53 protein-coding genes and 1 pseudogene (2 of these 54 running past the window's edge) are annotated in these 57671 nt (G+C 44.5%); 16 read left to right on the top strand and 38 right to left on the bottom strand.

The genetic code is table 11. The annotated features are described in order from the left end of the window. Positions 1-888, top strand: partial view of an ABC transporter permease gene (locus HGH90_RS22760; RefSeq protein WP_168765929.1) — the 3' portion only. Its footprint begins 348 nt before the window's first position; only the last 888 of its 1236 coding nucleotides appear in the window; its start codon lies off the left edge, out of view; the stop codon is at positions 886-888. On the opposite strand, the gene HGH90_RS22755 is transcribed toward HGH90_RS22760, so the two are convergent. From HGH90_RS22755 to HGH90_RS31840, 3 genes are read right to left on the bottom strand one after another with little or no spacing between them, the layout of a single operon-like run. Continuing rightward, a complete protein-coding gene (locus HGH90_RS22755; protein WP_168765930.1) occupies positions 889-3213 on the bottom strand; it encodes a hypothetical protein in 2325 nt (774 codons plus the stop codon). After that, positions 3179-4210, bottom strand: coding sequence for a hypothetical protein (locus HGH90_RS22750; RefSeq protein ID WP_168765931.1), 1032 nt, complete (start codon positions 4208-4210; stop codon positions 3179-3181). Before HGH90_RS22750 ends, HGH90_RS22755 begins: the two co-directional genes overlap by 35 nt. Before the next feature lie 6 nt (positions 4211-4216). After that, complete coding sequence (locus HGH90_RS31840) at positions 4217-4957, bottom strand: TrmH family RNA methyltransferase (RefSeq protein WP_410493698.1); 741 nt, start codon at positions 4955-4957, stop codon at positions 4217-4219. A 102-nt stretch (positions 4958-5059) separates the two neighbouring features. Here HGH90_RS31840 and HGH90_RS22740 point away from each other — a divergent pair, with 102 nt between their 5' ends. Continuing rightward, positions 5060-7489, top strand: a complete 2430-nt coding sequence (locus HGH90_RS22740) for a BamA/TamA family outer membrane protein (RefSeq protein WP_248277053.1) — start codon at positions 5060-5062, stop codon at positions 7487-7489. Here HGH90_RS22740 and truB read toward each other — a convergent pair. After that, positions 7470-8165 (bottom strand): tRNA pseudouridine(55) synthase TruB, encoded by a 696-nt coding sequence (truB, locus tag HGH90_RS22735; RefSeq protein ID WP_169191927.1) that lies wholly within the window; start codon positions 8163-8165, stop codon positions 7470-7472. The two genes, HGH90_RS22740 and truB, sit on opposite strands and share 20 nt — an antisense overlap. Before the next feature lie 157 nt (positions 8166-8322). On the opposite strand from truB, the gene HGH90_RS22730 reads away from it, so the two are divergent. Then, positions 8323-9120 carry a class I SAM-dependent methyltransferase gene (locus HGH90_RS22730; RefSeq protein WP_168765935.1) on the top strand — a complete coding sequence of 266 codons (798 nt, stop codon included), beginning with the start codon at positions 8323-8325 and terminating at the stop codon, positions 9118-9120. Positions 9121-9233: 113 nt separating this feature from the next. Here the strand turns inward: HGH90_RS22730 and HGH90_RS22725 are convergent, their stop codons facing one another. The 3 genes from HGH90_RS22725 to HGH90_RS22715 all read right to left on the bottom strand — a co-directional run bounded on the left by HGH90_RS22725 (position 9234) and on the right by HGH90_RS22715 (position 12462). After that, on the bottom strand, positions 9234-9968 hold the full coding sequence (locus HGH90_RS22725) for a shikimate dehydrogenase family protein (RefSeq protein WP_168765936.1): 735 nt from the start codon (positions 9966-9968) through the stop codon (positions 9234-9236). A gap of 127 nt (positions 9969-10095) precedes the next feature. Further along, complete coding sequence (locus tag HGH90_RS22720) at positions 10096-10860, bottom strand: phosphosulfolactate synthase (RefSeq protein WP_145672534.1); 765 nt, start codon at positions 10858-10860, stop codon at positions 10096-10098. Between the two features lie 180 nt (positions 10861-11040). After that, positions 11041-12462: a tetratricopeptide repeat protein gene (locus HGH90_RS22715; RefSeq protein ID WP_168765937.1), complete on the bottom strand. Its 1422-nt coding sequence runs from the start codon at positions 12460-12462 to the stop codon at positions 11041-11043. A gap of 150 nt (positions 12463-12612) precedes the next feature. Between HGH90_RS22715 and HGH90_RS22710 the strand changes: the two genes are divergently transcribed. Continuing rightward, complete coding sequence (locus HGH90_RS22710; protein ID WP_168765938.1) at positions 12613-13032, top strand: hypothetical protein; 420 nt, start codon at positions 12613-12615, stop codon at positions 13030-13032. A gap of 73 nt (positions 13033-13105) precedes the next feature. Here HGH90_RS22710 and HGH90_RS22705 read toward each other — a convergent pair whose 3' ends face one another. The 3 genes from HGH90_RS22705 to pafA are packed head-to-tail and all read right to left on the bottom strand — an operon-like array spanning position 13106 to position 16300. Further along, on the bottom strand, positions 13106-13753 hold the full coding sequence (locus tag HGH90_RS22705; protein WP_168765939.1) for a hypothetical protein: 648 nt from the start codon (positions 13751-13753) through the stop codon (positions 13106-13108). A 49-nt stretch (positions 13754-13802) separates the two neighbouring features. Continuing rightward, positions 13803-14582, bottom strand: coding sequence for an enoyl-CoA hydratase/isomerase family protein (locus tag HGH90_RS22700; RefSeq protein ID WP_168765940.1), 780 nt, complete (start codon positions 14580-14582; stop codon positions 13803-13805). Between the two features lie 50 nt (positions 14583-14632). Further along, on the bottom strand, positions 14633-16300 hold the full coding sequence (gene pafA / locus HGH90_RS22695) for an alkaline phosphatase PafA (RefSeq protein ID WP_168765941.1): 1668 nt from the start codon (positions 16298-16300) through the stop codon (positions 14633-14635). A 162-nt stretch (positions 16301-16462) separates the two neighbouring features. On the opposite strand from pafA, the gene HGH90_RS22690 reads away from it, so the two are divergent. From HGH90_RS22690 to HGH90_RS22680, 3 genes are all read left to right on the top strand, one after another. Beyond that, positions 16463-17704, top strand: a complete 1242-nt coding sequence (locus HGH90_RS22690) for an aminotransferase class I/II-fold pyridoxal phosphate-dependent enzyme (protein ID WP_168765942.1) — start codon at positions 16463-16465, stop codon at positions 17702-17704. 632 nt (positions 17705-18336) lie between these two features. Next, entirely contained in the window at positions 18337-19401 is a 1065-nt protein-coding gene (locus HGH90_RS22685) for a PepSY-associated TM helix domain-containing protein (RefSeq protein ID WP_169191926.1), read from the top strand. A gap of 11 nt (positions 19402-19412) precedes the next feature. Next, positions 19413-21740, top strand: coding sequence for a TonB-dependent receptor (locus HGH90_RS22680; protein ID WP_169191925.1), 2328 nt, complete (start codon positions 19413-19415; stop codon positions 21738-21740). Positions 21741-21814: 74 nt separating this feature from the next. Here the strand turns inward: HGH90_RS22680 and purL are convergent, their stop codons facing one another. Further along, positions 21815-24043, bottom strand: coding sequence for a phosphoribosylformylglycinamidine synthase subunit PurL (purL, locus tag HGH90_RS22675; protein WP_168765945.1), 2229 nt, complete (start codon positions 24041-24043; stop codon positions 21815-21817). A 289-nt stretch (positions 24044-24332) separates the two neighbouring features. Between purL and HGH90_RS22670 the strand changes: the two genes are divergently transcribed. Both HGH90_RS22670 and HGH90_RS22665 read left to right on the top strand, forming a co-directional pair. Continuing rightward, positions 24333-26522: a glutamine synthetase III gene (locus HGH90_RS22670; protein WP_168765946.1), complete on the top strand. Its 2190-nt coding sequence runs from the start codon at positions 24333-24335 to the stop codon at positions 26520-26522. 164 nt (positions 26523-26686) lie between these two features. Next, positions 26687-27508 carry a hypothetical protein gene (locus tag HGH90_RS22665; RefSeq protein WP_168765947.1) on the top strand — a complete coding sequence of 274 codons (822 nt, stop codon included), beginning with the start codon at positions 26687-26689 and terminating at the stop codon, positions 27506-27508. A gap of 60 nt (positions 27509-27568) precedes the next feature. On the opposite strand, the gene accC is transcribed toward HGH90_RS22665, so the two are convergent. The 3 genes from accC to efp all read right to left on the bottom strand — a co-directional run bounded on the left by accC (position 27569) and on the right by efp (position 30202). Further along, positions 27569-28906: an acetyl-CoA carboxylase biotin carboxylase subunit gene (gene accC, locus HGH90_RS22660; protein WP_168765948.1), complete on the bottom strand. Its 1338-nt coding sequence runs from the start codon at positions 28904-28906 to the stop codon at positions 27569-27571. A gap of 107 nt (positions 28907-29013) precedes the next feature. Beyond that, the gene (gene accB, locus HGH90_RS22655; RefSeq protein WP_168765949.1) at positions 29014-29508 is read right to left on the bottom strand and encodes an acetyl-CoA carboxylase biotin carboxyl carrier protein; all 495 of its coding nucleotides are present in this window, start codon (positions 29506-29508) and stop codon (positions 29014-29016) included. Between the two features lie 127 nt (positions 29509-29635). Next, positions 29636-30202, bottom strand: coding sequence for an elongation factor P (gene efp, locus HGH90_RS22650; protein WP_145672563.1), 567 nt, complete (start codon positions 30200-30202; stop codon positions 29636-29638). Positions 30203-30438: 236 nt separating this feature from the next. On the opposite strand from efp, the gene HGH90_RS22645 reads away from it, so the two are divergent. The 3 genes from HGH90_RS22645 (at position 30439) to HGH90_RS22635 (ending at position 32629) form a co-directional block, all read left to right on the top strand. Then, positions 30439-30894, top strand: coding sequence for a peroxiredoxin family protein (locus HGH90_RS22645; RefSeq protein ID WP_168765950.1), 456 nt, complete (start codon positions 30439-30441; stop codon positions 30892-30894). Between the two features lie 98 nt (positions 30895-30992). Then, positions 30993-31934: a malate dehydrogenase gene (gene mdh / locus HGH90_RS22640; protein WP_168765951.1), complete on the top strand. Its 942-nt coding sequence runs from the start codon at positions 30993-30995 to the stop codon at positions 31932-31934. Between the two features lie 233 nt (positions 31935-32167). Further along, entirely contained in the window at positions 32168-32629 is a 462-nt protein-coding gene (locus HGH90_RS22635; protein WP_168765952.1) for a MarR family winged helix-turn-helix transcriptional regulator, read from the top strand. On the opposite strand, the gene HGH90_RS22630 is transcribed toward HGH90_RS22635, so the two are convergent. The 3 genes from HGH90_RS22630 to HGH90_RS22620 form a co-directional block, all read right to left on the bottom strand. Beyond that, positions 32626-33861, bottom strand: coding sequence for an MFS transporter (locus HGH90_RS22630; RefSeq protein ID WP_168765953.1), 1236 nt, complete (start codon positions 33859-33861; stop codon positions 32626-32628). The genes HGH90_RS22635 and HGH90_RS22630 overlap by 4 nt on opposite strands. Before the next feature lie 82 nt (positions 33862-33943). Next, positions 33944-34630: a DedA family protein gene (locus HGH90_RS22625; protein WP_168765954.1), complete on the bottom strand. Its 687-nt coding sequence runs from the start codon at positions 34628-34630 to the stop codon at positions 33944-33946. A gap of 66 nt (positions 34631-34696) precedes the next feature. Further along, on the bottom strand, positions 34697-35971 hold the full coding sequence (locus HGH90_RS22620; protein WP_168765955.1) for a dicarboxylate/amino acid:cation symporter: 1275 nt from the start codon (positions 35969-35971) through the stop codon (positions 34697-34699). Positions 35972-36171: 200 nt separating this feature from the next. Between HGH90_RS22620 and HGH90_RS22615 the strand changes: the two genes are divergently transcribed. Both HGH90_RS22615 and HGH90_RS22610 read left to right on the top strand, forming a co-directional pair. Further along, positions 36172-37674, top strand: coding sequence for an amino acid permease (locus HGH90_RS22615; protein ID WP_169191924.1), 1503 nt, complete (start codon positions 36172-36174; stop codon positions 37672-37674). Between the two features lie 164 nt (positions 37675-37838). Continuing rightward, on the top strand, positions 37839-38549 hold the full coding sequence (locus tag HGH90_RS22610; RefSeq protein ID WP_168765957.1) for a YebC/PmpR family DNA-binding transcriptional regulator: 711 nt from the start codon (positions 37839-37841) through the stop codon (positions 38547-38549). 84 nt (positions 38550-38633) lie between these two features. Here HGH90_RS22610 and HGH90_RS22605 read toward each other — a convergent pair whose 3' ends face one another. The 3 genes from HGH90_RS22605 to HGH90_RS22595 form a co-directional block, all read right to left on the bottom strand. Next, a complete protein-coding gene (locus tag HGH90_RS22605; protein WP_168765958.1) occupies positions 38634-39356 on the bottom strand; it encodes a response regulator transcription factor in 723 nt (240 codons plus the stop codon). Positions 39357-39596: 240 nt separating this feature from the next. Continuing rightward, the gene (locus tag HGH90_RS22600) at positions 39597-40553 is read right to left on the bottom strand and encodes a D-2-hydroxyacid dehydrogenase (protein ID WP_169191923.1); all 957 of its coding nucleotides are present in this window, start codon (positions 40551-40553) and stop codon (positions 39597-39599) included. Positions 40554-40951: 398 nt separating this feature from the next. Next, positions 40952-43330, bottom strand: a complete 2379-nt coding sequence (locus tag HGH90_RS22595) for a thiamine pyrophosphate-dependent enzyme (RefSeq protein WP_247679975.1) — start codon at positions 43328-43330, stop codon at positions 40952-40954. Between the two features lie 217 nt (positions 43331-43547). On the opposite strand from HGH90_RS22595, the gene HGH90_RS22590 reads away from it, so the two are divergent. Together HGH90_RS22590 and HGH90_RS22585 are read left to right on the top strand one after the other, a co-directional pair. Next, positions 43548-43958, top strand: a complete 411-nt coding sequence (locus HGH90_RS22590; RefSeq protein WP_248277047.1) for a DUF1573 domain-containing protein — start codon at positions 43548-43550, stop codon at positions 43956-43958. Positions 43959-44071: 113 nt separating this feature from the next. After that, positions 44072-45271 carry a pyridoxal phosphate-dependent aminotransferase gene (locus HGH90_RS22585; RefSeq protein WP_168765961.1) on the top strand — a complete coding sequence of 400 codons (1200 nt, stop codon included), beginning with the start codon at positions 44072-44074 and terminating at the stop codon, positions 45269-45271. A 743-nt stretch (positions 45272-46014) separates the two neighbouring features. On the opposite strand, the gene carA is transcribed toward HGH90_RS22585, so the two are convergent. The 18 genes and pseudogenes from carA to rpsN form a co-directional block, all read right to left on the bottom strand. After that, positions 46015-47127, bottom strand: a complete 1113-nt coding sequence (gene carA, locus HGH90_RS22580) for a glutamine-hydrolyzing carbamoyl-phosphate synthase small subunit (RefSeq protein ID WP_168765962.1) — start codon at positions 47125-47127, stop codon at positions 46015-46017. Positions 47128-47264: 137 nt separating this feature from the next. After that, the gene (locus HGH90_RS22575; RefSeq protein WP_169191922.1) at positions 47265-48089 is read right to left on the bottom strand and encodes a hypothetical protein; all 825 of its coding nucleotides are present in this window, start codon (positions 48087-48089) and stop codon (positions 47265-47267) included. A 250-nt stretch (positions 48090-48339) separates the two neighbouring features. Continuing rightward, positions 48340-48690, bottom strand: a pseudogene (rplQ, locus tag HGH90_RS22570) (50S ribosomal protein L17); the annotation flags it as partial. Positions 48691-48804: 114 nt separating this feature from the next. Further along, positions 48805-49800, bottom strand: a complete 996-nt coding sequence (locus HGH90_RS22565) for a DNA-directed RNA polymerase subunit alpha (protein WP_079470750.1) — start codon at positions 49798-49800, stop codon at positions 48805-48807. A 68-nt stretch (positions 49801-49868) separates the two neighbouring features. Continuing rightward, on the bottom strand, positions 49869-50474 hold the full coding sequence (gene rpsD / locus HGH90_RS22560) for a 30S ribosomal protein S4 (RefSeq protein WP_079470751.1): 606 nt from the start codon (positions 50472-50474) through the stop codon (positions 49869-49871). Positions 50475-50629: 155 nt separating this feature from the next. Then, positions 50630-51031: a 30S ribosomal protein S11 gene (gene rpsK / locus HGH90_RS22555; protein ID WP_079470752.1), complete on the bottom strand. Its 402-nt coding sequence runs from the start codon at positions 51029-51031 to the stop codon at positions 50630-50632. A gap of 108 nt (positions 51032-51139) precedes the next feature. Continuing rightward, a complete protein-coding gene (gene rpsM, locus HGH90_RS22550) occupies positions 51140-51520 on the bottom strand; it encodes a 30S ribosomal protein S13 (protein WP_079470753.1) in 381 nt (126 codons plus the stop codon). Positions 51521-51577: 57 nt separating this feature from the next. Then, entirely contained in the window at positions 51578-51694 is a 117-nt protein-coding gene (rpmJ, locus tag HGH90_RS22545) for a 50S ribosomal protein L36 (protein WP_073083232.1), read from the bottom strand. Between the two features lie 70 nt (positions 51695-51764). Further along, a complete protein-coding gene (gene infA, locus HGH90_RS22540; protein ID WP_012789309.1) occupies positions 51765-51983 on the bottom strand; it encodes a translation initiation factor IF-1 in 219 nt (72 codons plus the stop codon). A 147-nt stretch (positions 51984-52130) separates the two neighbouring features. Beyond that, positions 52131-52931, bottom strand: a complete 801-nt coding sequence (gene map, locus HGH90_RS22535) for a type I methionyl aminopeptidase (protein ID WP_169191921.1) — start codon at positions 52929-52931, stop codon at positions 52131-52133. A 139-nt stretch (positions 52932-53070) separates the two neighbouring features. Further along, positions 53071-54414, bottom strand: coding sequence for a preprotein translocase subunit SecY (gene secY, locus HGH90_RS22530; protein ID WP_145672620.1), 1344 nt, complete (start codon positions 54412-54414; stop codon positions 53071-53073). A 78-nt stretch (positions 54415-54492) separates the two neighbouring features. Next, positions 54493-54939 carry a 50S ribosomal protein L15 gene (gene rplO / locus HGH90_RS22525; RefSeq protein ID WP_168741535.1) on the bottom strand — a complete coding sequence of 149 codons (447 nt, stop codon included), beginning with the start codon at positions 54937-54939 and terminating at the stop codon, positions 54493-54495. Between the two features lie 122 nt (positions 54940-55061). Further along, on the bottom strand, positions 55062-55247 hold the full coding sequence (gene rpmD, locus HGH90_RS22520; protein WP_145672625.1) for a 50S ribosomal protein L30: 186 nt from the start codon (positions 55245-55247) through the stop codon (positions 55062-55064). Between the two features lie 99 nt (positions 55248-55346). After that, a complete protein-coding gene (gene rpsE / locus HGH90_RS22515; RefSeq protein WP_145672631.1) occupies positions 55347-55865 on the bottom strand; it encodes a 30S ribosomal protein S5 in 519 nt (172 codons plus the stop codon). A 51-nt stretch (positions 55866-55916) separates the two neighbouring features. Further along, positions 55917-56270: a 50S ribosomal protein L18 gene (gene rplR, locus HGH90_RS22510; RefSeq protein ID WP_168765966.1), complete on the bottom strand. Its 354-nt coding sequence runs from the start codon at positions 56268-56270 to the stop codon at positions 55917-55919. 89 nt (positions 56271-56359) lie between these two features. Then, entirely contained in the window at positions 56360-56914 is a 555-nt protein-coding gene (rplF, locus tag HGH90_RS22505) for a 50S ribosomal protein L6 (protein WP_168765967.1), read from the bottom strand. A 125-nt stretch (positions 56915-57039) separates the two neighbouring features. Beyond that, positions 57040-57438: a 30S ribosomal protein S8 gene (gene rpsH, locus HGH90_RS22500; protein ID WP_169191920.1), complete on the bottom strand. Its 399-nt coding sequence runs from the start codon at positions 57436-57438 to the stop codon at positions 57040-57042. Between the two features lie 118 nt (positions 57439-57556). Then, positions 57557-57671, bottom strand: the 3' portion of a protein-coding gene (gene rpsN / locus HGH90_RS22495) for a 30S ribosomal protein S14 (RefSeq protein ID WP_145672653.1). Its footprint extends 155 nt past the window's final position; the window shows 115 of its 270 coding nt (coding positions 156-270); its start codon lies off the right edge, out of view; the stop codon is at positions 57557-57559.

The following is a 57671-nucleotide window of genomic DNA, read 5'->3' as shown; positions in this document are numbered from 1 at the left end:
GATGGCATCATCTTCAAAGGCGTTGATAAAAGCTATAACTGGACACAGTTAAAACGCTTCCTTCAGACGGGTAACCTTCTGCAGTTCAACGACTCATCATACGCACCGGAAATAATGGTTTCAGAATATACCGCCAGAGAATTAAAACTGAAGGTCAACGATAAAGCAATTATATATTTCATACAAGGCGGCGGGCTACCGCCACGCGCCCGCAAACTAACGGTAACGGGCATATATAAAACAGGGATCGAAGAATACGACAAAACCTATGTCATCGGCGATCTCAACCTGGTACGCAAACTCAACGACTGGGCTCCAGATGCAGTAGGTGGTTATGAAATAATGCTTACCGGCTACCATAATATGGACTCTACCGCCCGGTATATCGACAATAACCTGCTGCCTGACCAGCTGTTTACCCGCACCATCCGGGATATTTACCCTAACATTTTCGACTGGTTACAACTACAGAACCAGAATGAACTCATCATCATCATCATTATGACCATTGTAGCCGTCATTAACATGATTACGGCCATCCTGATTCTTATATTGGAACGCACCAATATGATAGGCATTGCCAAAGCCTTGGGGATGCGTAACTGGAGCATTCAGAAAATATTTGTATACCAGGCCGCGTATATTATCCTGCTGGGAATATTCATCGGCGACGTATTCGGACTGGGCATCGCCTTCCTGCAGCAAAGCACCGGCATATTTAAACTGCCGGAAGAATCTTACTATATGTCGGTAGCAGCAGTAGATGTACGCTGGATAGATGTACTACTGATCAATGCCGGCACATTTTTCATTTGTACTATCATACTGCTGATACCTGCCAGGATTATCCGCCGGATAACCCCGGTAAAAGCTATTCAGTTTAAATAGCTATTTCTTCTTAGTCACTTTTACATAATCACGCAGGTAACTGCATTGCCCATATGCCTGCTGATAGAACTTTGTATCTGCAAAATTGTTAGCCAGCAAAGGGAAATAACGGTTACGTACTAACGCGGACAAGTACTTATCGCTGTCATTATTTTCCGCAGTATGTTTCTGCGAACAACGTGCTGCCATAAAAGCACACCTGGCCCTGAACTCCCGGTCCGTGCTCGCCTGAGCTGCTTTCAGGTAATAGCTTTCCGCTGCATAACAGCCAAAGTACTGTTTCGTGAACGGATCTTTATCATAGGCACTGGTATACCAGTCGGTGGATGGCCGGAAGTCTTTTACAAAAAACCAGGTCTTTCCATAATAAGAAATACTGAATAACGCCGACGCATAATCGTAGTATACCGTAGGCGAAACCGGTGTAGTTTTCATTTTTTCCTCTAACTGTACCATGCGCTCACAAAACTGCAACTGGCTGATCGGTTTGCTATAGGTGCGGGTGGCAGTATCTTCTCCAAAGTCCTGCAACTGCTCGCGGAATACCTGGAAAGAAGCTGTCATAGCAGATGCGGGTGTTTTCTTAAACCACTCGCGCGCATGATTGAAATCATGTACACGCATATAGCTGATGCCTATCCGTTCACTCATATTGATCTCCTTCGGGAAGAAACGTACCAGGTAGGTCTCATAAGGCGTTTTAACCGGTTGGCGCAGAAAATCATTCAACCGGATCAGTGCCGCCGTATTCATATCGTCTGTAATCTGGGCTACTGCCGTTTCCCCGGAAACGCCATAGCCATTATGCAGCGAATCGCAGCGTCCCCGGATCAGCGCTTCCTTTACCAGGTCACCCTGCTGATGGTAACGGGGCGCCAACACGGCAAACAACAGGTTGCGATATGTTTTCCTGAAGAAGGCGGGCTTGTCGGTATTACCCCACCAACCATCGTTAGAGGTACTTTCCGGTGTTTTGGTATCCAGCCATTTGAAAGAAGCCAATAGTTTGGATTCAAAAGTGCTGTCAATAGTTTTCTGCTGATTGATATTCACCAGCAGGTTAATAATCTCCCACTGATCCCTGGTATCCGCATCCTTTGCTTTCACCGCATCGAGCCGGGCTTTGGCGCCGGTATAATCTTTGCCCATATAAGATAAATAGGCAGATGAAATCCGCCACAGATCCATGTCCCGCAGCTTACCTTTATCTATCAGGCTATCTACCACCTGCTGCAATGCCTTTAATTGCACGAGCATTTTTCCTCTCTCTTCTACGGCATAATCCCGCATACTCACCATGCCATTTGCTGCTATTTGCTCCAGGTAAGGACCTAAATAACCCTGCTCCAGTTTATTCAATTCTCTACCCAATAAAATGGTCATTACCGGAGAAGCAGGATCAAGAGCATATACTTCCCGTAAACCAGCGGGGCTGACGTCCGCATTCGCCAACCCATAAACACCTGCTACTATACCTTTTTCATGGTTGTCTTTACACAGGGGATATACCTCCCTCGCGGTGGTATTCGCCCACATCAAGCCCGTAAAGCTGGAAATACGCAGGGAAGGCGCTTTTTCAAATACGCGGGAAAACAGGTAGGCGCCTTGTACCGAATCCTTCATGCGCAGCAGGGCGCCGGCTTTTAGCGACAGGGCTTTATAATACACTAACGAGGAAGCTTCTTTTCCACCAAACAGCTTGTCAAAAGATGCTGCCGCTGCTGCATATTCTTTGCTGTAATGCTCTAGCCTGATCAGCTGGAATGCATACCGGTCGCGGATTTCTTTGTCCTTTGTTTTATTGTATAACTCTTCCCCTTCCTTATACAAATTTCCCAGCAACACGTTATTCCGTTCGGGAACAGACCATGGATCTGCATTGACCACGGCTGGTTCACAGGTTTTGGCGAACAGCAGGTAGCGGGCAGCTTCCCTGTTTTTCTCCTTCAGTAAAAACTGGGCAAAAGTGTTTTGCTTTACACTGTCGGGCAGCAGGTTACTGCCGTTGGCAATGATAGATAATTGCTCGGGGCTATAGGTGTAAATACATTCCCGTATGTCCTTTGCCGTTACCTTACTGCCGGTATATCCCTGCCAGTCGGCAACGTTGGTGGTTTCTTCAGAGGGAGTCGGATCGCCATAAAAAGTGGTCAGCGAGGTATAGTAAAATGGCTCATATCCTTCTCCCCTGATAGTGGGGTTAAAGAAGGAAACATAATAGTCATACGGATCCTCGTCTCCGCCACAAGAAAGGATGTAAAGGATATTGCCAAAGAAAACAATGCAAAAGCTAATTAAAAATACGAGTGATTTTTTGTAGTTCATCCAATGGATAATTTTTAAGTGTCACGGAATCTAAATGATAAAATATAACAGCCGGATCACCGGTGGTCAATTGCCGGGCTACCATCCTGGCAGCGCCTTCCAGGCTCGATTTATCAACGCTTTCGCGCCGGATAACATTTCCTTTGCGGAGTGGATAGCCATTAAGTAAGGTATCCTGCTGTACGGTATATAACTGTTTCTTTCCTGGGGCAAAAAGCCGGGTGTTTTGTAATTCTCTTTCTCCCACACTTCTCAAAATGCCGACATAGCCGGTGTCATTACGAAACAACACGCTCCAGGAAAAAAGGGGTAAAGCAACATCCAAAGGTAAGGGATAGTTGGCCACCCGTTGTTCACCGAGGTAAGACGCCATCGTTTCCAGGTCCAGGATAGAATTATGGGAACCGGGCTTGCGCAGATCTCCCATATTATAACACATCAACAGGCCCCTGTCTACAGGTGGTATGCCAGCCCGCACTTTATACTTTACCTGGTACATCCGGATAGTGGCTGATACCCGGCGATGCTGGAAAAAAGGCGTTTGCCTGATTTGTTTGATAAAGGAGAAATAAGCCTCCCGGCTGGTTTGTGTCCAGTCGCAGTCGAGCTGTACTTCTGGAATCCGCCCGGCAGGAAGGCTATCACACAATTGCGCCATAAGCTTACTCACCTTGCTAGCCAGCTGTGGATCGGGATGAGCCCATACTTCATTCATCAGGAATACGACCGGTATAATGTCAGTGTTAGCCGGGAATGGAGCCGCCTGTTTAAAGATAGCGACTGGTATGGGCGCCCTGGTCACCTCGTCGATATCAACATCAAACAGCTTAATGTAAAGTCGCTTTGCAGGCAATTGCTCCGCATATTGCAATTCCAGGCTATTGCCGGTCCAGGTTTGTTTCCAGTAATAAAATGCCGGCGTTATCTTTCGTGGCACGCGTTGGTGGCAGGAAATACAGCCAAGCAACAGGCTAATAAGTATGATTCGGGGTATCATGACAGGTTAAATAAGTAATCGGCCGCAAATAATACCTGCGGCGATGGCCGCATTCAGCGATTCGGCGCCGCCGAGGCGGGGAATGGTGATCTGATGGGTAGCCAGGGCAGTTACTTCTTCTGTTAATCCTCTTCCTTCATTCCCAATCAGGATAATTCCTTCCTTTATTGGCGGGAAATCAGCTATGTTCTTACCGTGTAAAGTAGCGGCATAAGAAGGCAGGGAGGTTTTCCGCAATAATTCCGGGATATCGTATTCGGCTATACGTACCCTCACTATGCTCCCCATGGTGGCTTGTATTGTTTTAGGATTATATACATCTACACAGTCGGGGGAGCAAATGATCCTGGAAATACCAAACCAATCGGCAATACGAATCAGGGTACCCATATTCCCTGGGTCTTGTATGGCTTCCAGCGCCAAAACAACGCTCCCCGGATCCGGCATCGGATCTACCGGCGCCGGCATATCCAGCAAGGCCATAGCCCTGTTGGGCGTAGTCAGGGAAGATAATTGTTTAAGTACAGTAGATTCAACCGCTACAACGGCGCCTGCAGGCAAATTGTTTAACAGTGCATGATGCTGCTCCAGCCATTCGGCAGTGGCAAACACTCCTTTCACGGGCATGCCCGCCTGTAGCAGCTCCTGCACGATCTTATCTCCTTCTGCCACATACTGGCTGGATTTTTGCCTGTTTTTTTTGTGCTGTAATGATTGAATATATTTAATTTGCGCCTTTGACAACATGGGGCCAAACCTACACGATTTCTTTTAATCAGCCAAGAAGAGGCGTGATAACGGCTTACTCCCTGTTGGCTTTTTAAATGATTAATAACGTTTTCACCCGTGATGCAGCTGCCTCCCAATTCCAGATTCTTACTGCTGAAACAATTGCTGCTACTGGCTGTAGTATTCACGTTGGCAGCGTGCTCCAATACCAGGTACCTCCAATCCAATCAATCACTATACACCAGCGCCAAAGTAGTGGTAAAGGGTGATATCCTTAATTCCGAAAAACAGGATATCCGTAGCTCCCTTTCCTCTAAATCGCTGATGACACAGCAGCCTAATAAAAAATTACTCAACTCCCGTATCAAGGTATGGCTCTATAACCAGAAGTATAATGAAAAAAAATCCAACTGGTTCTGGAACCTCGTCCTCTCTAAAAGAAACCTGGAAGAGCCGGTGGTATACGATTCTACGAAAGCCAAAGAATCGGTAGACCGTATGACCAGCTATCTCCATAACCAGGGATTCTTTTATGCCACTGTTCAATACAATGAGAAGACCAAACGCAGGAAAACCAGCGTTACCTACGAGGTAAATACCGGGAGAAATTTTGTGATAGATAAAATTACCTACGCCATACCCGATACCGCCATTCTTCGCCTCGTTAAAGCCAATGAAAAACTGTCCCTCATCCAAAAAGGAATGGCTTTCAAATCGGCCACGTTGGGCAGCGAACGGGAAAGGCTCACCCGGCTGATCAAAGACGCAGGCTATTATAAATTCAACCGCGATGCCATAGAATACAGCGTAGATACCCTGAATAAAGCCCTCTTCCGGAATAGCCTCAACCCCTTCGAAGGGTTGGTAAATATTTTTAATGAAAATAAAGGAAGAGATAAATTAACCATGGATGTGGAAATACGCATCAAAAACCCGGAGGATAGCACTTCCAGCTGGCAGCCCCACCACATTGGTAAAATTTATGTGTATCCAGATTTTTCTCTGAACGGCAACCCGGCCGACAGCTCACTGAAAAAAGACGACCGGAAATATATTAACATCCGCTACCACCAGGAAATACTACGGCCCAAAATACTATCCAGGTCTATTTTGCTCCGGCCAGGAGAAACCTATTCCCTGCAACAGTACAACAACACTGTTAATAAATTATATGATTTGGGTATCTGGCAATTTGTGACCCTCCAATACAAAGAACCCAAAGACTCAGTAAATACACTGGATGCCTACCTGTTCCTTACACCCCGCCGTAAACAGGAACTAGGCGTCAGCTTCGAGGTAAGTAACAGCTCCGACTATACGCTTGGTTCGGGCATTACCCTGAACTACCGCCATATTAATCTAAATAAAACGGCTACCCAGCTGGGCATGAGCATCAATACGGGTATCGAACTGGTGAAACAGGAAACCGGCTGGACATTGCAGTCCAAACAGTTCGGAGGAGAGGTAAGCCTTACATGGCCCCGCTTTGCACTGCCTTTTCATATCAAACAATCCAACAGGACAAATGCTAAAACCAGGCTTACCCTGGGTGCCAACTACCTGTCGCGCATAGAAAAATTTGATGTTACCAGCTTCAATGCCTCCTATGGGTACGACTGGAATGAAACGCTTTATAAACGCTGGATTGTGCGGCCTATTACCATCAACTACGTAGGCGTATCTCTTAATCCAACATTCCGCGACTCTGTGGTGAATACCAACCCTTACCTGAAACGCAGCTTCGAGCCGGCGTTGATTGGCGGGGAAAGTGTTTCATTTATTTACAGCAACCAGGACCTTCTGCATCCCCGTCACTATAGCTACTTTCGGGTAAATGTGGAAGAATCGGGCGGATGGCTGAGCGGTATCAACAGCCTGGTAAATGGCATCTCGGGGAAGAACACCAACCTGGAAACAGCTACAGGGGTTAACATTTCCAATTTTGTGAAACTGGAAGCGGATTACCGCCATTACTGGAAGTTGGGCATTCACAGTGGATTAGCCACCAGGGCTTACGCGGGCGTAGGTATCCCCTATAGTTATTCACAGGTATTACCTTATGTAAGGCAGTTTACTTCCGGCGGTCCCAACAGTATCCGGGCTTGGCGCCTGCGTACATTAGGCCCCGGTTCCTTCAAAGATTCTTCCGCTACTGCACAAGCCTTCCCCGATCAAACCGGCGATATGAAGCTGGAAGGGAATGTAGAATACCGTTTCGACTTGTTGAGAATGTTTGGAGGCAGCATAAACCTGAAAGGCGCTACGTTCCTGGACATGGGTAATATCTGGATGATCAGGAAAGATCCGTCGAGACCTGGCTCCGAATTCCAGTTAAGTCAGTTGTACCATGATCTGGCCATGGGCACGGGAGCCGGCCTACGTTTGGACTTTTCATACTTCCTGGTGCGCCTCGATTGGGGTATCCCCCTGAAGGTACCTTACTTCACCGGCAATAAAAACGGCTGGTACCTGAGTGAATGGGATCTGAAGAGCAGCCGCTGGCGCCGGGAAAATATTATCTGGAATATTGCTATTGGTTATCCGTTTTAGGAACGGTGTTGGCTACAATAAAATCGTCCATATCAATAGCATCTGTAAGCTTAAAATCACCAATACGGGTTCTGCAAAGGCTGCTCAGGTAAGCCCCACAACCGAGCGCAGCACCGTAATCATTAGCCAGCGAACGTATATACGTACCCGTGCTGCAAACCACCCTGAAATGTACTTCCGGCAGGTCAATTTTAGTAATCTCAAACGCGGTAATCGTCAACTTACGGGGTTCCACTTTTACATCCACTCCCTTACGGGCCAACAGGTAAATAGGCTTTCCATTTTGTTTAATAGCAGAGTGGATAGGTGGCAACTGCATAATTTCACCGATAAATGGCTGGGTACCCGCTATGATGGCCGCTTCATCGAGATGAGCAATATCTTTAAAATTTTCCGGTTCCGATTCTTTATCAAAAGTAGGCGTGGTAGCACCTAACGTAAATGTGCCGGTATATTCTTTTTCCTGCGCCTGGTATTCATTGATTTTTTTTGTCATTTTTCCGGTACAACAAATCAGTAGGCCAGTAGCCAGGGGGTCCAATGTTCCCGCATGTCCGATCTTAGCTTTGGTGAGGTTCCTGATCTTACGTACTACATCAAAGGAAGTCCATGTCAAAGGCTTATTAATCAATATAACCGCTCCTTCCTGGTAATTAACTCTTTCGTTTGTTTGCATGGCGCAAAGATAGCTAATCACCATTAGCTTTCAGCGACCTGTAATACAGTTATAGCGATGTTTTACGACCCGACAAACACTTACAAATGATGAAAAGCTAATATCTAAAAGCAGAAAACTAGTCTCTTTTTACTAAATTCACGGAATTTTCAGATTCATGGCATTAGAACATCATAAAGACGCAACGCTACGGCATCAGCAACAGGTAGACAATTCGCGCGACTACGTACTGCCATTCATACAACTGGAGTTTCCACAACTGGAAGGCCTCCGGGTAATGGAGGTAGGATGTGGCGAGGGCGGAGTACTGACTCCCCTCCTGGAAAAGGGCTGCCACTGCGTAGGCGTCGACCTCGCACCCGACCGGATAGAACTGGCCAAAAGCTTCCTTCATAAATACCTGGAGAGCGGACAATTAAAGCTAATTGCCAAAAACATCTATGACCTTGATTTCCTGGGAGAATTCCGCCATTCTTTTGATGTAATTATTCTGAAAGATGCCATTGAACATATTCCCGACCAGGAAAAGATCATTGGCCACCTGAAACAATTACTCACTCCCCGCGGGCAAGTTTATTTTGGTTTCCCACCCTGGTATATGCCACACGGAGGACATCAGCAGATCTGTGCCAACAAATTCCTCAGCATGGTGCCTTATATCCACCTGTTGCCAAGACCCTTATATAAAGGAGTTTTACGGTTATTTGGAGAAGGAGATGATGTGGTAGTAGACCTGATGGATGTAAAATCTACGGGCATTTCCATTGAACGGTTTGAACGTATTGTAAAACGTCAGCAATACAAAATTACACAACGCAGATTCTACCTGATTAATCCTATCTATAAATATAAATTCGGCGTAAGCGCAAGAGTACAGTGGAAGCCCATTGCCGCCATTCCTTTTTTCAGGAATTTTGTCACTACCTGTGTGTATTATATGATTAAACCAGCTTAAAGCTCAAAGCATAAAGTTCAAAGCAAAAAGCGATTATGGAGAAGAACTTAGCGAGTATTAAAAATTCGCTTCAATCAGTCTCCATAATCGCTTTTTGCTTTATGCTTTTTGCTTTATGCTTTATTCCATATTTCCCAGGATGCCTCTGCCTGTAGTATCAGCATTTCATGCCCGTTTTTAGTGGCTGCTCCCTGCGCGGCTCCCTTGTGCAGGAAAGCCGTTTCTGCAGGATTGTATACCAGGTCGTACAGCAGGTGCCTGGAACTAAGGTATTGATAAGGTATTTCGGGAAAGGTATCTACTTTGGGATACATGCCCAGCGGCGTAGTATTCACTATCACGGTGTGCGCCTCCATGGTAGCCTGATCCAGCGCCTCATAGGTAATGGCGCCATTTTCCGGCCGGCGGCTCACTACGGTGTATGTGATGCTTAGTTGCTCCAATGCATACATGATAGCCTTGGCAGCGCCGCCGGTTCCCAGCACCAATGCCCTGGTATGATGTGGTTGCAGTAATGGTTGCAGTGATTTCGTAAATCCGATCACATCGGTATTATATCCTGTTTTCTTTCCAGCGTTAAAGTGAATGCAGTTTACAGCGCCAATACGGGCAGCTGCATCGCTCAACTCATCAAGGAAAGGGATCACAACTTCTTTATAGGGAATTGTTACGTTCAGCCCTTGTAGCTGGGGATGCGCTTCCAGTAAGCTGGTAAACTCCGTAATTCCGGGTATAGGATAATTTTCATACTGGCAGCCAGTGATGTTTTCCTTTTCAAATTTCTCCTTAAAAAAACCCTTTGAAAAAGAATGGCTAAGCGGATAGCCAATAAGTCCATACATTTTCATGAAACTATAATTATAAATACTACGGACAATACTTTACTATAAGTAGGAAGATCCTGGAGAGCCTGAAATTATTGCGGGCAATAATCTTCACTCCCCAGGATCTTGCTGAATGACTTGTTATGGCAGGTTATTCTCTATCGAGAAACAGGTTAAATGTATCTCCTCTCAGTCCTACACGCATGGCTTCCAGGGAAATAACTTCATTGGGAGCCAGGTTACCCAGGTTGGCATTACAGCCTACCAGTTCCAGGAAATAAAGCTGTTGTGCTTTTTGAGGCGCTTCCCAGATAATTTTTTCGGCAGGTATCTTGGTCAGAATTTCTTGTACCAATCCTTCCCGCACTTCGCCACTACCACGATAAATACCAACGTTACCACTTTCGCGGGCTTCTGCAATTACATAGGTAGCTCCTGCAGACAGTTCAGCACTCATCAGTTCAATCCATTTATAGGGAGGGATGATGTGTTCTGCATCTTTTGATCCTACTTCACTCAATACCAGCCCTACTTTCGACAGTTTTTCAATATACCCGCATTTTTCAGCATGGGGAATAATGATGGAACCGTCTGAAACTTCCATGTAGCTGATACCATAATCTTTCACCACGTTGATATATTCTTCAAACTGGTTGCGGATTACAAAGGCTTCAAACAGGGTGCCGCCAAAGTATACAGGAATGTTGGCCGATTGATACAATTCAATTTTTGCGCGCAGGTTGGGCGTAACGAAAGCAGTGCCAAAGCCAAGTTTAAGAATATCAATATGAGGGCCTGCAGCAGATAAAAAATTTCGTGCTTCTTCCAAACTCAGCCCCTTGTCCATTACCATGGTTAATCCATGCGTACGGGGCTTCTGTGTCCTTTCCGGGATTTGTGTCAGATTAAAATTCATTTGAAATATTTTTATCTTCTTATTGGTCAGTAAAACACATGCTAATATTCGCCAGGCACTTCGGGATAGCGTAGATGCAATTTTAGTAACCGGAAATACTGTTGACTTTTGTTCATGACAATTAAAAGCCGGCGCAAAAATAAGAAGTATACTTTATTTTATTAAAGTAAATAACATTGGTTAACGTTTACGGCGGTATTGTGCGATCAAATCCACCACACTAACGTGTTGTAATACAGCAGGATCAAGTTCTACGAGCTTTTTCACAATTTTTGGGGCCTGTTGCAGCGCTGTTTCCAGGTGTAGCAACCCTTCTTTGGTTTTCCCCATGGCTATCAGAATGGCAGCCCGGTAATACATGAATATGGGTTTACGCCCGGCCTTTTCCTCTGCGATAGAGAGTTGTACCAGGGCCTCCTCCATAAATCCGGATACATACAAACCTTTCAGGAGTGTTTGCCAGGTAACAGCACTCTTGGGCCGGGTACGCACTGCATTCATGAAATGAACCAGAGCATCTTTATTCTTCCCCAGCTCCAGGTAGCATTCACCCAGGCTCATATTGTATTCAGCGTTAGTTTTATTTATTTTCAAGGCACTCAGCAACGATTTGGCAGCATTGTCCCAGTTAGATTCCATCATATAAGCCACCGCAATCTTGTAATACAACTTGTCATCGTTGGGGCTCAGATGCGATGCCTTCCGGTAATAGTAACGGGCCTGGGTAAATTTGCGCTGCCGTTCATAGCAATGCCCAATGGCCTCATAAATCACATCCTCAGGTTTCGCTATTTCCAGGTGCTTTTGCAATACCTCGATGGCATCGGCATACTTACGTAAACGGATATAGGCATCGCCCATATTGCGGTAGGCATAATCAAATTTTTCATCGATCGCTACGGCATACTGGTAAGCATCGATGGCTTTCTCATATAACTTCAATCCCTGGAAAGCCGTACCCAGGTTGAACCAGGCCAGCTGATTAAAAGGGTGCTCGTCTATAATAGCGGTATGTAAACGGATACTTTCCTCGTTCCGGCCTGTAAACTCTGTCCAGAAACAAATCTTGTGCAGGGCTTCCTCATTGTTGGGATCATACTCCAGCGCCATTTTCAGGCAATCAAACACTTTCTCAAATTCCTCCCAGTCATCATATACATCTGCCAGTTCGAGCAACAACTCTGTTCTGTCATCCCCCGAAAATTGTTCTATCTGTTCTTCCAGCACAGCAGCGGCTTTCTGGTGCTGATTTAGCGCCAGGTAAACATCTGTCTGTAAAATGTATAGATTGATATCAGTGCGGTCCAGTACTTCTGCTTTATCCAATAAATCCAGCGCTTCTTTGTACTTCTTGGTTTCTATCAGTAAGTTGGCCTTCTTTAGTAGCAGTGTGGAGGAATAAGGAAACTGTTCGATGGCTATTTCTGCGGCCTGCAATGCGATCGGCATTTCGTCATGCTCGTCATAATAGTCTATGATCTGCTCAAATGAATCTTCGTCCAAAAAAGAATGAGACTTACCCGCCCGGAGGTTTTCAAACTGCTGCAACAAGTCTCTCAGATCATCAAAATCCTCGTTTAAAAATGAAAAGTCTTTACTCATTAATGTAAATATAGTACTTTTATCTATGACAAAATGTGGAGTGAAAACAAGCTTTTTAAATATTTTTTAACAATTCTTTGTGATTTCTTCGTATCTTGCGTTAAGAATATGTTATCGGATATATTCAAAAGTTTGTACATTTGTTATACAATGAAAACGAAAAAATACATATCACGGACTTTTTCGTTGTCTTGCTTGTTGGCAGGCGCGCTGGCGTTCTTTTCGCTGAGCGTGTTGGCAAACAATAATTTTTTGCCCTCTGACAATAATAAAGACAAAACGAAAAAGGCAGCAGACAATCAGCACTTTGTGCTGAATACTGCCATGCCTAAAACTAACCTGGGCCTGGACGCAGCTTACCGGTATTCTGGTACCTTCAGCTCAGACTTTAAGTTTACTACTCCCAGCAATAGCAACTACAATAGTTTGATTAACTTAAAAGCGGTAACCACCTATACAAAAGGAAATGTTACCTACGTAGTTCCTTCTAATGTACAGGTGCAGTCTCAGCCTCCTGGAAATATGAATTTTCAGAAATTGCAGATTATACTGCCGCTTAAGAAAGGGTAATAAACTTTACGTTTCTTCAATTACAATATGGGCCGGTTAAAAAGTTTCGCAACTTTTTAACCGGCCCTTTTCCTTACATCTTTTTAAGTTCTTCCTGGCTAACCTCTTTATATCCCGTTTTAGGTACATCAAAATAAGAAGCGGGGATAGGATATAACTCTACCTTTGTAGCAATAACGCGGGTTTTAGCCCCCGTTTTAGTCACAATCTCAAACTCGAGCGGAATACCCTTCAGGTTGACAAAACGGCGGTTATACTGCCTATTCTCAGGTATCAGATCTACGGCATAGTATACCTCGAAAGTTTGCCCATCCGGCATAGTTCCGATTGCCCTTCTGCACATATATCCCGCTATCTGCTTGGTTTCAGCCTGATCTTTAAATTGCACGTTTTCATATTGCTTCAGATCCTTTTCATACTGATCTTTACTGGCGCGGATCAGGTATTTGTTACCATGCTGGTCTATCAGGGTGGTCATGGTTTCTGTTCGGCTGTTGATCAGGTAAGTATAATGAACAATATTAAAGTTCATATCTATCCTGCTCATTGGCCCACGCATATATTGTGTAAAAGTGCTGCCCTCCAGCATAGCATCCATTTGCAGTTGCTCAGGAGGCAGCTCCATTTTATAAACAATCTTAGCATCCGAAACAGTACGTTGCGCCATCAATGTACCTGAGAGGTACAGGAAAACAACAGTTAATAACAACCGGTATGACATAGTGTGGTGTGTTTATTCAGTGACAGCTGGCCATGGTCAATAAAACCAGCTACCAGATAAGCTTTTCCTTATTCAAAAAAGCGGTTATTCCGCGTTTGCAATCTTCATGTCCACGGGTAGCAGCATTCAATTCAGCGGCATGCAACAGCCCGTCTTGTAATGGTAAGTCCAACACTGTGCCAATCAATTTTTTGGTTACTTTCAGAGAATTGGCAGATGCTTCTGTACACAGGCTGGCAGCCACTTTGGCCACATGGGTCGCTATTTCGGCGGCGGGTATCACCCCTGTAATTAAGCCATCGGCAGCCGCTTTCTCAGCCGTTACCAGTTTCCCGGTTAATAATAACTCCCTGGAGCGCCCCTCACCTATCTTTCTTACCAGGAAAACCGCTACCAAGGCAGGAATGAAGCCGATTTTCACTTCGGTATATCCCAGCAGGGCCGATGGTACGGCATAACTCAGATCACATAGTGTTACCAGCCCACAGCCACCGGCTACGGCATGCCCTTCTACCTGGGCTATTACTACCTTGTCAAGTTCGTAAATTTCCCGGAACAGCTGCATCAGCTCCCAGGAATCGGTGAGATTTTCATCATAGGTATTTTGCTGTAGTTGCTGCAAATACTCCAGGTCGGCCCCCGCACAAAAAGCTTCCCCATTTCCCTTCAATACCACCACTTTAACAGCAGCGTCAGCGGCTGCAGCCCGAAAGGCATCCCGGAGCTCCGCCACCAGTAAACCATTCAGCGCATTACGCTTCTCCGGACGATTCAAGGCAATGGTGGCTACCCGGTCACTCACGGTATATTGTAAAAAAGAAAAAGCCATAAACAAAGAATTAAAACAACCTTGTTTATGGCAATCTAAGCAAAAAAAATTTAATGGGTAATCTCTTGTATTACCTGCCCCACATTACCGCTGGGCATTTGTATATGCAGCAACGCCGCCAACGTTGGCGTAATATCCGTCATACCCACCGTGCGATTGGTTTTACCGGGCTGTATGCCCCACCCCATCCATACCAACGGGATATGTGCATCATAAGGATACCACAAACCATGCGTAGTACCGGTGTTACCGCCATCGATATAACCGGGCGACAGCACTACTTGTATATCGCCGCTGCGTTTGGTGTTAAAGCCATTGGATAACATGGTACGCATAGGCTCCGGCAAAGTGGTCGTCATCAGGTGATCAATCTCAAAAGCCTTTGCTATGGCCGATGAGCGCAACAACTGTGCAATAATAAACTGTTTGATTTCTTCTTCGTTTTTATTGCTCCTGGTGATGGCGTCATGATTTAACCAAAACTGGTAATTGTCAGTCGCTTCAACAGCACCTTCTACTCCAAACCTGCCAGCTACCTGGGTATTCAGGTCTTTCAGGGCAGCCTTGTCATCCCAGGTGCCTCCCGGTAGCTTGTTTTCTGTCATAAAGCCCGGTACATGTGCTACACCATGATCAGCAGTAATGAAAAACAAGTACTGGCCTTTGCCCACCTTGGCATCCAGGTAGTTGAATAAAGTAGCCAGGTCCTGGTCCAATCGAAGGTAGGTATCTTCTATTTCTACGGAATTAGGCCCAAACTGATGACCTACATAATCGGTAGATGAAAGACTCACTGCCAGAAAATCTGTTACATTACCTTTTCCCATGTCATATGCTTCGATGGCTTTTTTCGCAAATTCCAGGGTCATCGTATTGCCAAATGGAGAGGCCGCAATAGCGCTGTTGGCCATATCTCCCAAAGCATGCGGGAAAGAAGTATTAGTGGCATTTTTAAACTTGCCCTCATAAGCTTTTTCATCCGCTGTACTGAGGGTATAGGTAGATACCGGGTACAAGGTAGTCCACGGCTTATTCAGATACTGCTGCGGGTAGTGCTGGTTATTAAATTCCTGCGCCCAGCCAGGTAACTCATTCATATAGTACGTGCTGCTTACCCAGTTGCCCGTGCTGGCATCATACCAGAAAGCTGCGTTGGCACTATGTCCGGCTGGCAAAATAGCGCCACGGTCCTTGATGGCAACACCTACTACTTTGCTCCGGAAGTTGTTGGATATTTTCAATTCATCGCCGATCGTAGTCACCAGCATGTTACGGGGACTCATCTTCCCTGCAGCAGAGCTGCTACCGATAGTATTTACCGTAGTGTCTTCCGCGCAGTATACCGTACGCCCCAGTTCGGGGCTGTACCAGGTGTTGCCGATAATACCATGGATAGCCGGTATAGAGCCGGTATACACGCAGGTATGGCCACAGGCAGTAATGGTAGGCGTGTAATTAATCAGGGTATTTTCACAGGAGAAACCCTCCCGCAACAACCTTTTAAATCCTCCTGCTGTGTACCGGTTACTATAACGGTACAGGTAGTCCCAGCGCATTTGATCTACAACTACACCCACTACCAACCTGGGTTTCTCCGCTTTTTTGTTGCCGGTGGCGGTGGCCCGATGGTTAAATGGCTTGGGTGAGGTTGCTTTCTGTGCCTGTGTAGTCATGATAGGAAACAACAGGACGGCAGCCAGGAAATGTGTAAATTTCATCTGATCTTGTGTATTTAAAAGTCACTGTAAAACAATTACATAAGACGGTTTTTTTCCCCCGCAAGGGTACCTCAAATGCGGATCAAGTTTACAAAAACTATTATTTTAATACCTTTGTGTCCATTTTAAATGGAATGAATTAACCATTACATAATATATCGTATGGACATTTTCGAGAAACTGCTGAAACATTTGGGCCCTATCGGGGAGCATTCAGACAGAGCCCACGGCTATTTCGCATTTCCTAAACTGGAAGGAGAAATAGGCCCCCGCATGAAATTCCGTGGCAATGAAAAGATTGTCTGGAGCCTGAACAACTACCTGGGCCTGGCTAACCACCCGGAAGTACGCGCCACTGACGCCCAGGCTGCGGCAGATTTTGGGATGGCGTCTCCAATGGGAGCGCGCATGATGAGCGGCAACACCAACTACCACGAGCAGCTGGAAAATGAACTGTCCGATTACATGGGCAAAGAAGCCACTACTTTACTGAACTATGGCTACCAGGGTATCATGAGTGCCATTGACGCTATTGTGGGCCGTAGAGACGTAATCGTATATGACGCAGAGTGCCACGCAAGTATCCTGGATGGTTTGCGCCTTCATCCAGGAAAACGTTATGTGTTTAAACATAACGATATGGAAGATTTCGACAAACAAATGAAGCGTGCAACTGAACTGGCTAAAAATCAGGGTGGAGGTATACTTGTGGTAACGGAAGGCGTGTTTGGTATGGCCGGCGACCAGGGTAAACTGAAAGAAATTGCCAGTTTCAAAGATAAATATGAGTTCCGCCTGTTGGTAGATGATGCCCACGGTTTTGGTACTATGGGTAAAACCGGTGCTGGTACTGGCGAAGAACAAGGTGTTCAGGACAAAATCGACCTGCTGTTTAATACCTTCGCAAAGTCCGGTGCTTCTATCGGCGCATTTATCAGCGGCGAGAAAGCCATCATCAACTACCTGCGCTACAATATGCGCTCCCAGATCTTTGCTAAATCAATTCCTTTACCTATCGTGATTGGACACCTGAAACGTGTGCAACTGATGCGTGAACATCCGGAAATGAAAGCCAAACTGTGGGATAATGTAAATAAACTGCAGAATGGTCTGAAAGCACGTGGATTCAATATCGGCAGAACCAATTCACCAGTTACGCCTATCTACCTGCAGGGTGATATTCCTGAAGCCACTGCTATGTGTCTCGATCTGCGTGAAAACTATAATATTTTCTGCTCTATCGTAGTATACCCGGTAATTCCTAAAGGCCAGATTATCTATCGCCTGATCCCTACCGCTGCCCATAGCGATGAGGATATTGAACTGACTCTCAAAGCATTTAGCGAAACCAAAGCTAAACTGGATGAGAAAGTGTACGAGGTAGCAGAAATTCCAATGGTTTAATTGCTGTCACACACATAATATAAAAAGCCTTCCTGCTTATCCGGGAAGGCTTTTCTATTAAAAAACGGGAAAAGGCCAGAGGGGTTATAGCAAAAGGGAAGTCAGGTACAGGTACTAAAATACAAAAGGGCTGATGTTACTCAGCCCTCACTTCAAATCGTTCTTTCACTAGGTGTAATTTTTCATTAGATTTCATCAGGACATGGTAGAGAACAAATGGTTTTCATAGAAATTGGAATAACCAAGTGATTCCAAATATTTTATAGGGATAAGTTATTTCAAATTCATTTCTGTATCATCATCGATACTTATCAAAAGTAGGTCAGTTTTCAGCAAAATCTATCACACAAAGGTGCCATTTTGTTAATAGCTTGTTAAAGGTTGAGACTGCAACAATAAATCACTAAGACCTTAAAACGCCTCCTTTTTCCCAATCTGATCAATATTTTTCCCTTTTGCGTAAACCTCTCCGGGCCAAGATGCTGTAATTTTGCGGCGGAAGCAATACATACTCAGTCATTTAACCATTTAAGAAAGGTTAACGCCGCGTTTATAGTACTACCTATACCACTTTCGTGGACACAGAGATGTAAGGTCAAACTGATAAGAGATATAAAACGACTGCCGTAAAGATGCAATGGACTAAACAATTTTTTCGCCTGCACCGCATATTGGGCCTGGTAGCAGGATCCATACTGCTGTTAATGAGTATTACCGGCAGCCTGCTGGTATTCAGCGATGAAATAGAATATGCCTCTTATCGGCAGGCCTACCACGTCACTCCCCGGTCAAACCACCTGCCACTGCAACAGCTGCTGGAAAACACCCGGCACGCGCTTCCGGGAAACCCTTATCTCTTTTTTGTCAAAATCCCCCAGGCGCCTGATGAAAGCGCAATACTCAGGGCCGATTATACGGCAGATCACAAAGTATATGTCTTCCTAAATCCCTATACCGGCCAAATATTACAGCAATACACGAATACAGACCATTTAACAGGTTATGTGCTTTATTTGCACTTTACCCTTTTAAGCGGTAAAACAGGGGCTATAATCGTCTTAATAACCGGGATAGCGCTATTCTTATCCGTGTTCACCGGGATTTTTGTTTATCGCCATGCCATCTGGAAAGTACTGACCTTCCGGCTCAAACTGGAATGGAATAATCGTACCAGGCGCTGGCGTAACCTGCACCGCATCCTAGGCGTATGGGCGCTACTCTTCAATGCCATAATATCTTTCACCGGCTTCCTGATGGAACAGAAAGTGCTGGACGCCCGGAAAAACACAATTAACGGGTATACCGGCATTGCTTTCAACGGCAACTATGACCAGCTGCTCATTGTCGCGCAATCGGCCATACCCGGCTTCCAGGTTACCGGTGTCCGTCCGCCCAAAAAAGCAGGCGATCCCGCCCGGTTCCTTGGCCATGCACATGAATCGGCTTTCTTTGGGGAATATGCATCATCCGTATTTGTGACCGCCGACGGTCATATCCAGAAAACGGTGAACTTTAGCAAAGCCTCCGCGGGCGACCGCTTTAACGCCAGCATCGCGCCGCTTCACTTTGGCAACTATGGCGGCATACTCCTGAAAATAATCTACTCATTCCTGGCCTTAACCCCTGGCATATTGTCCATTTCGGGTTTCCTGATATGGTACCGCAGAAAATTTATTATTAAAACACACCGGATATAATACCGCTACAGATGACGAAGAAGATTTTGTTCCTGGGAATAACAGCTATCATGGCCACCTTACAGCTGGCTGCACAAAAAATACAAGGCACCGTAAAAGATACAGCACAAACCGCCATCCCCATGCTCAGGATTTACCTGGCCGGCACACAAAAACATGCACTCACTAATACTAACGGCAGCTTTACACTGAACGACGTAAAACCAGGTACTTACCAGCTCCTTGCCACCGGTACCGGCTATAAAACACTGGAACAAAACATTACCATACAGGATAGCATTACCTCCCTGAATCTCATGATACAGCCCTCAGATGTTGGCCTCAACGAAGTAGTAGTAACCGCCAGCCGCAATAAAGAAACATTGGGCACGGTTCCTTCTTCCATTACGATCATTTCAGGGAAACAACTCAGGGAACAAAGTACCATTACGACCGACATTAACCAGCTGCTGAGTATGAATGTACCTGGTCTCACGCTCGGCACCAACACCTCTACCAATAAGGGTCAAACCCTGCGGGGACGCGGCATGCTCATCATGATCGACGGTATTCCCCAATCTACACCGCTGCGCAATGGCGATAAAGACATCCGCAGCATAGATGTATCCGTCATAGAAAGAGTGGAAGTAATTAAAGGATCCACAGCCATTTATGGCAACGGCGCCGACGGCGGCATTATCAACTTCATTACCATCAAAGCTAATCCCAATCAACACTTCAGCGGAAGTACCGATATCAGTGGCAATGGCTCATTAACCCATCCATCGGGTAGCCTCGGCGGTCGTATCTCCCAAAACTTTACCGGCAAAATCAACAAATTCGACTATGTGGTAAGTGGCACCTATGAAAAAACCGGCGTGAATAAAGATGCCAATGGAGAAGTGATTGCCCCGTTTCAATCGCTCAGCCAGAATAAAAATGTGAACGCCTTCGCAAAACTGGGTTACGATATCAACGCCAACAACCGCATTGATGTGATGTATAACTATTACCGCAGCATGCAATACAGCACCTTTGTGAATAACGGTGGTAAATTCGGCGTTAGCCCTATTACCGGTATACCCGGCGCCAGTCCCGGCGATAGGCAGGGTACCCCCTATAACCACAATGCTGCCCTGAACTATACCAATAAAGACATTTTCAAAAACACCTCGCTGGCTGTAAACCTCTATTACCAGGACTTTTACACCGTATTTGAGTACTCTGATTTTTATGCACCTCCCGGCAATTCTGCTATCAGCTCCCGGAAAATGGGCGCCCGGGTAAATTTCAATAGTGTATTCAACCTCCATCCCAACCTCTTTGGCGACGTTACCTGGGGAATAGATATCCTCAATGATAAAACCTCTCAACCACTCACGGATGGCCGTTCTTTCGTACCAGAGATGAATATGAAAAACTATGCGCCTTATGCACAGTTAAAAACATATCTCTTCAAAGACTTCCTGTTGAAAGCAGGAATACGGTATGAAAACATCTCTTTACACATACCGGATTATACAACAATCAAATTTGGCAATTATGCCGGTGGCGTATTCGTAAAAGGCGGCAACCTTCCCTACGAAGCCCTGGTATTCAACGCTGGCCTCCGTTATACCAAATTCCCGGCCTTTAATCCATTCGTCAGTTACTCGCAGAGCTTTTCACTCTACGACTTGGGCCGTACACTGCGGCTGGCCAAAGCAGCCGGCAACGGCGCCACCAGCATCAACACCATTGAAACAAAAGCCATTATTACCAACAACTATGAAGCTGGTTTTAACAGCAACATTGGTAAATTCAATGCTTCCGGCTCCTATTTCATCAGTACCTCTTCCCTGGGCACCAGCCTGAAAGATGTGAATGGCGTGGCAGTACCGGAACGTGCACCCGAACGTGTAGAAGGATTTGAACTTACTGCCGGCTACCAGTTCTTCCCAAATCTTTCTGCCAATGCAGCTTATTCCCATGTGGAAGGAAAGAAGGATGTGAATGGTGTACATACCTACTTGCCCACCACCCGTATATCTCCGGATAAGCTAACAGTGAATGTGAACTATTCTCCATTAAAAAGCTGGGACCTGGGCATATACTACATTTACTCCGGCGTACGCAAACACTTCGATCCTAATCCCAGTACCAAAGAATATGACCTGGGGAATGGTCCGGTAAGCGATTTTTACCTGGTGAATTTCTATACAGGCTACCGTCTCAATAAAAACATGTCAGTTCGCCTGGGTGTGGATAATCTCCTGAATGCGGACTATTACCCTGTGATGTCGCAGGCCAGGGTGCGTACCGATTCGTATATAAAAGGCAGTGGCGCCAGGATGAATGTTGGGTTTAAATACAACTTTTAGACAAATACCGACTAAAAAGAAAGCGGCGATTGATATGATCAATCGCCGCTTTCTTTTTATGCTTCAGCTAATGCTTATGCTTTTTTAAGATGTTCTTCAATCGCAGTATCGTAGGTTTGCTTCCAGGTGCCTACAGTGCCCCAGTCTTCCCCGTTTACTTTGATATTTTCACCGGTTACCACACCCAATTTCTCATGACGTACAGATACATCAGAAGCATCTACCAGGCTGTGCATGAGCGCTTCAAACTTCTCTTTATTTTCCGGTTTAACAGAGATGACCACACGGCTCTGGCTTTCACCGAAGAGGTAAGCATCTTTACGGAATTTATTATTGAGCGCCAGTTCGAAGCCCAGACCACGTGGCATCGCACTTTCCAGCAGGGTAATAAATAAACCGCCATCGCTTACGTCGTGCGCAGATTCGATCAGGCCTGCTTTATTCAATTTGGTGATAGCCTGTTGCAGGTGCAGTTCTTCATCGAGGTTGAAATGCGGAGCAGGGCTGTATTCGATGCCTATAATTTTATGCAGGTATTCAGAGCTGCTGATATCGTTGCGGCTACGGCCTAAGAGGTATAACAGGTTACCTTCTTCTTTAAAGTCCAGTGTTATACGTTGTTCCAAGCTATCCAGCACTCCCACCATACCAATGGTTGGTGTAGGGTATACAGGACCGTCGGGCGACTGGTTGTAGAAGCTAACGTTACCACCGGTAACAGGCGTATTAAATTTACGGCAGGCTTCACCCATACCTTGTACAGCGTGCACAAACTGGTAGTATACTTCCGGATCGTAAGGGTTACCGAAGTTTAAGCAGTTAGTAATCGCTACAGGTTCACCACCGGAGCACACAATGTTACGTGCTGCCTCTGCCACAGCAATTTGTCCGCCTTTATGAGGATCGGCAAATACATAGCGACCGTTACAGTCGGTAGTTACAGCCAGGGCTTTCTTGGTGGGTTTTACCAATACAATCGTAGCATCGCTTGGTGCATTGGTGCTGGCGTTAGCAGTACCTACCATGCTGTCGTACTGGTTGTAGATCCAGCGTTTGGAGGCGATATTTGGTAATGCCACCATTCTTTCCGCTACAAAACGGGGGTGTTCTGTATCGGGGATATTCTGGATATCGAATGCTTTTACTTTAGCGAAGTAAGCTGGTTCAGTATATGCGCGGTGATATTGAGGAGCGCCGCCGCCCAATACCATACTTTCAGCAGGAACATCTGCTTCCAGTTCGCCGTTCATATAGAACTTCAGGTTTTTATCTTTGGTCACTTCACCGATTTGTACGCAGTGCAGGTCCCATTTATCGAAGATGTTGAGGATTTCTTTTTCCTGTCCTTTCTTCACTACGATGAGCATGCGTTCCTGGCTTTCGCTCAGCAGCATTTCCCATGCTTTCATATCTTTCTGACGGGTAGGTACTTTATCTAACCAGATGTGCATACCATGTTCGCCTTTTGCGCTCATTTCAGCTGTAGAGCAGGTGATACCGGCAGCGCCCATATCCTGCATACCTATGATAGCATTGGTTTTGATGATTTCCAGGCAAGCTTCCAGCAATTTCTTTTCCTGGAAGGGGTCACCTACCTGAACGGCAGGCAAATCTTCCACGCTATCTTCCGTGATATTGGCAGATGCGAAAGAAGCACCGCCGATGCCATCTTTACCGGTAGCAGATCCTACGATGAAAACAGGGTTGCCTTCACCATGGGAAGTAGCGGAAACAGTTTGTCCAACTTTTACGATACCCACGCTCATAGCGTTTACCAGCGGGTTGGTACCATAGCAATCTTCAAAGTATGCTTCACCGCCTACAGTTGGTACACCGAAGCAGTTACCATAATGACCTATACCGTGTACAATACCTTTTACCAGGTGTTGTGTTTTCTTGTCATTGATATTGCCAAAGCGGAGGGAGTTCAATGCGGCAATGGGGCGTGCGCCCATTGTAAAGATATCGCGGTGAATACCACCAACGCCGGTAGCTGCGCCCTGGAAGGGTTCGATAGCAGAAGGGTGGTTATGCGACTCTATTTTAAATACCACCGCGTAGCCATCACCGATATCTACCAGACCGGCATTTTCCTCTCCTGCCTTTACCAGCAGTCTGTCACCTTCGCGGGGCAGGGATTTCAGCCAAACGATTGAATTTTTGTAAGAGCAGTGTTCGCTCCACATTACAGAATACATACTGAGTTCTGTAAAATTGGGGACACGGCCTAAGATAGATTTAATTCGTTCAAACTCGTCAGCGGTAAGTCCTAGCTGTTCAGCAATTTCTACGGTGGTTTGCATGTATTTAAGTATAAAAAACGAGTAATTTAAAAGAAGTCGCAAAAGTACATGATTTTCCTGCAAATGACAATAGGTGAACCGGGGAGCGAAAACAGCTTTTTTAGCAAAGCATCATTATATTAATAAATTTTAAATTTATCAGTTTTACAGTGCCCATCATTCAATTATTTGATCAAATAGCAAAAAAAGCGTCTTTTAAAGACCCGAAACGTAAATTTTAAATTAAAATGAACAATTTATTTGTATTTAAGGCAAGGTATGCGTTCTTTTGTGTAAAATATTTTACAGCATGCAATCGTTACGTTTCAAAGCGCTGGAAGGATTAGCTGGCGTAGACTCCACTCTCACCGAACATAACGGTAAAATTACCGAAGTATTTGGCAGCAATGTATTCACTGGTAAAGTTGTTCGGGAATACCTGAGCGATGAGGCTTATAAAAGCCTGATGAACTCTGTTAAAAATGGCACCAAGCTGGAACGTAAGATGTCCGAGCAAATTGCTTCCGGCATGAAGGCATGGGCCATGAAGAAAGGTGTAACTCACTACACACACTGGTTCCAACCATTAACAGGTACCACTGCTGAAAAGCATGACTCTTTCTTCACCCTGAAAGGTGATGGTACTGCGCTCGAAACTTTTGATGGCGATGCACTGGTACAACAGGAACCAGATGCTTCCAGCTTTCCTAACGGCGGCTTGAGAGCTACTTTCGAAGCACGTGGTTATACTGCATGGGATCCTTCTTCTCCTGCATTCATCCTGGAACAGGCTTACGGTAAAACACTCTGCATTCCTACTATCTTTGTATCCTACACCGGCGAATCGCTGGATTATAAAGCGCCACTGCTGAAAGCCCTGGCTGCTATGGACAAAGCTGCAGTAGACGTATGTAACTATTTCGATAAAAACGTTACCAAAGTAACCGGTACCCTGGGTTGGGAACAGGAATACTTCCTGGTAGACGAAGCAATGGCAAATGCCCGTCCTGACCTGATCATGACTGGCCGTACTGTGGTAGGTCACGCGCCTTCCAAAGGTCAACAGCTGGAAGACCACTACTTCGGTGCTATCCCTGAGCGTGCATACGCTTACATGCGCGATTTCGAAGTAGAAGCCTACAAACTGGGTATTCCTTTAAGAACCCGTCACAATGAGGTGGCTCCTTCTCAGTTCGAATGTGCTCCTATATTTGAAGAAATCAACATCGCGGTAGACCACAACTCGCTGCTGATGGATGTAATGAATAAAGTGGCTAAACGTCACAAACTGAAAGTGTTACTGCACGAGAAACCTTTTGCAGGCATCAACGGTTCCGGTAAACACAACAACTGGAGCATGTCTACCGACACCGGCGTTAACCTGCTGGCTCCTGGTAAAACTCCGAAAACCAACCTGATGTTCCTCACTTTCTTTGTGAACACCATCAAAGCGGTACATGACTACGCCGACCTGATGAGAGCTGCTATCGCTTCTCCCAGCAACGACTTCCGTCTGGGCGCTAACGAAGCTCCTCCTGCTATCATTTCCGTATTTACCGGTAAATTCCTCTTCGATGTACTGCAGGAAGTTAAAAACCGCGTAAACAACAAGTTCGATGAACAAGACGAAGCCATCCTGAAAATGGATCTGCACCGTCATATTCCTGAACTGATGCTGGATAACACCGACCGTAACCGTACCTCTCCTTTTGCTTTCACCGGCAACAAGTTTGAGTTCCGCGCGGTAGGTTCTTCTGCTAACTGTGCTTCTGCTATGACTGTGATGAACACCATCATGGCTAAGACCCTGACAGATTTCAAAACAGAAGTAGACGGTCTGATCGAAAAAGGCGAGAAAAAAGAGATTGCCATTATGCAAACTCTTCGGAAATATATTGTAGATTCGGAAAAAATACTGTTCGAAGGCGACGGCTACAGTGAAGAATGGGAAAAAGAAGCAGCAAAAAGAGGTTTGGCTAATGTAAAAACCACTCCTAAAGCGCTGGATGCAATGGTAACACCTAAAGCAACCCAACTTTACACAGAAACCGGCGTTTACAACGAAAAAGAACTGCACGCACGCCACGAAATACTGCTGGAAGATTATGTGAAGAAAGTACAGATCGAAGCCCGCGTTATCGGCGACCTCGCTACCAACACTATCCTGCCATCTGCTATTAGCTACTTAAATGAACTGGTAGCCAACATCAATGGCCTGAAAGCAATCGGGTTAGGCGACGACAGCGTAAAAGCACAGAAACAAATTGCCGCTAAAATAGCTGAACATATCAATGTAATTAGTGAAAATGTACAGGCTATGATTGAGGCGCGTAAGGTAGCTAACAAGCTCACCGATAGCCGCCAAAAAGCGATAGACTATTGTGAAAAGATTAAGCCGTACTTTGATGTTATCCGCTACCACTCCGATAAACTGGAGTTCCTGGTGGACGACAAAAAATGGGCACTGCCTAAATACAGAGAGCTGCTTTTCTTGCGATAAAACCGTAAGATTGTTTTGGTGTATGATTAGCCCCGGATTTTCATCCGGGGCTTTGCTTTTTTTGGTAACTTCACGTTCACTTCTTAAACCTATTTCCAATACACCTCCTATTCCGGATAGCCTCTTTTATTAACCTCAATTTTTTCATTAAAAAACGAATTTGTATGAAAAAACAAATTTATCCGGTGCTTTATGCGATCGCCGCTTTCCTGCTCCTTTCCAACAACAGCTGTCTGAAGCCCCCAGTTATCATTCCCCACACTCCTTTTTTTGAAATCACCCGGTTGAAAGGACTTACCACGCAGCTCTTCGAAGACTCCATCAACATCACTTACAACAACAAAAACAATCCCGTAAGCCTGATCGGATCAAGGGTACAAACCGGCTATCCACAATTCCTGATCGGCTATGACCCACAAGACAGACTAAGGGTAATTATTGGCGCCTACTATGATGGTAACCCCAATTATGAAGTAGCTCATAAATATTTGCTGGATACCAGAAAAAGAGTAATGATAGACAGTATCTTTAACTTTGGCACTTACGACAGAAGTACGCTAACAATCACCACCTCGCTCTACTCTTTTTTTGTCAAAAAATATCTTTATGACAACCAAGACCGGATTACACAGGTTATCAACTACCGATACCAGGGAACTGCGTATGCTGACGTAGTAACGACTACCTATTTTTATAACTCAGCAGGTAATGCTTATAAAATCAATACCACCGTAGTTGGCCCGGGCAATACTACCAGCTCCAACGATGCATTTCCCGTTTATGACAACAAAATAAATCCACATCAACTGCACCCGATATGGCAGCTCATAGATGTGGACTACAGTAAAAACAATGCCTTTGTTGCTGATAGCTATAATAATTACGGACTACCACTACAAATCAATATGGCCGGCGACCCCAAAAAAGGAGAACTCAATTTTCTGCTATTCAGCTTTGTGAGCCTGGAAATAACTTATCGAAAGTAAAATGTACAAAAAAAGTCCTCCCTTTCAGGAGGACTTTTTACAATAATATAACCGTTACCGTTATACCAGCTTAAACGTTTCTGTAAACTTAGTAGTAAAGTTACCCTTACGGAAATTTTCATCACGCATCAACTGCTGATGGAATGGAATAGTTGTTTTTACACCTTCGATCACAAACTCGCTCAGTGCACGCTCCATGGTATTGATTGCCTCTTCACGGGTTTGCGCCATGGTGATGATTTTTGCCACCATAGAATCATAATACGGAGGAATAACATAACCAGCGTAGATATGTGAATCCACACGCACCCCATGACCACCCGGAATATGCAGGGTAGTAATTTTTCCCGGAGAAGGACGGAAATCATTGTAAGGATCTTCCGCATTAATACGGCACTCGATGGCATGCATCTGTGGCGTATAATTTTTTCCGGAGATAGGAATACCTGCCGCAATCTTGATCTGTTCTTTTACGAGGTCAAAATTGATCACTTCTTCCGTTACACCATGCTCTACCTGGATACGTGTATTCATCTCCATGAAGTAGAAATTACGGTGCTTATCAACCAGGAACTCAATAGTACCAACACTCTCGTAGTTGATCGCACTGGCGGCCTTAATAGCTGCTTCTCCCATTTTCTCACGCAGCTCAGGCGTCATAAACGGAGAAGGAGATTCTTCTACCAGCTTCTGGTGACGACGCTGGATAGAGCAATCTCTTTCACTCAAGTGACATACTTTACCGTATTGATCACCCGCTACCTGGATTTCAATATGTCGGGGTTCTTCCACGAATTTCTCCATGTAGATACCATCATTACTGAAAGCCGCGCGAGCCTCGTTCTTGGCCATGTTGTAGGCATTTTCCAGCTCACTGTCTTCCCATACCACACGCATACCTTTACCACCACCACCGGCAGTAGCTTTCAGGATAACCGGCAGCCCCATGGTTTTTGCCAGTGCCTTTGCTTCATCCACACTCTGCAATAAACCATCAGAACCCGGAATAACAGGTACGCCCGCAGCAATCATGGTTTCCTTCGCCGTCATCTTGTCTCCCATCTTACGGATCATTTCCGGTGTTGGGCCGATGAACTTGATACCATGCTCACCGCAGATTTCAGCAAAACGGGCATTTTCGGCCAGGAAGCCATATCCCGGGTGAATAGCATCTGCGTTGGTAATTTCAGCAGCTGCCATCAGGTGAGGGATATTCAAATAAGACTCTGTGCTCTGTGGTTTACCTATGCATACTGCTTCATCGGCAAATTTCACATGCAAACTGTCTTTATCTGCAGTAGAATAAACTGCCACCGTTTTGATACCCATTTCCTTACAGGTACGGATAATCCGAAGGGCAATTTCACCACGATTGGCAATCAATATTTTTTTGAACATTGTTTTCCTTATAAGTTAATAATAGCAGTTAGCTTTTAGCGGTTAGCCTTTAGCTGTCAGTATTGTATATAATACTGAATGCCAAAGGCTAACGGTAAAGGCTATTATTATGGTTCAACTAAAAATAAAGGTTGGTCGTATTCTACCGGAGATGCGTCATCTACCAGCACTTTCACGATTTTTCCACTCACTTCACTCTCTATCTCGTTGAATAACTTCATTGCTTCGATGATGCACACCACTTTGCCGGAAGATACCTCATCACCCACATTTACGAATGGAGCTTTGTCTGGTCCGGCGCTGCGGTAAAAGGTTCCGATCATAGGAGATTTGATCGTTACCAGGTTGTCCGCCTTTGCAGGTGCTACGGGAGCTGCAGCGGGAGCTGCGGGAGCGGCGGCGGCAGGAGCTGCTGCGGAAGCAACAGGGGCTACAGGCTGTACGGCGGCAGTTGCCACGGCGGCAGGAACAGTGATTACCTGTTGTACTTCGTTATCCTTTTGTTTTATTGTAATCTTAAACTTGTCCTGCTCAATGCTCAGTTCACTGATATTTGATTTATTGATCATTTTTACCAGTTCCTGAATCTGTTTAAAGTCCATGTAGACAGTTTTTGGTTTAGAAATATAGAATATGAAAATTCGATTCACACGTTCAGGAACCCTGTTCCACAGGAAATCCTCCTGGAAACAACATTCCCGTCAGTCAATCAAAAATTAAAAAATGCTATTACCCTTTTACTCTTTCGATATATTCACCATTCTTGGTGTTCACACGGATCATTTCCCCTTCTTCCACAAACAGTGGCACCATTACAGTCGCACCTGTTTCAACAGTAGCTGGTTTCAGGGTACGTGTAGCCGTATCGCCCTTTACGCCTGGCTCAGAGTAGGTTACCAGTACGACAATCTTGTCTGGTAATTCTACCGCCATGTACTGTTCAGTTTCAGTATTGATTTGTACACTCACTTCCTGGCCCTCTTTCAGGAATTGTGGCGCATCGATCGCATTTTCCGGCATAGCAATCTGTTCGAAAGTTTCATTATCCATGAAATTGTAGCCGGTATCGTCTTTATATAAGAACTGGAAAGCTTTCTTTTCAATACGGATAGGGAAAATAGTATCTCCCGAGTTCCATGTATGCTCTATAGAACGGCTATTGTCAACGCCTTTCAATTTAGCCCAAACCTTTGCGGCTGCACGGGCGGTTTTATTCTGACCAAACTCTACAACAGAATACAAACTGTTATCCAGTTTGATGATTAATCCTGTTCTGATATCTGCGGTGGTAGCCATAAATTTAGGTTACTGATTTTAAGTTAAAAATTTATACGGATTGCAAAAGTAAAAATTTTCGCATATGAACAAGCATCTAATTCCCAAAATTAGATAGATTCGTTCCTTTTCGGCCCAATTTTCGTGTTTTTTATGCAATAAATGACATTTATCCGGTAAATTTAAACTCAAATCAAGAAACTTTTATTCGTATGCGCTACGTGTTTTTCGCAATTTTAAGCTGTTTACCCGTGTTTTTGAAGGCTCAAACTGCTACTCTCCCCACCAAACCAGCTTATTTACAATATCCGATCATCCCGGCTTTTCCCCTCACCCTGGTTGATGGCCATACTATCACCAAAAATGACCTGCGTAAAGGGGAAAAAACCATGTTATTCATATTCAGCGTTGATTGCGACCACTGTAAACACCTGACAGAAGATCTCCTGAAAAATATCGATAAATTCCAGAAAACGCAGATCCTGATGGTCACTCCCTTTAAAGTGGAACAAATGAAGGAATATTACGACCAATACAAGATCAAAAATTATCCAACAATTACTATGGCCAGCGAACCTACCCGGCAGATCATGTACTTCTATGATCTGCATTACTTCCCGGGATTATACATATATAATAAGAAACAACAGTTTGTAAAAGGCTTTGAAGGAACAGCTAAGATAGATTCTCTGCTGTATTATCTGCACAAATAAACCTTGTTAAAATGTGTATGCCTGGCCGGTTATTGTAATGCCGAATCATTACATTTGTTTAATCACATTCATTCTTCACTTTTAAAGCTATAGACAAGATGAAAGTTACAGTAGTAGGAGCCGGAAATGTAGGTGCCACATGCGCTAACGTACTGGCCCACAGAGATTTTCTACAGGAGGTGGTTTTATTGGATATCAAAGAAGGAACGGCTGAAGGTAAGGCGCTGGATACATGGCAACAGGCTCCCATTGATTATTACAGCACCAAAATTACAGGAGTGACCAACGACTATACTAAAACCGCCAACAGCAATGTGGTGGTAATTACGTCAGGGCTTCCCCGTAAACCAGGTATGAGCAGAGACGATCTGATTTCTACCAATGCCAACATTGTGAAATCGGTGACAGAAAATATTACCAAACATTCTCCGGACGCGATCATTATCATTGTCAGCAATCCGCTGGATGTAATGACGTATTGTAGCTACCTCACCGCTAAAAAAGACAGCAGCAAAGTGTTCGGTATGGCCGGTATCCTGGATACTGCCCGCTACCGCGCTTTCCTGGCCGATGAAATAGGCTGCTCTCCCAAAGATATACAGGCTATCCTCATGGGCGGACATGGCGATACCATGGTGCCCCTTCCCCGTTACACCACGGTAAGCGGTATTCCGGTAACAGAACTGGTAGCAGCCGACAAGCTGGAAGCTATTATCCAGCGTACGAAAGTAGGGGGTGGCGAGATAGTGAACCTCCTGGGTACTTCGGCCTGGTACGCTCCCGGCGCCGCAGCTGCCCAAATGGTGGAAGCCATCGTAAAAAACGAAAAACGTATTTTCCCGGTGTGCGCCTGGCTTACCGGCCAATATGGCCTGAAAGATATCTACCTGGGCGTTCCCGTAGTATTAGGCAAAAACGGTATCGAAAAAATCATAGAGCTTCAACTCAATGAGGCTGAAAAAGAATCACTCAATACCTCTGCCCAACATGTAAAAGAAGTAATGGACGTATTGGATAAAATGCAGTCTGCAACTGCATAATCGTCTACCAACGCATACAGCGGAGATAGATGTGGAAAACATTCCCGCTATCTCCGCTAATCATTTCCCCACTGCCACGATAAAATCAGGATCTTCTGCCTTATCAACCACATGACAAAATCTGCAATTCTTTTTTTATTCGTAATTTTACCCCATCCTGAAAAGATGACTAAAGCAGTATAAATGAAACACTTCTAAATCCGTTTCACCAAATTTGGTTTAACTCTCAACGTATGTCTAACCTGGAAAAACTGATAACACAAAAATCTTTTGAAAGCGAAAATCAGCGTGGCCTCGTCAGCCTGATTTTTATAGGTAACTGGATTACCGCCCGGCACCAGCAATTCTTTAAACAATATGGCATCACTATGCAGCAGTTTAATATACTGCGCATCCTTCGCGGGCAACATCCCAAAGCAGCCAGCATCAACGTGCTGAAAGACAGAATGCTCGATAAAATGAGTGATGTATCCCGGCTGGTGGAACGCCTTCGCAAAGCCGACCTGATAGAACGCAAAAACAGCGAAATGGACAGGCGTGCCGTCGATGTTCGCATCAACGACAAAGGCCTGCAACTGCTAAAACAAATAGATACTGAAATTGGGCACCTGGATAATGTACTCCAGTCACTCAATGAAAAAGAAATAATACAGCTGAACAAATTACTAGATAAGATGCTGGAAAGCTATCACTAAATTTCTTCCAGGTAATTCAGGTCCTTACCAAATGTTTCCTCCACGTTCCAGGCAGTAATTAAAGCAATCCCTATACACACCACCGCTACAATAGCGCCGCTTTGCAGGAAAGTAAAGTGTTTCTGCACGTTTATAAACAAGAGCGATATCAATGGAAGCATTCCCCGCGCAAAGTTAGGCACCGTAGTAGCCACGGTAGCGCGTAAATTAGTGCCGAAGCTCTCTGCTGCGATGGTTACAAAAATAGCCCAGAACCCAACACTGAAGCCCAGTATAAAGCAAACGGTATAAAATACCCAGGTAGCAGCCCCATGTAAATTCAGGTAAACCGCCACCATTACGCCTGTCAGCAACAGGAACAGCAACATCACCTTTCTCCGGCTTTGCCATACCTGGCTTAGTAAGCCGGTAGTGAAATCACCCAGCACCAGACCTGCATAACAGAAAGCCACTGCATCACCAGGATTAATGGCCCCCTGCACGTTCATGACAGTCGCAAACTTATTCGAAAATGCAATAAGGATACCTACTACAAACCAGGTCGGAGTGCCCAGCAACATACATTTCAAATACTTCATAAACCGTTCCCGGTTGTTAAATAATGCTACCAAACTTCCCCTCCCTGCCGTAGATTCCTTCACCGCATTAAATAAATGCGACTCCATTACACTAACCCGAAGCACCAGCAACGCCAGCCCTAATCCTCCACCAATAAAATAACAAATACGCCAGTCGCCCACCAGCTTGGCTATCAGGTTGGCTGCTACAGCACCCGATACCCCTACGGTAGCCACTATCATGGTACCATATCCCCTCTTTTCCTTGGGTAATATTTCAGATACCAGCGTAATACCTGCGCCCAGCTCACCAGCCAAACCAAAGCCCGCCACAAAACGCCATAGTATATAGCCATTGATCCCATGCACAAAACCGTTGGCAATATTGGCAATAGAATAAATGAGAATAGAACCGAATAATACGCTCAGCCGGCCTTTCTTATCTCCTATTATACCCCAGAAAATTCCACCAATCAACAGGCCTACCATTTGAATGTTGATTAAAAGCAGGCCTGCCCCTGCATCAATTTCGCTCTGTGGAAGTCCCAGCGATTTTAAACTAGGTACCCTTACGATGGTAAACAGTAAAAGATCATAAATATCAACGAAATAGCCTAGTGAAGCAACTATAACGGCTATATTAAAAATAGAAACAGAACGATTGTCGGTCTTCATTGGTAGTTCGGTTGACAATAATTATAACGGGAATTAATAAAAAAGGGCCTTTTTAAAAAGGCCCTTTTAAAGATATAAAAAATTATAATGAAGAATCTGTTTTTTCTGCGGGTTCCTGGTGAGGAGCAGCGGACGAGTGTTTTGCTTTGCCAAATATTACCTTGATCAGTACCGGTAAGGTGGTAATTAATATAATTACCAGGATAATCAGCTCCAGATGCTCTTTCAAATTCGGGAAAGCCTTATCCAGGTAATGGCCGGCCAGCATCATAGAGAATACCCAGGCAAAAGAACCTACAATATTAAACAACATGAATTTCTTGGCATCCATTTCCGCAACACCCGCTACAATGGGTGCAAACGTACGGATGATAGGCAGGAAACGCGCGAAGAAAATAGCGCCGCCTCCATATTTGCCGAAAAATTCGTGCGCCTGGATCAGGTGCTTCTTTTTAAAGAAGAAAGTATCCTTTTTCTTAAATAATACAGGACCGGATTTTCTACCAAACCAAAACCCCACCATATTTCCCAATACACCGGCTATAGCGATCAGCAACATGATCACTGCAAAAGGCAGATCAAAGAAGCTGTGGCAAAGATCTTTGCTGTAGATACCCGCCACAAAGAGCAGGGAATCGCCCGGCAGAAAGAAACCAATAAAAAGACCCGTTTCTGCAAAAATAATTGCCAGCAACAGGTAAAGGCCACCATGTTCAATAATCCACGAGGGATTAATGAGGTGTTTAAAAAACTCAATAATCTGGTCCATGCTAAATACGCTATTTCTAGTTCTGAATCGGTAAAATAAGCATTAATGTGTTACGCATTTGTTAAGTTAGGCGTTAGGCGCATCTCCGGTGCTGAGTTTGTTTTCCCACTTGGAAACTACAGCGGTAGCCATGGCATTGCCAATAACATTGGTAGCAGAACGGCCCATATCCAACAGGTGATCTACGCCCAGCAATAAAAGAAGCCCTGCCTCGGGGATGTGAAACATTGATAAAGTGCCCGCAATTACCACCAGGGAAGCACGTGGCACACCGGCAATCCCTTTACTGGTAATCATTAATACCAGTAACATGGTAATCTGTTGATCTATAGAAAGGTGCATATTATATGCCTGCGCAATAAACAGGCTGGCAAAGGTCATATACATCATAGAACCGTCCAGGTTAAAGGAATAGCCCAACGGTAACACAAAACTCACTATCCGGCTGTCACAACCAAATTTCTCCAGCTCCTCCATAGTACGGGGATAAGCCGCTTCGCTACTCGCAGTGCCAAATGCCAGCAAGAGGGGGTCCTTAATCATACCCAAGAGGCGGAATACTGGTTTGCCCAAAATCAACCATCCCACAAAAGCAATGACTACCCACAAACTAAACAAGCCCATATAAAACTGGATAATAAATTTCCCATATGTAACCAGTACGATAGGTCCCTTCACCGCAATGATACCCGCCATAGCGCCAAATACGGCAAAAGGCGCAAAATTCATTACAAAACCTGTCACCTTCAGCATAATATGAGCAACACTATCCAGTAACTTTACTACCGGCATCGCCTTTTCGCCAATAGCAGCAGCTGCCACCCCGAAGAAAATGGCAAATACCACAATTTGCAAAATTTCGTTCCTGCCCATTGCATCTATCACGCTATCTGGCACCACGTGATGGAAAAATCCCCGCAGGGTCATATCTGCCTTCGCAATACCAGAAGAGGCATGTTCATCCGGCAGCGGCAATTGCAGCGATATTCCCGGTTTCATTATGTTCACAAGTACCAAACCCAAAAACAATGATACAAAGGTTGCACTGATAAACCACAGCATTGTCTTTCCACCAATACGTCCAACCGCTTTTATATCTCCCAGCTTGGCTACTCCTACCACCAGGGTAGAGAATACCAGCGGGGCAATGATCATTTTTACCAGGCGCAGGAAGATGTCTGTCAGTATAGAAATGTTATCAGCGAAGATCTGCGGTGTGTCTTTGGTACCTGCCGGGGTACCAGCATTGCCATAAGCCAGGAATACCGAATAACCGGTACCTATCCCGATGATCATGGCAATGAAAATGTATAGGGTAAGCAGATTCGACGATTTCTTCATGCGGAGCAAGAATTTTTACTTGAAATAATTAAAAGTTGTAACCGGAAAATTTCCCAAAAATAAGGTTTGGCGGCTAAAGATGCGCGTTAGTGGCTAAAATAAAAGTATCTCTTTTTGATTTTAGATATTATATTTGGCGACCAACAACAAAACAACAAGAACTAAACTACCTTAAAACATCAACCACAATAAGATTGCGTATGAGCAAACTATTCGTAAAAAAGCAGCTCTCTGTTTTAACGGCCGAAGCCGGAGAATCCGACAAGGGACTGAAAAGGACGCTTGGCGCGGGTTCATTGATTGCCCTTGGAATAGGCGCTATCATCGGGGCAGGTCTGTTTGTTAGAACAGCTGCTGCCGCCGGACAACATGCCGGACCCGCTGTTACTATCTCCTTTATTATTGCTGCAATTGGCTGTGCCCTTGCTGGCCTCTGTTACGCCGAATTTGCTTCCATGATACCTATCGCCGGAAGCGCCTATACTTATTCTTATGCTACTTTAGGAGAATTTATTGCCTGGATCATAGGGTGGGATCTCGTACTGGAATATGCGCTGGCAGGAGCCACTGTAGCCATTGGCTGGTCACAATACCTGAATAAACTACTTACCAACGTTTTCCACGTCACCATCCCTTACGAATGGAGCCATAGCCCTTTCGAAGTGTCCGACGCAGGTGTACACGGTATCATGAACGTCCCCTCCCTCTTTATTCTGCTGGCGCTCACGCTCCTGCTGATCAGGGGTACGCAGGGATCTGCTATCGTTAATAACATCATCGTTATTACCAAAGTATCTATCGTGCTGATGTTCATCGTACTCGGATGGCACTTTATCAACCCTGCCAACCACGCTGAATTTACCATTCCAGCTACTGCCGGAACTGTTAAAATGCACAATGGCCAGATCGTTGATTATTCCAACTTCTGGAATCACGGCTGGGGCGGTGTACTAAGAGGCGCCGGGGTAGTATTCTTTGCTTTCATTGGTTTCGACGCCGTATCCACTGCTGCACAGGAAACCAAGAACCCTAAGAAAAACATGCCTATCGGTATCCTGGTATCTTTGGCCATCTGTACTATATTATATATCCTGTTTTCATTTGTACTTACAGGCATTGCGCCGTTCCAGGACTTCCTGAAAGCAGGCGGCGAAGCTTCCGTTGCTTACGTGATCGACACTTATATGACCGGTTACGGCTGGTTATCTACCTTCATTACTGTAGCCATCCTGGCTGGTTTCTCCTCTGTAATCCTGGTAATGCTGCTGGGTCAGACCAGAGTCTTCTACTCTATGAGTAACGATGGACTGGTACCACCCATTTTTGCCCGCCTGCATCCAAAATATCATACGCCTTACCGCTCACAATGGATGTTCTTTGTCTTTGTAAGCCTGTTTGCCGCCTTTGTACCGGATAACGTAGTAGGTGATATGACCAGTATCGGTACCCTCTTCGCGTTTGTATTGGTATGTATCGGAGTAATTGTAATGCGTAAAAATAATCCTGATGCACCACGTGCCTTCAAAACACCATTAGTACCGCTTGTCCCTGCGCTAGGAGCGGCTTTCTGCCTTACTATGATCATCAGCCTTGGAATGGAAAACTGGGCCCGCCTCTTCGTATGGCTGGGAATTGGCTTCCTGATCTACTTTGGCTATAGCGTCAAGCACAGTAAGGCCCGTAAAATGATGGACAAAAAGTAACCCCGGGGGTGAAAAAAGTAGCTAAAAGCGGCGGACAAAACGAATCATTATGATCGTTTTGTTCGCCGCTTTTAAGTTAAATCCCTAAAATCAGCCTACTCCTGAATTTGAAAATCCTTATTTTTGCGTTCTGTTTTTACAAGTATTAATTATATACCACTCCAATGGGAAGAATATTTGAAGTAAGAAAATCGACCATGTTTGCCCGCTGGGACAAGATGGCGAAAGCATTTTCAAGAATCGGAAAAGAAATAGCCATAGCGGTAAAAGCTTCCGGTCCTGATCCGGATAATAACCCTGCACTCCGCCGCTGCATTCTCAATGCCAAGAGTGTTAATATGCCTAAAGACCGTGTAGACGCTGCTATTAAGCGTGCTATGGGTAAAGACAAAACTGATTACGAAGAGGTGGTATATGAAGGCTATGCTCCTCATGGTGTAGCGGTAATTATTGATACAGCTACCGACAACACGACCCGTACGGTTGCCAACCTCCGTATGCACTTCACCAAAGGTGGAGGTAGCCTGGGTAACAGTGGCTCAGTAGGCTTCCTGTTTAATCGCGTAGGTGAATTCAAAGTAAAAAATGCCGGGCAAAACCTGGAAGACCTGGAACTGGAACTGATAGATTTTGGACTGGAAGAAATTGGAGAAGATAGTGAAGGTAATATCATTATCCGTGCGGCATTTACGGAGTTCGGTAATATGGCCAAAGCCCTTGATGATAAAGGCCTGGAAGTAATTAGCTCTGAGCTGAAACGCATTCCTACTACTACCGTAGAATTGAATGATGAACAAGCAAAAGAAGTGCTGGAACTGGTAGACCGCCTGGAACAGGACGAAGATGTACAGCAGGTTTTCTACAATCTGAAATAGTTGTTTATCAACATATAAAAAAGAAAACGTCCGCCATTACAGCGGACGTTTTCCATTGGATGGAGTTAACCAAACCAAAAACAGCTAAATCTTAAAGATGGTGTGTGAGCGATCCAGGTCATCCGCAATAAACATCAGTCCCTTACCATGGTAGGTTTCGAGTTTTACAGCAGGATCCTGTGCAATGTGCTTACGAAGCCTGGTCAGGTAAACGTCCATTACGCGTGATGAGAAGAAATCATCCTGTCCCCAGATACAGGTCAGAATATCATCTTTTTTCAGCTTTTTGTTTGAATTCTCACATAGAAAGCGAAGTAATTCCGCTTCTTTTGGGGCCATACGAACATGGGAATCTGCATTTTTATGCCGAATATTATATTGAGAATAATCAAAAACGAGGTTGCTGATGGTGTAAACAATGCGCCTTTCGCTCTTCAACAGCCTGCTCCGCTTCAGGTATACATCTACCCGGCAAAGTAACTCCTGGATGTTGAAAGGTTTTACAATGTAATCATCTGCACCAGACTCAAAACCCTGCAGGCGGTCTTGTTCCATATACCGGGATGAAGTAAATAAAATGGGAATATTTACATCGGTTGACCGGATATCCTGGGCCAACGCGAAGCCATCCTTCTTCGGCATTACTACATCAAGCAGGCAAAGATCAAAAACATGCTTCTGAAATTTTTCCCAGGCTTCCTGCCCATTTTCACAGAAAGTAACATTATAACCTGCGCGTTCGAGTTGTCTCTTAACTACTTTAGCAAAAAAAATATCGTCCTCTGCCAAAAGAATGCTTGGTTGCATGTACGTTGGTTTTAAGCGGGTAAATATTTAGATTTTAGTTGCTGCTCCGAATGAGCGTATCTGATACGTTTATTCAAAAATAAATAACATATTTATAACCTTGTCCATCCATCCCTATTCACTTCTTACCGGAATATTCATTTCAACCATTCCCTTTAAGAATATCCCCCGACGGCTTTGGTTTGCGGTTTAGTGCTCGCTTACAACATAAAAACATATTTACCGGCTCTGCGGGGAATACTAATTAATAATATTTTGTGGCGCCCCTCCCAAAAATGCTTTTACATTCTCTGCAGTTGTATGCATCAATCGTTTTCGTGCAGCCTGTGTAGCCCAGGCAATATGTGGGGTAATAATGGTATGAGGTGCAGTCACCAGAGGATTGCCGGCCAAAGGCGGCTCTACCGACAATACGTCCAACGCCGCACCAGCGATAACACCCTCAGCTAAAGCCCTCGCCAGGTCCGCCTCCTTGATCAATGGTCCCCGGCTGGTATTAACCAGGAAGGCCGCTTTTTTCATGGTAGATAATAACGCAGCATTTACGAATTCTTTATTGGCTGCATTCAATGGACAATGCAGCGATACCACATCGGCCTCCCGGAAACAGGTAGCCAGATCTACAAAAGTGACGCCCTCCATCTTATCCCGGTCAGGATGCTTATGATAGGCGATCACCTTCATCCCGAAAGCCAGCCCGATCCGCGCTACAGCCTGCCCTATCTGCCCCAGCCCTACAATACCCAGGGTATTACCGGCCAGTTCTGTTAATGGAGTTTTCCAGTAACTGAAATCACTACTCCTGCCCCATTCACCTGCACGCACACTTTCCGCATGCAACCCGGTATGATGGCATAACTCCAATATCAGCGCAAAAGTGAGCTGCGCTACGGAAGCGGTACTGTAAGCTGGTACATTGCTAACGGGTATTTGCCGGCTGCGTGCAACTGCAATATCTACTACATTATACCCCGTGGCAGTAACCCCGATATACTCCAGTTGTGGCAACTGGCGAATGGTATCTGCATTTATAATGGCTTTGTTGGTCAACAGGATATGTGCATCCTGGGCCCTGGACAACACCTCCGCCTCTGGCGTGCGGTCATACATCTTCACGTTTCCCAATGCTTCCAAAGCAGCCCAGTCAAGATCACCAGGGTTTAGGGTATAGCCGTCCAGTACTACTATATTTTTCATCCTTTAATATTTGAAGGTTATTTGAATGTATTCACCGTTGCAATGATATAGTACATTACGACATAAAGCAATAATCCCTTGCTATGAACGGAGAAAATATCTGCAACTTCAGCTAAAAGGCAGTACCCACAATTATTTCAGGTCATCCATCATCGGGTATATGGATGTGAAATAATCATTAACTCCGCCACTGGCCCATTGTTCATCGCCGAAAAGCACACACCTTTGCTGCGCCATAATAGCAAAATATTACTAAGCCTTTCAACTGCTTAATTTTAAAGGAGCCATCACTTTAGCAGATAATATGCTAATATGATGGCTCCGCCAATTTAAGGGTATCCCAAAGAAAACGCCGGTTCCCGTAGAGGAAACCGGCGCTGTTATTATTTAGAGCAGTACTACTCCTGCATCATTTCTGTAACTATCCTGACCACATCTTCCGTATTGGGCTTGGAAAAGTAGTCTCCGTCAGAACCATAAGCCGGGCGGTGTGCCTGTGCACTAAGTGTGCGGGGCGCTACATCCAGCCAACGGTAACCTCCCTGTACTTCTATCACCTGCTGGAACATATAGCCAGTGCCTCCACCAGGTACGTCTTCATCAACAAAGAGAATACGATTGGTTTTCTTGAGTGATTCCACAATACTGTGATGAATATCAAACGGCAGCAACGTCTGTACATCTATCAGTTCGCAGGAAATACCAATTTCGCTTAAGGTTATCATCGCTTCCTCTATAATGCGGGTCATAGAACCATATGTTACAATGGTTACATCTGTTCCGGGCTGCAGTACTTCCGGAATGCCCAACGGCACAGTAAAGGATTCCAGGTTAGTTGGTAATTTTTCCTTTAAGCGATAGCCATTCAATGATTCAATCATCAAGGCCGGTTCGTTGGCTTGCAGCAAAGTATTGTACATACCAGCTGCCTGTACCATGTTACGGGGCACACATACATGCATCCCTCTCAGGGAATTGATAATCATTCCCATCGGGGAACCGCTGTGCCAGATGCCTTCCAGGCGATGGCCCCGGGTACGTACAATTAGCGGGCAATGCATAATTCCTTTGGTACGATATTGCAACGATGCTACATCATCGCTCAATGGCTGCAATCCATACAAGAGGTAATCGAGGTATTGTATTTCTGCAATAGGACGAAGACCTCTCAGGGCCAGCCCAATGCCTTGCCCCATGATGGTCAGCTCACGTATACCGGTATCGGCTATACGATCTTTTCCATGTTTTTGTTGTAACCCGGCAAAGCCCTGGTTTACATCTCCGATCTTTCCCACGTCTTCTCCGAAGGCAAATACTTTAGGGTTGTTGGTAAACAGCTGATCAAAATACCTGTTGAGTACTTCGTAACCATTGATGGTAACACCTTCCGCATCATACTCAGCTGGTACCACCGGTACATTTAGTGCCGAGTTAACGCCGCTGGCATATAAATCGGCATTATAGGTGTCTTTCTGTTCCTGTAGATAGCTGTCGTAAAATTGCTGTAATGCCTGTATGGCCGGATCAGCCTTTAGCGACGCATGTTTCAGCAAAATCGTGGCAGTAGCTTTCAGGATATCGCGGCGTAACGGTTCACGGTTATGTTGCAAATCACGGATCGCTACGTTAACCATATCAGCATTGGCGCCGGCAACGGCCGCCACTGGCGTAGCCAGTGCAATAAATGATTGTACATGCGCTTTAATGGGCGCTATATATTTCTCCCAGGCAGATTTGCGGGCTTCCTGTGCTTTTACTTTAGCTTCTGCTTCAATTGCCTGCAGGGTCGCCTCATCGCTAATGGCATTCTCAATAATCCAGGAACGCAATTTTACGTTACAGTCGAATTCCCGTTCCCAGGAAAGGCGTTCCTTGCTTTTGTAACGTTCGTGCGAACCGCTGGTAGAATGCCCTTGCGGCTGTGTTATTTCTTCCACGTGAAACAGGGCAGGAATGTGCGTTTCCCGAATTTTGCGGATAGCCGCCTCAAACACTTCGCACATGCCGGCATAATCCCATCCTTTCACATTATAGATATCAAATCCGTTGGAATCTTCCGTTTTGCGGAAGCCTTCCAGTGCGGCACTGATTGAGTTTTTAGTAGTCTGGTATTTGCGGGGAACAGAAATACCGTAGCCGTCGTCCCAAACAAATACTGCCAGGGGTACCTGTAATACGCCGGCAGCATTCATGGTTTCCCAGAAGTGGCCTTCCGACGTAGAGGCGTCACCGATAGTAGCAAAACAAATTTCATTACCATTATGGGAAAGCCCTGTGTAGGCGTGTAATGCTTCTACTTCTCTAAATACTTTAGAAGCGTAAGCCAGTCCCAGCGCGCGTGGCATTTGTCCGGCTGTAGGCGCCATATCAGCAGCAGAATTCTTCATATCTGCCAGGTTAAGCCAGTTCCCGTCTTTATCGAGATTAGGTGTGGCAAAATGGGAGTTCATCTGGCGCCCTCCTGAAAAGGGTTCATTTTTCAGGTCGGGATCTGCATATAACTGCGAAAAGAATTGTTCTGGAGTGGCAATACCAGTGGCAAATGCAACGGTTTGATCGCGGTAATAACCGGAACGAAAATCGCCTGGCTGAAAGTATTTGGACATTGCTATCTGCGCCACTTCCTTACCGTCACCAAAAATGCCAAACTTTGCTTTACCTGTAAGCACTTCCTTACGGGCCAGCAGACTTATTTCCCTGCTATCACAGGCTAACCTGTAATCATTTAGCACTTCCTTGCGGAACTCTTCGAATGACAACCGGCTTTCTAAATTCATAGCTAGTTCGTTATTTTCTATCATGCCTCATGGTTAAAGTACAAAAGTAAGGTTAATTATACAGTAGAAAAACGGGACGATTCTACCATTTAAAATAATCTGATTTTTTTTAATAAGATTTTAATAAATTGTAAGGTTTATAATACTTTTTGGCCGTAAATTTGTTCATACCAAGAAAGATATCAATATTTTTTAACGGTCGCATTAAAACCATCATATGAAAATGAAAAAATTTATCTTATCCCTGTTTGCGAGCATGCTGCTGACAACAGCACTGTGGGCTCAATCTGCACCAGCTCAGAATCCGACTGACACCAAAGTAAAGTTTGCCAAAGAAACTGTCGATTTTGGTAAAACTGATTTCAACAAACCAGTGACCGCTGATTTCGAATTCACCAACATTTCCAAAGAACCTGTACTGATCGAAGCTGCCCGCGCAAGCTGCGGTTGCACCACTCCGAAATGGACACAGGAACCTATTCTGCCTGGTAAAAAAGGTAAAGTTACTGCTACTTACAGCGCTAATAGCTTAGGCCAGCAGAACAAAACCATCTGGGTGAAATTCAGAGGTGTTGATCAGGATAAGGAACTGCACTTGACTGGTACAGTAAGTGCCGCCAACAAATAATCACCTCCCATAAAATATTAAAACCTTACAGCACAATGCTGTAAGGTTTTTTTGTTGCCTGTAGTATCCCCTATACTCCTATATTTGTACCGCAAAAGAATCAAAACAATTTTATGCCTACCATTAGCCAGAGAGGAGAGCAAATGCCGCCTTCTCCTATCAGAAAACTTGTCCCATTTGCGGAAGCAGCCAAGAAAAGAGGGGTTAAAGTATACCACCTGAACATCGGTCAGCCGGACATTGAAACACCCAAACCAGTACTGGATGCAGTACGTCATTCCGATTTTAAAATCCTGGAATACAGCCACAGCGCGGGTAATGAAAGCTATCGCCGTAAATTGGTGAGTTATTATGAAAGATTCAACATCTCTCTCCACCACAACCAGATCATTGTTACTACCGGTGGCTCTGAAGCCATAGTATTTGCATTCATGGCCTGCCTCGACCCGGGAGATGAGATCATTGTGCCCGAACCTTTTTACGCCAACTACAATGGCTTCGCAGTGGAAGCAGAAGTGAAGATTAAAACTATCACTGCCAGCATAGAAACCGGCTTTGCGTTGCCAGCGATGGCCGACTTTGAAAAAGCTATTACACCGCGTACCAAAGCTATTCTCATCTGTAATCCTAATAACCCTACCGGGTATCTTTATAGTAAAGAAGAGATGGAAGTGCTCAAACAGTTGTGTTTGAAACATAACCTGTTTCTCTTTTCAGATGAGGCTTACCGCGAATTTTGCTATACCGGTACCCATTTCTCCGCCATGAACCTAGAAGGAATGGAAGACAACGTTATCCTGATGGATACGATTTCCAAAAGGTACAGTGCCTGCGGCGGGCGTATAGGTGCGTTTGTTACCAAAAATCAAGCAGTACTGGATGCAACCATGAAATTTGCCCAGGCACGGCTGAGCCCACCTTCCTTTGCACAGATTGCCGGTGAAGCCGCGGTCGATCTGCCAGCTGATTATTTTGATGGCATCAAAGCGGAGTACATGAGTCGCCGTGATATATTGGTAAAAATGCTCAATAATATTCCAGGCGTATATTGCCCTAACCCGGGAGGCGCTTTCTATGCCATTGCCCGCCTTCCTATAGATGACACCGATAAATTCTGCCAGTGGATGCTGGAATCTTTTTCCCATGATGGTCAGACAGTGATGATGGCGCCGGCCACCGGCTTTTATGCTACCCCCGGATTGGGTAAAAATGAAGTACGGTTAGCCTATGTGCTTAATACCACAGACATTCGTCATGCAATGGTCTGCCTGGAAAAAGCATTGGAAATCTATCCTGGCAGAACTACCAAATAATTTTTTGCTGTAAAACCAGGTATAAGCGTTCTTAAAAGTGGCTAAAACATATTACAAATAAATTAATATATGTTTTTTAGAACAAAAAAGCAATTATTTAACACTATTCGCTTGGAATTTTCATGTTTTGTTTCGTATATTTGATACATAAATAACAACAACGACAAAAAATATTAAATTATAAAAATATTTACAAATACGATATCGGACAAAATCTAAACTTGTTTAAGAAAAATTTAACCTGCTTTATTTCTTACAACGTTTATTTGGTCCGACCTTTGACTCGTCATTACAAGAAAGATTTATCAATCTTCTGTAAAACTCAAAGAATAACTAAAACGTTTTAGCAAAATATCGTATTTTTGTATCAGTTTTTCATAACGTGGAATTTATAAAGGCAAACGGCTCTGATCACAGAGCCGTATTTTTTTTCCCAATATTCTCAATTTCTCTGTAAAACGTCTAAAACTTCCATTTTATCCCTTTATTCCAAAAATATTCCCCTTTTCGTTGACCTTTTTTCTATAATATTGTTATGTAATAAAACGGGCGAGAAAACCTACACCACATGTTGTAGTAATTTCGTTTGTTTTCATAACGTGGAATTTTAAAATGCAACGGTCCCGATTCTTCGGGACCGTTTCGTTTCTTGAGAAATAAAAATAAAAAGAGCGAAGACAAATGCGGTTAAACATTGTTCTTCGCTCAATAATATGAATGCTTTAGATCGCTTGAAAAATGACCTATGCTTTATGCGCTTTGATCATTTCAAAGAAATCATCGAACAGGTAGCGGCTATCAAATGGACCGGGGGTTGATTCCGGGTGATATTGTACGCTGAACGCAGGTTTATTTTTGATACGGATGCCTTCCACAGAATTGTCATTGAGATTAATGTGGGTTACTTCAACATTTTCGCTTGCTGCTACTGCTTTAGAATCCACCGCGAAACCATGGTTCTGCGTAGTAATTTCGCAAAGACCTGTTTTCAGGTTTTTAACCGGGTGATTCAGTCCACGGTGGCCATGGTGCATTTTATAAGTAGGAATGTCATTAGCCAGCGCCAGTAGTTGATGACCCAGGCAAATACCAAACATGGGTCTTTCCGCCGACAGGATCTTTTTCACGGTATCCACTGCATATGTCAATGGAGCCGGATCGCCGGGGCCATTAGAGATGAAATAGGCATGCGGTTTAAATTCTTCGCAAACTTCAAACGCAGTATCTGTAGGGAATACCTGTAGGTAAGCGCCCTTCTCAGACAGGCATTTCAGCATATTTCTTTTCACCCCGTTGTCCAGTACCGCAATGCGGATGTCGGCATTAGGATCCCCTACATTGTAGACCTCGGTAGTAGTTACATCTTTACACAGGGCCAGTCCTTCCATAGAAGGTACTTTTGCCAATTCTGCTTTCAGTTGTGCTACATCGAGGATAGCGGAAGAGATGATGCAATTCATGGCGCCTTTGCTGCGAATGTGGGATACAAGGGCACGGGTATCTACATCGTAAATAGCTACCAGGTTGTTATCGGTGAGGAACGTTTCCAGGGAAGCGTCTGCCATTTTCCTGGAATAGTTGTACGCGATATTTTTGGCGATCAAACCATTGATCTTTACACTGCTGCTCTCTACATCGTCCTTCTTGGTACCGTAGTTTCCGATGTAACAGTTGTTCATTATAAGTACCTGTCCTTTATAAGAAGGGTCCGTAAACACTTCCTGGTAACCCGTCATACCGGTATTGAAAGCTAATTCACCGGCAGCAGTGCCAATTTTTCCAAAAGCTTTTCCCTGAAAAACCGTACCGTCGTCTAACAGCAGTATGGCAGGTTGGATGGTTCTTGTCTGAGGCATTTCTGGTATCTGTCTTGTTTTATATTTTAAAAAAAACCTTCAAGGGTACAAAAAGCCCTGAAGGTTCGGATAAAAAACCGTGCAAAGGTATGAAATGCAACAGTTATTTACAGATTTTTTTTCCAGAAATTGATATGTTACTTAATTTTTACAGATTTTAACACCCGCTGTGCTACCTGGCGCCCGATTTCATCGTCGTCGCGATAGCTAATCTGTATTTGCCAGCGATTGCTGCCTTTGATCATTACCAGGTTACAAAATGCCAGCCGGATACCTCCTTTATACATATAATTTCCTTCTTCCAGGATGCCTTGTGTGCCTGAAATCAATACTGGTACTGACTTACATTGAACATCCGAGGCGTTTTCCTTTAACTGCATACTATTATGGGAGTCGGCAATGGCTTCATCCAGCGTATTGGTCACATTACTGAGATAGCTATACATATTAACTGCAATACGGATGCCTCCGCCATCTTCATTGCGATAACTTTTGGCATATTCAATCACTTTTGCCTCTTCTCCTTCCAGTGGCTGGTCATGTACCCATAACTTTACTGGCGTACTGATTTCCAGGGCCTGGCGACCAATAGTGGCCGTTTGCCAGCTGTTATACAAACTACCGGATGGTACTTTGGGATAAATAAACGTAAACACCGCTCTTTTTCCGAATAAGGTGCCGGTTACCGCCAGTAATGCAACGAAAATGCTTATAAATAAAAACACTTTTCCCCGGTTAGCGGACTCCCATTGACGCCGGGCCCAGGTGAATATGTTTGTTTTTTCCTTTTGGAGAGAGATGCCCACTTCCAAGACATATTCGGGAAATGAGGCCATCGGGCGATGCTTCCGCCAATCTGTATAGATGTTTGGCAGCTTTTTGCTGCAGGCGTCACAAAAAGTAAGGTATTCGGATTTCAGCGGGTTAGCGTGCCCACAGCTGTCGCAACGCAGGTATTTCATAGGACTATCATTATCTACTGTAATATTACGAAATATATACATTTATAAAGGCATAAAAAAGGACAAAGCCAGGCTTTGTCCTTTTTCTCGTATCGTTGATATAAGATTACTCAGCAGATTTTTCTTCTGTTGCAGTATCAGCAGCTTTAGTTTCAGTTGCATCTTCTGCAGCTTTCTTCTTAGCACCACCAGCACGACGAGTTTTCTTAGCAGCAGCTTTTTCTTCTGTTTTACCATAGATTTCGTTGAAATCTACCAGTTCAATCAGTGCAACTTCTGCGTTATCGCCCACACGTTTGCCTAATTTAATGATACGGGTGTAACCACCAGGACGGGTAGCTATTTTTTCACTGATCGTACCGAACAGTTCCTTGATAGCTTCTTTATCCTGCAGGTAGCTGAACACAATTCTACGGTTGTGGGTAGAATCGGTTTTGCCTCTTGTCAGCAGTGGTTCAACATACACACGCAGGGCTTTTGCCTTTGCCAGTGTAGTGGTGATACGTTTGTGGCTGATCAGTTCGCAAGCCAGATTAGACATCAGGGCTTTACGGTGAGAAGCAGTTCTGCTTAATTTGTTTAATTTAACTCCGTGACGCATGACATTTTGTTTTAGACCTTACACCGTGTCAGGAATTGCAAGGTATTGTTGATATAAAGCGGTTAAGCCAAAGCATCTGCGAGTTGCAAAGCTTTGGCTTAACACAAAAATTTACTATTCTTCTTCGAGCTTCAGTTTAGACAGATCCATACCGAAGTGCAGACCTCTTTCGCCTAATACCTGTTCAATTTCGCTGAGGGATTTTTGACCGAAGTTTCTGAACTTCATCAGTTCTTCCTGTTCGTATTGAACCAGTTCACTGAGGGAGTTGATTTTAGCTGCTTTCAGACAGTTGAATGCACGTACGCTCAGATCGAGATCTTCAAGTGGCGTTTTCAGTATCTTACGCAGTTGCAGTGTTTGTTCGTCTACTACATCTTCTTTTTCTGTATCCTTGGTGTCGAAGCTGATGTTTTCATCAGTAATGATCATCAAGTGCTGAATGAGGATGCGGGACGCTTGTTTTACCGCTTCTTCTGGGTGGATAGTACCGTCGGTGATCACCTCCATAACGAGCTTCTCATAGTCGGTTTTTTGTTCCACACGGGTATTTTCTATACTGTACTTTACGTTTTTGATGGGCGTAAAGATAGAGTCGATCGCGATGTAGCCAAATACTGCATCTTTGGGTTTGTTTTCCTCAGCCGGAACATAACCGCGGCCTTTACCGATAGTCAGTTCAATATCCAGCTTGGCAGAAGGATCCAGGGTGCAGATTAACAGCTCAGGATTCATGATCTGGAAAGCACTGGTGGCTTTTTCAATCATATCTGCACGGAATTCTGTTTTACCCTTGATCGACAGCGTGATCTTTTCGTTCGTTACATCACTCTCAGAGATTCTCTTGAAGCGAACCTGTTTCAGGTTCAGGATAATCTCAGTAACGTCTTCCGTAACACCTTTCAGTGTAGCGAACTCGTGATCTGCTCCTTCAATTTTAATACCCACAATGGCATAGCCCTCCAAAGAAGACAACAGTACGCGACGCAACGCATTACCGACAGTCACAGCATAACCTGGTTCTAATGGACGGAACTCGAATTGAGCTTCAAAGTCGGTAGACTTTTGCAATACGATCTTATCAGGTTTCTGGAAATTTAAAATTGCCATTGATATGATTGATTTATTTGTTAAATATGAGGTTAGTCCATGACCTGGGGCCATGGACTAATTATTTATTACTTAGAGTACAATTCTACGATCAGTTGTTCCTTGATATTTTCAGGAACGCTCTCTCTCTCAGGATAAGCAATGAATACACCTTTCATTTCTTTCTCATTCCAATCCAGCCAGCTGAATTTTGGATTTTTTCCACGAATAACGCTGGTCAGAGCAGAATTGTTTGCTGTTTTATTTTTCAGGCTGATAACATCTCCTGGTTTCAGTTGGAATGAAGGAGTGTTTACTACAATACCGTTAACGGTAACGTGTTTGTGAGAAACCAGCTGACGGGCAGCAGGACGGCTAGGAGCGATACCCAGACGGAAAACAGTGTTATCCAGACGGGCTTCCAGCAGTTTGATCAATACCTCACCGGCAACACCTTTTCTACGGGTAGCTTCGTCGAACAGGTTACGGAACTGGCGTTCCAGCAAGCCATAGGTATACTTAGCTTTTTGTTTTTCTCTCAGCTGCAGTGCGTATTCACCTAATTGTTTGCGTTTACGGTTAGCACCGTGCTGACCCGGAGGGTTGCTGTTTTTGCTTAAATACTTACCATTACCGAGAATGGGTTCACCAAAAATTCTGGAAATTTTGGTCTTTGGTCCTGTGTACCTTGCCATGATTTAAATATACTTTAGATTTTTTAGTTAATGATGCATGCTCTTCAAAAAATCTGAAAACCTGATCATGCACCCATTGTTAAATATTAAACTACAAAGTCCAGATACCAAATTTCGAAAGAAACCTGGTATCTGGATGCAGTGAATATATATTCCTATACTCTTCTCTTCTTGGGAGGACGGCAACCGTTGTGAGGTAAAGGCGTAACGTCTTTAATCATGTTCACTTCGATACCTGAGTTGGCGATTGCACGGATAGCGCTTTCACGGCCAGCTCCTGGTCCTTTAACAAAAACATCTGCTCTTTTCAGACCTGAGTCCATAGCTACTTTAGCAGCATCCTGTGCAGCCAGCTGAGCTGCATATGGAGTGTTCTTTTTAGAACCTCTGAAGCCCATTTTACCAGCAGAAGACCAGGAAATAACCTGACCATGCTTGTTGGTAATGCTCACGATGATGTTGTTAAAGCTGGCAGAGATATGAACATCTCCGTAGTTATCAACTTTTACTACTCTTTTCTTATTAGCAGCAGTTTTTGTATTATTTGCTTTTGCCATAATGATTTAAATTCCAAATATGAAATTCCAGATCCCAAATTTACACGACTCACGGCCATTGAAACCCCTCTGATTCGGAATTGGGATTTCAACCTGGGATTTTATTTATTATTTCTTAGTTGCTTTTTTCTTACCAGCCACTGTCTTACGCTTACCTTTACGGGTACGGCTGTTGGTACGTGTACGCTGACCTCTTACCGGTAAGCCTTTCCTGTGACGCAGACCGCGGTAGCAAGCGATATCCAGCAAACGCTTGATATTCATTTGTACTTCAGAACGCAGCTGACCCTCTACCTTGAACTCTCCGTTGATAATGTTACGGATGGCAGCTTGTTCATCATCATTCCACTCCCGCACCTTTTTATTTACATCAATTTCCGCCTTGTTCAGGATATATTGGGCGGTAGAACGGCCTATACCAAAGATATAGGTGAGGCCAATTTCTCCTCTTTTATTTTTAGGAAGATCTATACCGGCTATACGTGCCATATTTCTATTTTGATTTTATGATTCTGATTAAAAAATCAAATTCCGTTGGGGAATCGATTAACCCTGGCGTTGTTTAAAACGAGGATTCTTTTTGTTGATTACCAACAAAACACCTTTTCTACGAACTATTTTACAATCCGCACTTCTTTTTTTGATTGCAGCTCTTACCTTCATGATTATTACTTTATAAAAGGTTATGATATTTATTAAATTAAAAATCCAATCGCCTCTACCCTTTTCCGTCTTATTTGTATCTGAAAATTATACGGCCTCTTGACAAATCGTATGGGCTCATCTCTACGCCAACCTTATCTCCTGGTAGAATGCGTATATAGTGCATTCTCATTTTTCCAGAAATGGTGGCCAGGATCTCATGCCCATTTTCCAACTTTACACGGAACATAGCGTTCGACAAGGCTTCTAATATAATTCCATCCTGTTTAATGAGTGCCTGTTTTGCCATAAAAATTTTTAGGACTGCAAAGATAGCATTTATCTTTTGAAATAGAAAAATTTACCTCGATTATTATTATTATTGCCGATTTTTCCGTTAAAACCTACCTAATTTACCAATAAAACCCATTTGCATTAGAAAAATCCAAATGACGATTTAGTAATTTGAATTCAATTCAGGGTTATTTCTCTCTTCTCTTTCTATATCCACATAGGTAGATAATACATCTGCTTTCCCTTTTCCCACCGCTACTGTATGCTCAAAGTGAACAGATGGGCTACCATCACGGGTGGCAACTGTCCAGCCGTCCTCCAGGTATTCTACGTCCTTGGAGCGGAGATTAATCATAGGCTCGATGGCAATCACCAGACCTTCCTTCATTACGGGACCGCTACCACGCTTTCCGTAGTTAGGCACCTGGGGATCTTCATGCAAATGACGACCCAGGCCATGGCCTACCAATTCCCTTACCACACCATAACCACGCTCTTTCTCTGTATATTCCTGAATTGCGTAGGAGATATCTCCAATACGGTTGCCTATTACCGCCTTTTCAATCCCTTTGTACAAGGCAGCTTTGGTAGCAGTCATCAGCCGGAGTACATTCTCGGCTACGTTACCAATAGCGAAAGTATAGGCGCTGTCGGAGTGATAACCATTCATATACACGCCTACATCCACCGTTACGATATCACCGTCCTTCAGCACATATTGGTTAGGGATTCCATGCACCACCTCTTCATTCACTGAAATGCAGCAGGCGTTGGGGAAGCCCTTATAATTTTTAAAAGAAGGAGTAGCACCATTTTCGACAATAAACTTATCGGCAATAGCATCTACTTCCAGCGTGCTCATACCTGGTTTCAGGTTCCGGGCTACTTCAGCCAGGGCTGCACTCAGGAGCAAAGCACTTTTGCGCATCAACTCTATTTCTTCCTTCGTCTTATAATGAATCATACTTTCAGCTTTTAGCTGTTGGCTATCAGCTGTTAGGTAAAGCTAACAGCTAACGGCTTCTAAAATAATATAGCCACTAAAGCGTAAAAAGCTTCTGTGGCTATTTTATCGTTATTGTAACGATTTAACGTTCAATTACTTATGCATTAGCCGGGGCAGTTCTGCCTTTGATACGGCCGGTACTCATCAAACCATCGTAGTGACGCATGAGGAGTTGGCTTTCAATCTGTTGCAGTGTGTCCAGGATAACCCCCACCATGATCAGGAGGGAAGTACCACCAAAGAAGGTAGCAAAGTTACTGTTGACCTTGAAGGCAGCAGCGATACCTGGCATGATACCCACCAGTGCAAGGAAAAATGCCCCTGGCAAAGTGATACGGTCCATTACTGCACCGATATAATCGGCAGTAGCCTTACCAGGTTTAATGCCCGGAATGAAACCGTTGTTACGTTTCATTTCATCTGCCATCTGAGTTGGGTTGAAAATCAACGCGGTATAGAAATAAGTAAATACAATCACCAATACAGCGTAGATCAGGTTATACCAGCCATTAGTGTGGTCACTAAAGATGCGGATAAAGCCGGAAGCACTTTCAGAAGAAGTAGCAAAGCCTATCGCAGTAGCCGGGATAAACATAATCGCCTGGGCGAAGATGATAGGCATTACACCAGCTGCATTCACTTTCAGTGGGATGAACTGACGTACGCCACCATATTGTTTATTACCTACAATACGTTTAGCATAGTTTACTGGTATCTTTCTTGTACCCTGTACCAGGAGGATCAGACCTACGGTGATCAGGATGAAGATAGCAATTTCAATGAGGAACAGGATCGGTCCACCCGCTTCACCTGCCACCTTACTGGAAAACTCAGCGACCAGGGCTTGTGGCAAACGGGCAAGGATACCCATCATGATGATAATGGAAGTACCATTACCAATACCTTTATCTGTGATCTTTTCACCGAGCCACATTACGAACAGGGTACCTGCAGTAAGTACAACTGTAGTAGAGAGCCAGAAGAAGAAGGTGCCATATTCAGCGATAATAGCGCCACCGGATTGATTACGCAGGTAGGCTACATAAGCGCTGGCCTGGAAACCCGTTACGATTACGGTGAGATAACGTGTAAACTGGTTAATTTTTTTGCGGCCACTTTCCCCCTCTTTCTGCAGCTTCTGGAAGTAAGGAACTGCTATCGTCAGTAACTGGATAGCAATTGAAGCAGAGATGTAGGGCATAATACCCAATGCAAAGATCGAAGCCCTTGAAAATGATCCACCCGCAAACATGTTCACCAGTCCCAGGATACCCTGATTAGAATTTTTCTCAAAGTTGGTCAGTGCGTTTGCATCAATGCCAGGCAAAGCGATATAGGATCCTAATCTGTAGATGAGGACCAGGAGCAGGGTGGTCAGGATGCGGTTACGCAAATCCTCAATACTCCAGATATTCTTAATCGTTTCGATAAATTTCTTCACAGGAAGATAAAGGTTTAATAGCGCTATTAAATATGAAAAGACGCACTACTCCGTAGGCGTCTCCTCAGTCGTAAAGTCTTATACCAGTTCTACTGATCCACCTGCTGCTTCGATGGCCTGCTTAGCTTTTTCGCTGATTGCGTTTACTTTAACAGTCACTTTAGCTTTGAGTTCTCCGTTAGCGAGAATTTTAACTTTAGCTGTTCTGTTAATCAGGCCGTTCATGAACAGGTTTTCCAGATTAAACTCCTCGAGGCCATATTTCTCAACTAAATGATCCAGCTGACCCAGGTTGAAGATTGTGTATTCTTCACGGTTATTATTTTTGAAACCGCGTTTAGGCATACGGCGTTGGATTGGCATCTGGCCACCTTCGAAGCCTTTCTTGCTAGCATAACCAGCACGTTGCTGGATACCTTTGTTACCTTTTGTAGAGGTACCACCTTTACCGGAAGCCTCACCACGTCCAAGACGTTTTTCTTTATGTACAGCGCCTTGTGCAGGCTGTAATGAATGCAGATTCATAAAATTAATTGTTTTTACTTGCGCGGAAATTAACCGCTCGCTTATTCTAAAATAAAAATGGTAAAGTCACAAATGTAAAGGTAAGATTATCAGCAGACAATCCCACAGCAGTGTTACTTTAATTAAGCGTTCACTGTTTCTACCGATACAAGGTGATTAACTTTACGGACCATTCCGAGGACTTGAGGAGTTGCCTCTACTTCCACAGTAGCGTGCATCTTAGTCAGGCCCAGTGCCTTCAAGGTCAGTTTCTGCCTTTCAGGACGGTCTATACCACTTTTCACTTGAGTGATCTTAATCTTTGCCATAAACCCCTATCCGCTTAAAGGCGGAGTAATTTAATTGTTAATGAATTATTTTCAAAATTTCCCAATGGAAAATATGGTCCTCTGTACGAGGAACATGACTTATCCGTTGAAAACTTTCTTCAGGGAAACGCCTCTGGTTTTAGCGATACCGATTGGTTCGCGTAATAAACCCAGTGCTTTGAAAGTAGCTTTCACCACGTTGTGTGGGTTAGCGGAACCTAAAGATTTAGCCAGAACGTCTGTTACACCAGCGCTTTCCAGCACTGCACGCATAGAACCTCCAGCGATTACACCAGTACCATGGGCAGCTGGTTTAATCAGTACTTTGGCAGCACCTTCTTTAGCAAACTGATCGTGAGGAATAGTACCGTGCATAACAGGAACCTTGATCAGGTTTTTCTTAGCATCGTCTATGCCTTTAGTGATCGCCTGCTGTACTTCTTTAGCTTTACCAAGACCGTGACCTACCACGCCGTTTTCGTTACCTACAACAACCAGTGCGGAGAAACTAAAAGTACGACCGCCTTTAGTGGTTTTAGTAACACGGTTGATCGCCACTACTTTTTCTTTCAGCTCCAGATCACCAGCCTTTACTTTATTGAATGAATTCTTTGCCATTTTATTTTATAAGAATTACTTGTTCAGAATTATAAGATTCGGACTTCGTGATTAAAACTGAAGACCACCTTCTCTTGCTCCGTCAGCTACGCTTTTCACGCGGCCATGATATAAATAACCGCTTCTATCGAATACGCAGGTAGTTAAGCCCAGTGCAATTGCTTTAGCAGCCAGTGCTTTACCAACCAGTACAGATTTCTCGGATTTAGTTCCTTGCTGAGCTTTGATGTCCTTATCACGGGAAGAAGCTGAAGCCAGGGTAGTGCCATTGGTATCATCTATCAATTGCACGTAGATATCGCTATTACTGCGAAATACAGACAATCTTGGCTGCTGTGCAGTACCGGAGATTTTCTTACGGATGCGGTAGCGGATTTTCTGTCTCCTGTTAACTTTTGTGCTCATTTTGAGTTTTATTTTATAATCCCGATGCTGCCGGGATTTTGTTAAAACTGGCTAACCAGCTGAACCAGCTGACTAGCCAATTAAAAATTTTATTTACCAGCTGATTTACCAGCTTTCTTACGTACCACTTCATCACTGTAGCGAACACCTTTACCTTTGTAAGGCTCTGGTTTACGCAGGCTACGGATTTTAGCCGCTACCTGACCCAGTAATTGGTTATCGATACCTTCCAGCATGATTTTAGGGTTCTGACCTTTTTCAGTGAGGGTAGCAACCTTCAGTTCCTGCGGAATTTCGAAGATGATATTATGAGAATAACCTAAAGACAGATCGAGTAACTGGCCATTGTTAGCGGCTTTATAGCCCACACCCACCAGTTCCAGTTGCTTTTTAAAGCCTTCAGTAACACCCTGAACCATGTTAGCCAGCAATGCACGGTATAAACCGTGGAGGGCTTTGTGACGGATTTGTTCAGTTGGGCGAACAACGGTTAAAACACCGTCTTTCACCTCAATTTTCATTTCCCGGTCGATGCTCTTTTTCAGTTCACCTTTAGGGCCTTTTACAGTTACTTCATTGGCAGGAGAAACAGTTACTGTTACACCGCTGGCCAATTTAATAGGACTTTTACCTATACGAGACATAACTTTAATTTAAAGTTGTTTGATATTGATGTACCGGTTATCCGTGTTCAGCGCCGTATAGAGAGCTTAATTGTCAGATAACTTAAGTGATTGACTGGTTGAGCAACAACCAGTCAATCAATATATTAATAGATGTAGCAAACTACTTCGCCACCTACGTTTTGAGTTTTTGCTTCTTTATCGGTCATTACACCTTTAGAAGTAGAGATGATTGCCACGCCTAAACCGTTCTTCACGCGCTTAAACTCTTCTGGTTTAGCGTACTGACGCAGACCTGGGCGGCTGATGCGTTGTAATTCTTTGATAGCGGGCTCTTTAGAGATAGGATCATACTTCAAGGCGATTTTGATAACGCCTTGTTTGTTGTCCTCTTCGAATTTGTACTTCAGGATATAACCTTTATCGTACAGAATTTCTGTAATACGTTTTTTCAGCTTGGAAGCCGGAATTTCCACAATCCTGTGGGTGGCCATTTGCGCGTTCCGGATACGTGTCAGGAAGTCTGCTATTGGATCAGTAACCATTGTTGAAATAGTTTGATAATGTTTACAATGCGATATCCAATCGTAATAAGATGGGAATCAAATAACTTTCATTCGGTGATATGAGGGATCCGGTAAGCCGGTTACTCAGATCATTCAATTACCAGCTGGCTTTTCTTACGCCAGGGATTTTACCTGCGAGTGCCAGGTCACGGAACATGTTCCTGCAGAGACCAAAGTGGCGCATGTATCCTTTAGGACGACCGCTCAGTTGG

This window comes from Chitinophaga sp. Ak27 (assembly GCF_012726295.1).
Taxonomy (GTDB): domain Bacteria; phylum Bacteroidota; class Bacteroidia; order Chitinophagales; family Chitinophagaceae; genus Chitinophaga.
Note: the sequence above shows the minus strand (reverse complement) of the source record. Positions and strands in the feature narration are given on the sequence as shown.

Coding starts and splice junctions, on each gene's coding strand:
- HGH90_RS22610 (WP_168765957.1), top strand. CDS start 37,839: ATGGGAAGAATATTTGAAGTAAGAAAATCGACCATGTTTGCCCGCTGG.
- rpsE (WP_145672631.1), bottom strand. CDS start 55,865: ATGGCAAAGAATTCATTCAATAAAGTAAAGGCTGGTGATCTGGAGCTG.
- accB (WP_168765949.1), bottom strand. CDS start 29,508: ATGGACTTTAAACAGATTCAGGAACTGGTAAAAATGATCAATAAATCA.
- HGH90_RS22720 (WP_145672534.1), bottom strand. CDS start 10,860: ATGAATTTTAATCTGACACAAATCCCGGAAAGGACACAGAAGCCCCGT.
- efp (WP_145672563.1), bottom strand. CDS start 30,202: ATGGCTACCACCGCAGATATCAGAACAGGATTAATCATCAAACTGGAT.
- HGH90_RS22700 (WP_168765940.1), bottom strand. CDS start 14,582: ATGGCTTTTTCTTTTTTACAATATACCGTGAGTGACCGGGTAGCCACC.
- carA (WP_168765962.1), bottom strand. CDS start 47,127: ATGCCTCAGACAAGAACCATCCAACCTGCCATACTGCTGTTAGACGAC.
- HGH90_RS22670 (WP_168765946.1), top strand. CDS start 24,333: ATGCAATCGTTACGTTTCAAAGCGCTGGAAGGATTAGCTGGCGTAGAC.
- accC (WP_168765948.1), bottom strand. CDS start 28,906: ATGTTCAAAAAAATATTGATTGCCAATCGTGGTGAAATTGCCCTTCGG.
- rpsK (WP_079470752.1), bottom strand. CDS start 51,031: ATGGCAAAAGCAAATAATACAAAAACTGCTGCTAATAAGAAAAGAGTA.
- HGH90_RS22690 (WP_168765942.1), top strand. CDS start 16,463: ATGGACATTTTCGAGAAACTGCTGAAACATTTGGGCCCTATCGGGGAG.
- rpsM (WP_079470753.1), bottom strand. CDS start 51,520: ATGGCACGTATAGCCGGTATAGATCTTCCTAAAAATAAAAGAGGAGAA.
- HGH90_RS22585 (WP_168765961.1), top strand. CDS start 44,072: ATGCCTACCATTAGCCAGAGAGGAGAGCAAATGCCGCCTTCTCCTATC.
- rplR (WP_168765966.1), bottom strand. CDS start 56,270: ATGAGCACAAAAGTTAACAGGAGACAGAAAATCCGCTACCGCATCCGT.
- truB (WP_169191927.1), bottom strand. CDS start 8,165: ATGCAAACAAACGAAAGAGTTAATTACCAGGAAGGAGCGGTTATATTG.
- HGH90_RS22600 (WP_169191923.1), bottom strand. CDS start 40,553: ATGAAAAATATAGTAGTACTGGACGGCTATACCCTAAACCCTGGTGAT.
- rpsD (WP_079470751.1), bottom strand. CDS start 50,474: ATGGCAAGGTACACAGGACCAAAGACCAAAATTTCCAGAATTTTTGGT.
- HGH90_RS22590 (WP_248277047.1), top strand. CDS start 43,548: ATGAAAATGAAAAAATTTATCTTATCCCTGTTTGCGAGCATGCTGCTG.
- HGH90_RS22725 (WP_168765936.1), bottom strand. CDS start 9,968: ATGAAAATGTATGGACTTATTGGCTATCCGCTTAGCCATTCTTTTTCA.
- HGH90_RS22755 (WP_168765930.1), bottom strand. CDS start 3,213: ATGAACTACAAAAAATCACTCGTATTTTTAATTAGCTTTTGCATTGTT.
- HGH90_RS22565 (WP_079470750.1), bottom strand. CDS start 49,800: ATGGCAATTTTAAATTTCCAGAAACCTGATAAGATCGTATTGCAAAAG.
- pafA (WP_168765941.1), bottom strand. CDS start 16,300: ATGAAATTTACACATTTCCTGGCTGCCGTCCTGTTGTTTCCTATCATG.
- map (WP_169191921.1), bottom strand. CDS start 52,931: ATGATTCATTATAAGACGAAGGAAGAAATAGAGTTGATGCGCAAAAGT.
- HGH90_RS22625 (WP_168765954.1), bottom strand. CDS start 34,630: ATGGACCAGATTATTGAGTTTTTTAAACACCTCATTAATCCCTCGTGG.
- rpsH (WP_169191920.1), bottom strand. CDS start 57,438: ATGGTTACTGATCCAATAGCAGACTTCCTGACACGTATCCGGAACGCG.
- HGH90_RS22665 (WP_168765947.1), top strand. CDS start 26,687: ATGAAAAAACAAATTTATCCGGTGCTTTATGCGATCGCCGCTTTCCTG.
- rpmJ (WP_073083232.1), bottom strand. CDS start 51,694: ATGAAGGTAAGAGCTGCAATCAAAAAAAGAAGTGCGGATTGTAAAATA.
- HGH90_RS22635 (WP_168765952.1), top strand. CDS start 32,168: ATGTCTAACCTGGAAAAACTGATAACACAAAAATCTTTTGAAAGCGAA.
- HGH90_RS22715 (WP_168765937.1), bottom strand. CDS start 12,462: ATGAGTAAAGACTTTTCATTTTTAAACGAGGATTTTGATGATCTGAGA.
- mdh (WP_168765951.1), top strand. CDS start 30,993: ATGAAAGTTACAGTAGTAGGAGCCGGAAATGTAGGTGCCACATGCGCT.
- rplF (WP_168765967.1), bottom strand. CDS start 56,914: ATGTCTCGTATAGGTAAAAGTCCTATTAAATTGGCCAGCGGTGTAACA.
- HGH90_RS22685 (WP_169191926.1), top strand. CDS start 18,337: ATGCAATGGACTAAACAATTTTTTCGCCTGCACCGCATATTGGGCCTG.
- purL (WP_168765945.1), bottom strand. CDS start 24,043: ATGCAAACCACCGTAGAAATTGCTGAACAGCTAGGACTTACCGCTGAC.
- HGH90_RS22680 (WP_169191925.1), top strand. CDS start 19,413: ATGACGAAGAAGATTTTGTTCCTGGGAATAACAGCTATCATGGCCACC.
- HGH90_RS22615 (WP_169191924.1), top strand. CDS start 36,172: ATGAGCAAACTATTCGTAAAAAAGCAGCTCTCTGTTTTAACGGCCGAA.
- HGH90_RS22620 (WP_168765955.1), bottom strand. CDS start 35,971: ATGAAGAAATCGTCGAATCTGCTTACCCTATACATTTTCATTGCCATG.
- HGH90_RS22595 (WP_247679975.1), bottom strand. CDS start 43,330: ATGAATTTAGAAAGCCGGTTGTCATTCGAAGAGTTCCGCAAGGAAGTG.
- HGH90_RS22630 (WP_168765953.1), bottom strand. CDS start 33,861: ATGAAGACCGACAATCGTTCTGTTTCTATTTTTAATATAGCCGTTATA.
- HGH90_RS22750 (WP_168765931.1), bottom strand. CDS start 4,210: ATGATACCCCGAATCATACTTATTAGCCTGTTGCTTGGCTGTATTTCC.
- infA (WP_012789309.1), bottom strand. CDS start 51,983: ATGGCAAAACAGGCACTCATTAAACAGGATGGAATTATATTAGAAGCC.
- HGH90_RS22710 (WP_168765938.1), top strand. CDS start 12,613: ATGAAAACGAAAAAATACATATCACGGACTTTTTCGTTGTCTTGCTTG.
- HGH90_RS22740 (WP_248277053.1), top strand. CDS start 5,060: ATGCAGCTGCCTCCCAATTCCAGATTCTTACTGCTGAAACAATTGCTG.
- HGH90_RS22605 (WP_168765958.1), bottom strand. CDS start 39,356: ATGCAACCAAGCATTCTTTTGGCAGAGGACGATATTTTTTTTGCTAAA.
- rpmD (WP_145672625.1), bottom strand. CDS start 55,247: ATGGCAAAGATTAAGATCACTCAAGTGAAAAGTGGTATAGACCGTCCT.
- HGH90_RS31840 (WP_410493698.1), bottom strand. CDS start 4,957: ATGTTGTCAAAGGCGCAAATTAAATATATTCAATCATTACAGCACAAA.
- rplO (WP_168741535.1), bottom strand. CDS start 54,939: ATGAATCTGCATTCATTACAGCCTGCACAAGGCGCTGTACATAAAGAA.
- HGH90_RS22575 (WP_169191922.1), bottom strand. CDS start 48,089: ATGAAATACCTGCGTTGCGACAGCTGTGGGCACGCTAACCCGCTGAAA.
- HGH90_RS22705 (WP_168765939.1), bottom strand. CDS start 13,753: ATGTCATACCGGTTGTTATTAACTGTTGTTTTCCTGTACCTCTCAGGT.
- HGH90_RS22730 (WP_168765935.1), top strand. CDS start 8,323: ATGGCATTAGAACATCATAAAGACGCAACGCTACGGCATCAGCAACAG.